The organism is Mycobacterium hainanense (assembly GCF_041890355.1).
Classification (GTDB): Bacteria; Actinomycetota; Actinomycetes; order Mycobacteriales; family Mycobacteriaceae; genus Mycobacterium; species Mycobacterium hainanense.
Map to the genome: position 1 here is coordinate 5584488 of NZ_CP169059.1, position 57171 is coordinate 5641658.

The following is a 57171-nucleotide window of genomic DNA, read 5'->3' on the forward strand; positions in this document are numbered from 1 at the left end:
GGCGATACGAGCAGCCTTAAGCCTTTCTGGAAGTCCGGGCTGGTGAACGCCTCAGGCGGCAAGTAGAAGTACTCGTCGCTTCTGGCGTCGTCGAATGATTGCCCCATCACGCTGGCCGTGTCGGTCATCCGGCGGATTTGGTCGAGCAGCCCGGAAAACGACGCGTACATGGTCTTGGTCAGATCCTGCATGTGCTGAGACACCGAGATCAGGGGTGGCAGCATCGCGACGAGCTGGGGCAGCACGCGGTCCATGTCAGTCAGGGTCTTCAGAGACGCTGCCAGGTTGTCGTCGAGCTTGTCCACCCCGTCGAGGCTTTCGAATAGCGAGCGCATCGCCCAGCAGACCGGGATGTCAAAGCAATGCTTTTCCCAGTAGAAGTAGCTGCGGATGGGGCGAAAGAAATCATCGAAATCAGCGAAGTTGTCCCGCATTTGGTCGGTGGTGGCCTTCAGGTCGGCCATCGTCCCGACCAGATCGTGGGTGTCGGCGGCCAGCTGTTTCATCAGGCCTTGCATATGCTGCATGATCGCGATCTGGCGGCCAAGGTCATCGCTCATCGTGAGCAGGTCTTTCATGCGGTCGGTGAGGAACTGCATGTTCTCGGTCAGCGACACCGATTGCAGACTGACTTGGAACGGGATCGTGGAGTGGGCGATCGGGGCACCCAACGGCCGGGTGATGTCTTGCACCCGTGCGATGCCGGGCACCCGAAACACATTGCGGGCGATCTTGTCCAACACGATCATGTCGGCGGGGTTACGCAGGTCGCGACCGGCCTCCACCAGCAGAATGTCGGGATTCATCCGCGCGGCGCTGAAATGCTGTTCGGCCGCGGCGTAGCCGACGTTGGAGGGTACCGAGTCGGGGATGTAGTAGCGATCGTTGTAACTGGTTTTGTAGCCCGGCAGGGCTAGCAGGCCAACAAGCGTGAGGGCGAGCGCAGCGGCCAGAATCGGCGCGGGCCATCGCACGACCGCCGTACCTATCCGCCGCCAGCCCCGCGACCGACTGTCCAACCTTTTCGGGTCGAACAGTTTGAATCGGGTGCCGACCACCAGCACGGCCGGCGCCAACGTCAGGGAGGCCATTACGACGACAGCAAGGCCAAGCGCGCTGGGAAGCCCCATCGAGCTGAAGTAATTCAACCGGGTGAAGTGCAGGCACAGCATCGCACCGGCCACGGTAAGCCCGGAACCCAATATCACGTGTCCTACACCGCGAAACGCGGTGTAGTAGGCGTCTTGGCGGTCCTGGCCCGCCCGGCGGGCTTCCTGGTAGCGGCCGACCAAAAAGATGCCGTAGTCGGTGCCGGCTGCGATCGCAAGTGAGGTCATCAGACTCGTCGCGAACACCGACAGCCCCAGCAGGTGGAAGTTCCCGACTGTGGCAACGACACCACGTGCGGCATTCATCTCGACCACCACGATGGCCATCATCACCAACGTGGTTCCGATCGAGCGGTACACCACCAGCAGCATGACCGTGATCACCGCCAGCGTGATAAAGGTGATCTTCATCATGCTTTTGTCGGCGGCCTCGGTCATGTCCGCAGTCAACGGAGCCTGACCGGTGACGTAGACCTTCAAGCCCGGTGGGGGGTGGGAGGTGTCGACGATGTTGCGCAGCGCGGCCACGGACTCGTTGCCCAAGGTCTCGCCCTGGCTGCCCGCGAGGTTGACTTGGACGTAGGCGGCTTTGCTGTCGGTGCTTTGCGAGCCCGCGGCGGTGATCAAGTCACCCCAGTAGTTCTGCACATGCTCGATGTGTTTGGTGTCGGCTTCAAGCCGGCGAAGCAGGCCGTCGTAGTACTGGTGGGCCGCGTCGCCCAACGGCGCGTCACCGACCAGCACGACCATCGCGGCGCTGTCGGAATCGAACTGCCGGAAATCCTTGCCCAGCCGTTTCGTGGAGATCAGCGCCGGCGCGTCCTGTGGGGATAGCGACACCGAGTTGGCTTTGCCGACCTTCTCCAACGGCGGCACTAAGGCATTGGTGAGTGCCATGACCGCGAACCAGAACAAGATGATCGGTATCGCCAGGACGCGGATCGTGTGCGCGATGCCCGACCGCGTCGAATGCTCGCCACTCATGCGGCCTTCACCAGGCAGAAGGCCTGCGCATCCCGCCCGTGCGCGGACTGGTCGTCGCGGACCTGACCGTTGACTGTGATTCGGCAGCCGATGGTGTCGCTATCCCCCTGGACGACCAGGTTGGCGAACATCGCCGGCAGAGTGGTCGTGACCAGCAGCGACCAGGGCAGCGTCGTGAAATCCGCCCGATGTGGTGCGGCGTTTTCATCTAGGTAACTCAGGCTGCCGTTCGTGCCCGCCGAACCTTCGACCTCGTATAACACCCGCTTGACGCTGAACTGCCTAATCTGGCCCACGTCACCGGTTGCGCTATGCCCGGATTGACTTGTGGTGCCGAAGATTCCATGCATGCGGTAGACGAGCGTGCCACTGATCGCGACGACAATCACTGCGACTAGTACCACCCATCGGTCACCTAAGAAACGACAAATGCGCGCCATGCCGTGGCTCACCGCGCCGCCGAGCTCGGGATGGGCGGCCGAACCGCTCGGATGCGGACTTCTGGTTCGAGCTGCCCGGGCTGTGGCGACCAAAGCGGCGGTGGCTCCGTCGGTGTTGGCCAGGCCCCGGGTATCACCCTCAGGCCGTCCCATGGTGTTCTCCTTTGATGTTGCGACGAAACCGCCGGGCGCCTACCGCCGATTCATCGTGTCGGACAACTGATTCCGATGCTTTGAGCAATTCTTGACAGCTGAAGGCCGGGGGGCTGGGTCCCCCTGGTCAGGAGGTCGAAGGGGCGTGCCAGAACGCGTCCCACGCTGCCGTGTCAGCGCAGGCTTCCCAGTGCTCGGCCAGTTGGCCTGATGCGCTGAAGCGCCAGAAGCCGCACACGTGCATTTCCAAGTCCTGCCCATTGCGCGACGCGGTAATGACTTGCGGCACAACCCCCCAGACATCATCTGCATAAAACTCGATCGACTTGCGCCGGACGGTTTCACCGCTGAGCTGACGAAGCAACCCGACGTGATTTTTCATCGCTTGCCGCCCGACGAAGGTCCCACCGATCGGGCTGTGGCCGGCGGTATGGGCAACAAACGGTTCTACGCCCTCGGTGTCGAGTACATCCAAGCCGTCACCACGCCCAGTGCCATAGACCCGTTTGAGCAACTCCACATTGGGATGATCGTTCGTCAGCATTGTGATCCCCTTGCCGTTGATAGCCGCCCTGCATGAGTCGCCTGCTTGTCGCCGTGAGAGCAGCAATCTTGAGAGTTTTTATGTCAGTTGGCGCAGACGGAGTACAGGGCCACGCCAACAGTTCTACTAAGTCAGTTGAGGCCGCCGAAGTACGTCGACGATGGACGTACTCTTTTTCATCGGTCCACCATTTTGGCGAAGCCGGCGTTGATGGCTTGTACGTTAGCTGTGGCCCGGGCAAAACGGATTTGGACGTCTTCCCAATTGACGACATTCCAGAAGGCCTTCACATAGTCGGCCTTGACATTTTTGTATTGCAGGTAGTAAGCGTGCTCCCACATGTCGACCTGAAGCAGCGGGACGATACCCAGAGGCGTGTTGGCCTGCTGGTCGTAGAGCTGGAATGTCAGCAGGCGTTGCCCCAGCGGCTCATAGCCGAGCACTGCCCAGCCTGAACCTTGCAGCCCGTTAGCGGCCGCGGTGAACTGAGCACGGAACTTGTCGAACGAACCAAATTGGTCATCGACGGCGGCCGCGAGATCACCGGTGGGCTCGTCGCCACCGTTGGGAGACAAGTTCTTCCACCAGATGGAGTGGTTGACATGGCCTCCTAGATGAAACGCGAGATTCTTTTCGTTGAGAAAGATGGCCGCATGCTCGTTGCGTGCGCGCGCCTCGTCGAGCTTTGCGATGGCCTCGTTGAGGCCCTTCACATACGTGGCGTGGTGTTTACTGTGGTGGATCTCGTTGATCTGGCCGGATATGTGAGGTTCGAGCGCGCCGTAGTCGTAATCCAAGTCAGGTAACACGTATTCGGTCATGTCCATTTGCTCTCATTTCGGTTAATACCCACACGATCTCCCACGGCTCCGTGGTGTGCGGGGTTTGATCCTCTAACGCGACGGTATCTAGTTCCCGCGGGTCAGTCCTACGTCATTTGACTCATTCGTAGTACGTCTTTTGCACGTGGGACCTGCACCCGTTGACTCGATCTGATGTCTTTGCGGTCAGTCCGCCTGGAGATCCCATGAACTGCTTGCAGGCATCACCCGCAGAGCAACCCAGCCGTGGCCGCGACAGGGCGGCCGGAAGCGGTTGCGAGAGGGTGATTCGGATGCGCGGGCAGCGATTCGCCAGACAGGCGTTGGCTTGCTAGTGTCCTGAGTCATTAATTCGTCGGCAGTAGTTGGCGACGGATTCGAGGATTTGGTCGGCGGTTTTGGTCCAGACGTAGGGGCGGGGGTTGTCGTTCCAGGTTTGGATCCAGGCACGGATGTCGGTGTTGAGTTGGCGCACCGAAGTGTGGGTGCCGCGGCGCAGTTTCTTGGTGGTCAGTTCGGCGAACCACCGTTCGACCAGGTTCAGCCACGATGAGCTGGTCGGGGTGAAGTGCAGGACGAATCGCGGATGTGCTGTGAGCCAACGCTTCACCGCTGGGGTCTTGTGCGTGGAGGCGTTATCCAAGACCAGGTGCACGTCGAGATCGGTGGGTACTTCGGCGTCGATCTTGCGGAGAAACGCCAAGAACTCGGTGGCCCGGTGCCGCGAATGAAGGGCTCCGATGACCTTTCCGGTGGTGAGGTCGAGTGCGGCATACAGGCTGGAGGTGCCGTGACGAACGTAGTCGTGGCTGGCGCGCGCGGGGGTGCCCGGCAGCATCGGGAACACTGGCTGGGTCCGGTTCAAGGCTTGGATCTGAGTCTTTTCATCCACGCACAGCACCAGGGCCCGCTCGGGTGGATTTAGATACAGCCCGACGACGTCGCGGACCTTGGCCACGAACAACGGGTCCTTGGACAGTTTCCACGAATCCTGTTTGTGCGGAGCCAATCCGAACGCTCGCCATACCCGCGAGACCATCGACTGGCTCAGCCCGAGATGCTCGGCCATCGATCGGGTCGACCAGTGCGTGGCATCCGCTGGGGTGGTCTCCAACGTCGCAGTGATCAACGCTTCGATCTGCTCATCGCCCACCAGCCGTGGCCGGCCAGGACGCGGCTCATCGAGCAACCCGTCAAGCCGGTCGGTCACAAACCGCGTCCGCCACTTACGAGCACTGGAAATGTTGATATCGAGCTTGTCAGCGATCGCGGTATTGCTCAGCCCATCGGCAGCGGCCAGCACGATCCGCGACCGCATTGCCAACGCATTGGCACTGTTGGATCGCCTCGACCACGACAACAACTCAGACCGCTCGTCTTCGGTCAGATCCACCACGGGTGCGACAGGATTCGGCACCCACCAAGCTTAAACGCTAATGATGAATTAACGACTCACGACACTAGTGCTTCCTTGCCGACGAAAGAGCCGACACCCGCTGGCGGTGAGCGTAACGTGCCTGGCAGCTCAGTGACTTCGCTGCTGGGCAGCAATCCCCAACGCTGTAACAACTTCAGCCAGAATCAATTTCGAGGTCGTCTAGGCCAACTTCTAACGCCCACAACGCCACTTGCGTTCGTGACGATACACCCAACTTGGCGAGGACGTTGCTGACGTGAGTGCGCGCGGTGCGTTCTGTAATCGAAAGGCGCCGGGCGATTTCTCGATTGGACAATCCCTGGGCAACCAAACTCGCGATGCCCCGCTCACGCGGTGTGAGCAGAGTGATCGACTTGTCACCGGCGCTCCAGGAGCGTGACAGCGCGCCGGTAACCGCCGCGTCGACCGGCATCTCGCCGGCGTGCACGGCTCGCAGGGCTGAAACCAACTCGTCGGGTCCAGCGTCTTTGAGCAAGTAACCATTGGCACCGGCGGCCAGAGCGCGGCGGGCGCGTCCGGCGTCACCGAAGCTGGTCAGCACTAATGTCGCGACCGTTGGATGCGCCGACTTGATCCGCGAGATCGTTTCGGCGCCAGTCAAACCCGGCATCTGCAGGTCCAGCACCACTATGTCAGGAAGCTCGCCGAAGGCTTTCAAACGTCCCAGCTGGTCCAGAACGTGCTGACCGTCCTCGGCATCGCCGACCACATCGATGTCGTCGTGCATAGCGAAAAAGGCACGCATACCCTGGCGGACGACGGCATGGTCGTCTGCGAGCAACACGCGAATGGGCGCCCTCGAGCTGCTAGTCATCGGCTGGCACCGTATCGAGGGGCACAACGATCTGGATGCTGGTGCCTTGCGGTGAGCTGTTGATGACCAACTGTCCGCCGAGTTCGCGACACCGGGCTCGCATGTTGTCGAGTCCAACGTGACCCGGCCTGCGCAGACTCGGATCGAAACCGCATCCATCGTCGATGATTTCGACCTTGAGCGCCTCGCCCGACGAATCGGCGGTGGTCGTTAATTTCACCAAGATGGTTTCAGCGTTGGCATGGTTGACAGCGTTACCGATTGCCTCCTGGCTGATCCGGTAGATGTGTTCGTCGTAAGGAGCTGCCAGCGGCGGGATGTCCTCGGCAGCGTCCACCGCGACCTCGATCTTCTCGCGAGCCCGAATGGCTGCAGCGAGGCGCTGTAGCGCGGGAACCAGCGCGTGCTCCCGCAACTCGCTCGGACGCAAATGCAAGACGAGCGAACGCATCTCCTCCACCGCGGAGCTGATGAGCGTGTTGAGCTCTCTGAGACCGTCGGCCAACTGTGCGGTGCCGCAATCGGGGCGGGCGGCCTCGAGTTGAAGGGCTCGAGCCCTGAGCTGCATAGAAAACAACAGCTGCGACACGGCGTCATGCAAATCACGGGCCACGTGGGCACGTTCTTCCAAAGCCGCCTTGTCCTTGGCCTGAGCCAACAACCGGGCGGTGTGCACCGCCAACGCACCATGCTCGGCCATGGCCGTCAGAAATGCGATATCCGAAGGGCTGGGTTCATTTCCCTTGGTATAGAAGGCCGTGAGCACCCCCACGGTCTCGCCGCGCACCGACAACGGAACTGAGGCCAACGTCTGCCATTGCGCCCGCCGGGTGAGCTCAACCAGTGGGGCGAACCGCGGGTCATCGAAAGTGTTCGCGACATCGGTGATAGTAAGCGCGCCTGTCTGATACACCTTGTCGACGGCCAGCGGTGCTCCCATCGACCGCGCTTCCTCTAGCCGTTCGTGATAGTGCTCGGGACATCGCGACGCCCCTAGCATGTCGTAGGTGTCGCCAAGGCGCGAGCGCAGACTCACGGCGCACATGTCAGCCCCGCTCACGGTGCGCGCTTCGTCGGCGAGGCCGTTAAGGACGGTCTGCAGCGAGCCTTGCCATGCGATATTGGAGGCGGTGCGCGCAAATGCCGCGATCATGCGGTCTTGGCGCTGCTGTGGGTCCTTCATCCCGACAGGCGCATCGGCGTGCATAGGACCAAATCTACGCCGCGCGGCAATCCTCCTCAGCGAAGACCAGATCGGCGCCGAAACCTACTGCGTCCCCAGCGCACCCCCTCTAGGTGCGCCGCCGAAGTGGTGGCAATGGCTTCTGGGCGAGCCGGCGACCCGCGGGGCCGACCGCAACGAGGGTGTGGCTCTCCTTATGGGCGTCTATTCCGATCATGACTTTCACGCGACCTCGTCGACCAGCTCGATGGCCCGGCCGAGCGTGGCAAGCTTCGCCTCCAGCGTGTCGCCGGCCGGATACAGCCGCACGGTGTTCACCCCGGCATCCCGCCACACCGTAAGCCGGGCGCGGACCATCTCCTCGGTGCCGATCAGCGTGGTGGCCAACACCATCTCGTCGGTGACCAGTGCGGCCGCGCCGTCGCGGTCGCCGCCCTGCCAGCGTTCGCGCACCTCGGCGGCGACCTCGGCCCACCCTTGGCGACTGTAGGCCTGGTTGTAGTAGTTCGTGCTGGACGAGCCCATGCCGCCCAGGCTGAAGGCGAGCTCCTTTTTGCGGCCCGCGACCATGCCGCGCAGCTCCTCCTCATCGGAAGCAAAGGCGACTTCGGCGCCTTGGCAGATGTCGACGTCGGCGCGCGTGCGGCCAGCGGCGGCCAAGCCCTCGTCAAGGTGCGAGAAGTACGCGTCGCCGGCCTCCTCCGGCACGAAGCTGGTGCCCAGCCAGCCATCGGCGGTCCGACCGGTCAACCGCAGCATCGCCGGTGACAGCGTGGCCAGGTAGATCGGGATCGGGTGTTCCGGCCGCGTCGACAGCCGCATCGGCACCCCTTCGCCGCCGGGCAGCGGAATGTGAAATTGCGTGCCCGAGTAAGACACTTTGCCTCCGGCGAAGACCTGCCGCACGATGTCGACCGTTTCGGAGATGCGCGCCAGGGGACGGCGGAAGGAGACGCCGTGCAGGCCCTCGATCACCTGCGGGCCGGACGCGCCCAGGCCGAGCAGGAAACGCCCGCCCGACAGGTTGGAGAGCGTGATGGCGGTCTGCGCGACCATGACCGGCGAGCGGACGCCCACCTGCAGGACACCCGACCCCAGGAGGACCCGCTGGGTCCGCGCCGCGAGGTAGCCCAGGGCCGAGGGCGCGTCGGAGCCCCAGGCCTCGGCGACCCAGCACACGTCGAGGCCCAGCTTCTCCGCTTCGACGACGAAGGCCGCGGTTTGGGCCGCGGCGCTGGACAACTCGACCGTCGTCGCGGTGCGCATCAGCGCACCCCGTGCTCGGCCAGCCTCTTGATGGCGGCGAGTGTCTTGCCGATCGCGGCCTCGAACTCGCGCATCCGCACGAACACGATTTTCTGCTCCTTGTCGGGCATGGACTCGATGGCCACCGACAGCCCGGAACGACCCGGGCCCATCTGCATCCAGTAGCTCAGCGCCGTGCCGCCGTCGCGGGGCGTCAGCCTGAACCGCCACATCGCGGCGGGGTTATCGGGTTCGCCGACCGCCCAGGCGAATTCGCGCGGCTCATCGCACGCGACGATTTGGGAGGTGGTGCTCCATTGCCCGAACGCCTCGTGCTCGTTGTGTCCGACGAAGCGGGCGCCCACGCGTGGGGCGTCTGCACCCTCGGCCCACTCCACGGCTTGCAACTCGTTGCTCAGCGACGGCATCAGCTTGATGTCGGAAACCAGGCTCCACACCCGGGACGGATTAGCATCGATCCACGTCGATGCCTCCACCGTCGGTTTGTCCGCATAGCGTGCGCCGGTCCATTCCACGCAGCCCATTGTCCCCCCGCGCGCAAGGCCCGCTTTGCGCATGGGGGACGTGGGCGGCCGTCAGGCGGCAGCGGACACCGGATCGGCCGAGCGGTCGCCGGTCGCCTTCCGCACCATGGAGTCGGGGAAGGTCAGCCGAACGATCTTGCGGACGACCGTCCCGAACTGCCGCAGCAGCGGGCCGCGGTTGTAGGGGATGCCGTGGCGTTCGCAGATCGCCTGCACCTCGGGCGCAATCTCGGCGTACCGGCGCGCCGGCATGTCGGGAAACAGGTGGTGCTCGATCTGGTGCGACAGGTTGCCCGACAGCAGATGAAACAGCTTGCCTCCGGTGAGATTTGCCGAACCGAGGACTTGGCGGAAGTACCACATGCCGCGGGACTCGTCCCTGGTCTCCTCGACGGTGAATTCCTGAGTGCCGTCCGGGAAGTGGCCGCAGAAGATGATCATGTACGACCACACGTTGCGCATCAGGTTGGCGGAGAGATTGCCCGTGAAGACGAACGGCGCGAAGGGACCGGCCAGCAAGGGGAAGGCCACGTAGTCCTTGAGCGTCTGCCGGCGTGTCTTCTTCCAGATGGCGCGCAGCACCTCGCGCTTGTCGGCGAGCTCGATCTCGCCGGAGCGGATGCGCTCGGTCTCCAGTTCGTGCAGCGCGACGCCGTACTGGAACAGCACCATCAACAGGAAGGCGTAGAGCGGATTGCCCAGGAAGTAGGGCTCCCAGCGCTGATCTTCGCTCATCCGCAGGACGCCGTAGCCGATGTCGCGGTCCATCCCCACGATGTTGGTGTGGGTGTGGTGCATGTAGTTGTGCGAATGTCGCCATTGATCCGCCGGGCAGGCGGTGTCCCACTCGAAGGACCGGCCGGAGATGGTGGGGTCGCGCATCCAGTCGTATTGACCGTGCATGATGTTGTGGCCGATTTCCATGTTGTCCAGGATCTTTGACAATCCCAGCATCGCGGTTCCCAGCAGCCAAGCGGGCGGCAGGAAGCCGGCAAACAGTAGCGCGCGGCCACTGAGTTCCATGGCGCGCTGGGCCTTGATGACGCGGCGGATATAGTCGGCGTCCTCGGCGCCCAGGCTGGCCATCACGCGCTCCCTGATGGCGTCCAGCTCGCGGCCGAATGCGTCGGCCTGTTCGGGGGTCAGGGTGATCTTGTTCTGTGTCATGGCTTCTCCTCTCGGAAACTTCGGCGGCTCAGAGCGATAGGTTGACGTCGCCGACGGGGACGGACACGCAGATCTGCACGTCTTCGTCGGGGCCGGTCGAGACGGAGCCGGTGATCAGGTTGCGCACCGTTCCCGCGGTCTTCCGGCGGGTGCAGGTGTGGCAGATGCCCATCCGGCAGCCGTTTTCGGGTGACAGGCCGGCCGATTCCGCCTGTTCCAGCAGCGAGCGTCCATCATCGACGACATCGATCCCGCTGTCGGCGAAGGTGACGCGGCCGCCCGAGGGGTTGGCGGGCGCCTCGAACGACGGCGGGACGAAGCTCTCGGTGTAGACGTTGCCGCAGTGGTTCCGCACGGCCTCGACCAAAGGTGTTGGGCCGCAGACGAACACCGCATCGGGCGACGGCATGGCGGCTTCCAAATGCGTGGCGTCGAACCGGCCTTCCAGATCGCCGCCGTCGGATCGCGTGAAGCCGTGCAGCACGCGGACGCCGGGCATTGCCGCCAGCTCGTCGCGGTAGCACGCCTCGGCCTGCGTGCGGGCGTAGTGGATGAACGCGAGCTCGCCCCGGTGTTTCTCGGCGACCAGCGTGCGCAGCATCGCCATGACCGGCGTGATGCCGCTTCCCCCGGAGACAAAGAGGATCCGCTTCGGTCGGTGGGCCGGCAGCACGAAGTCACCACCGGCGCCCGTCAAGCCGACCACCATGCCGCGGCGGGCGTGTTCGTAGAGGTAGTTGGAGACCAGGCCGCCGTCGTGCCGGCCGATGGTCAGCTCGAGATTGGCGTCCCCTTCGGCATTGGCCGGGGAGTAGCAGCGGGTGTGCCGGCGGCCGTCGATCTCGACGGCGACGTTGACGTACTGGCCGGCTTGGACTGTCCAAGCGGACCTGAAGCTCTCGTTGGGCGCGAGGGTGAGGGTGAGACTGCGGGCGGTGGTGCGGCGCGCGTCGATCACCTTGGCGCGGGCCTGGCCCAGCGTCCAGGTTGGCGCCACCAGCTCGGTGTAGCGGTCGACACCGTGCGGGCCGGTGAGCAGGTCGAGGAGGTCCGAACCCAACACTCGCTTCCGAAGAGTCCGAGCAAGGGCCCGACTAGGAGTTGTTTGAGTGAACATATGTACACCGTGATGCCACACCACCCGGTCAGTCAAGGGTTTACTGCACGTCTGTGGTAGGGTTCACATAGTGAACAGCCGTACTCCTAGCTCACGGGTGCGCGGTTCTGGTCGCGAGCGCGTGCGCGAAAGCCGGTCTCGTGAGGAGCGCAAGGAGGCCACCCGGCGCGCCATCATTGCCGCGGCACTCAAGCTGCTGCAGGACCGCAGCTTTTCCAGCCTCAGTCTGCGGGAGGTGACCCGCGAAGTCGGGATCGTGCCCGCGGCGTTCTACCGCCACTTCGAGTCGATGGAGGCCCTGGGGCTGGTCCTGATCGACGAGTCGTTCCGCAGCCTGCGCGACACCCTGCGTGAAGCGCGCGCCGGCAAGCTCGACCCGAACCGGGTGATCGAGTCGTCCGTGGAGATCCTGGTCGCCAGTGTCGCCCAGCGGCGCGAACATTGGCGGTTCATCGCGCGCGAACGCAACAGCGGGCTGAGCGTGCTGCGCTACGCCATCCGCACCGAGATCCGGTTGATCACCTCGGAACTCGCCACCGACCTGGCGCGCTTCCCGCGGCTGCACGAGTGGACCACCGAGGATCTCAACGTGCTGGCGACCCTGTTCGTCAACGCGATGATCGTCATCGCCGAGGCGATCGAGGACGCGCAGAGCACCGAGGCGCTGGAAGACATCCGGCGGATCGCGGTCAAGCAACTACGGATGATCGCGATCGGCATCGCCGGTTGGAAGAGCACTCCCTAGCGATCGCCGCCCAGCCGCCGCGCGCGCAGTGAACAGTCGAACACTGGTCGCGTCACTCCGTCGTCTGAGTAAAGTCCGGCGCCGCGTTCTCGTCGACCACTTCGTACAGCGACTCGCCGTCTTCCGGCGCCCCGTCGATCTGGCCCCGATGAGCGCGTCCGGGCGGACCGTCGGCGGGTGCGCCCGCGGCCGGCGTGTCGGGCGAGACGTCGGGCTCCTCCTCGGCGAGCCGGGCATCCAGGGATTCGCCCTCCCGTTCTTCCCGGGCCGTCATGCCGAAGCGGTTGGCCTCGCTCCAGCCCTCGGGCGGGTCGACGACGATGTCACCGTCGTCGTTGTGGAGTTCGTCGGAGTCGGTGCCTTCGCTCGCGTTCAGGGTGTCACCCGGCCCGCCTTCCTCCGGGAAGTCAGCGGGGTCGACCTCGGCCTGGGGGTTTTCGCTCATGCGGGAACGGTTGCCCGCCGTAAAGAGGGGCTAAACGCTACCGCGGCGAGCGCCACATCGCCCACATCGTGGGGCCACCGTCGGGCAATACCAGCTCGCGGGTCACCGTGAAACCGAAACGCTCGTAGTACGGCACATTTTCGGGCTTGCTCGACTCGAGATAGGCCGGACAGTATTCGGCGTCGCAGCGGTCCAGCCGAGACCGCATCAGGGCCTGACCGAAGCCCTGGCCGCGGACCGACGGGTCGCTGCCGATGGCGGCCAGATACCAGTGCGGCTCTTCGGGATGCGTGCGCTTCATCAATTCCTGCACGCCACGCGCCCTGGTCGCGCGCATGCCGAACACGCGCAGGAAGGTCGGGGTCATCGCCAGTTCGCCCAGCCGCGTCTCCCGCCACCGATTGGGGGGATCCCAGAGCGCGGCCGCGCCGATGCCCGGGCCGTCGCACGCCACCTCAACGCCACCGCAGCCCAGATGATGGTGGCGCGTCATCGTGGCGAAGACGCGGTGCAGGTTCGCGGTGCGCGCCCGGTCGTCGGGCAGCAGCCACGTCATCACCGGGTCGTCGTAGAAGGCACGCGCCAGGGTGCGTGACAGCTCGCGGACGTCGGCCTTCCGCGCTGGGCGCGCCTGGGGAGTCACCCGAGTCAGGTTAGCGGGTGATCTCCATCGCGGGTGTCATCGCCGCAGCGGTGGGTACGTTACCGCGGTGACCGGCGTTTCGCGTCGCGCATTCGGGCGGGCAGCCGCCGGTTTCGGCATGCTCGGCACCACCGGGCTCGGTGCCGGGTGCGGGCGGCCGGGCGGCGCCGACCACACGGCGCCCGCCGCCCCGCCACCGCCGGCGGCCAAGCCGGTGGGTGTGGTGCTCTCGCACGAGCAGTTCCGCACCGACCAGCTCGTGGCGCAAGCCCGGGCGGCCGAACAGGCGGGCTTTGCCCACGTCTGGGCCAGCGACCACATCCAGCCGTGGCAGGACAACGAGGGCCATTCGATGTTCCCGTGGCTGACCCTGGCGCTGGTCGGCAACGCCACCAGCCGCATCTCATTCGGTACCGGCGTGACCTGCCCCACCTACCGCTACCACCCGGCCGTGGTGGCCCAGGCATTTGCCTCGCTGGCGATCCTGTATCCCGGACGGGTGTTTTTGGGAGTCGGGACCGGGGAACGGCTGAACGAACAGGCGACCACCAACGCGTTCGGCAACTACACCGAGCGTCACGACCGGCTGGTCGAGGCGATCAGCCTGATCCGCCAGTTGTGGAGCGGATCACGAATCTCCTTCGCCGGTCGCTACTTTCAGACCAGCGCGTTGAGGCTTTACGACACGCCTTCCACCCCCACGCCGATCTTTGTGGCGGCCAGCGGGCCCAAGAGCGCCACGCTGGCCGGTCAATACGGCGACGGCTGGATCAGTCAGGCGCGCGACATCACCAACCCAACGCTGCTGGCGGCGTTCGGTGCGGGCGCGCGGGCCGCCGGCCGCGACCCGGGCGCCATGGGTAAGCGGGCCGAGCTGTTCGCGGTCGTCGGCGACGCCGCCGAGGCCACCGCCGCCGCGGGCCTGTGGCGCTTCACCGCCGGCGCCGTCGACCAGCCGAGTCCGGTCGAAATCCAGCGCGCCGCGCAGGCCAACCCCATCGACAAGGTGTTGGCCAACTGGACCGTCGGAACCGACCCGGCACCGCACATCAAGGCGGTGCAAGCGATCCTCGACGCGGGCGCCATCCCGTTTGTGCACTTCCCGCAAAGCAATCCGCTGACGGCCATCGAGTTCTACCGCACCAACGTGTTGCCGAAGTTGCACTAGTTCGACGTGGGCTCGACCTCGGGCTGAATGTAGACGACGCGCACCGCGGGCACCGTCTCCCGGACGCGCGCCTCGGCGTTCCGGATCACATCGGCCGCGACGGCGAATTCCTCCTCGGGCCCGAACACGACCTTGGCGGCCACCACCATCTGATCGGGGGCGAGGTACTGGGTACGCAGGTCCAGCACGGAATCGACGTGCTGCGCTTGTTGGAGGGCAGACCGAATCATCTTGCATTGGCTCGCCGTCGCGCCCTCGCCGATCAACAGGCTGTGCGTCTCGATGATCAAAACCACGGCGATGACGGCCAACAAGATGCCGATGCCGAGCGTGCTCACGGCGTCCCACAACGGGTTTCCCGTCACGGCGGTCAGCGTGACGCCCGCAAACGCCACGCCCAGACCGAGCAGCGCGGCGCTGTCTTCCAGCAGGACGACGGGTGGCTCAGGGACACGGGAATTGCGAACGAACTGCCACCAATTCTCGGAACCCTTCAGCCGCCTGGACTCCCGTCGCACCGTGCGCAGGCTGAAGCCTTCCAAGACCGCGGCGACGACCAGGATCGCGATGGCGACGCCGGGCGCGGTCAACGGCTCGGGATGCGAGAGCTTGCGGAACCCCTCGTACAGGGCGGCGACCGCACCCAGCACGAACACCAGAAGTGCCACGACGAAGGAATAGAAGTACCGGCTTCGGCCATAGCCGAACTGATGCAGGGCATCCGGGCGCCGCAGCGCCGCATGTTTGCCGACCAACAACAGCAGCTCGTTGATCGTATCGGCAAGCGAATGCAGCGATTCCGCGAGCATCGCCGAGCTTCCGGTCACCAGGAAACCGACGAATTTGGCCGCCGCGATCCCCGCATTGGCGGCGAACGCCACCACAACAGACTTCGTTGTGCTGTCGCCCGCCATCGCGTAGAGCTACCCCCGACGGGACGGGGCGAAACGATCGATGTTTTGCCACAGCCGCACTCGCGGGTCAGCGCGGACCGTCCCGTTTCAAGGCTTTAGCCCCGGGTATCCGCAGGCCACTTCGAGTCACAAGCCCAACTGGAAGGCAAGGCATGGACGCAATCACTTTTCTTCGCCAGGACCATAAAAGCGTGCTCGGTTTGTTCGAGACGCTCGACGGGGCACCCTCGGGCTCGGGCGCCGAGGCGAGCGGCCTTGAGACCGTCGTGAACAACCTCATCATCGCGGAGTCACAGCACGAAGCCATTGAGGAGCAGTTCTTTTGGCCCGCGGTGCGCAAGGCGATCGGCGACGGAATGACCGACAAGGCGATCGAGCAGGAGCAGGCCGGCAAGCAGCTGTTGCAGCGGCTCGAGGACGGCAAGCCCGGCGAGCCCGACTATCACGAAGCGCTGCAGGAGTTCATCAAGGCGGGTCGCGAACACATCGCGTACGAGCAGGACGTGGTGTGGCCGCAGGTCGAGCTGGCGATCAGCCGCGAAGAGTTGGAGAAGATCGGCGAAAAGCTGGAGCAGGCAAAGAAAATAGCTCCCACCCGCCCCCACCCGGATACCCCGCCCAACCCGACGGTGCTGAAGACCATGGGAATGGGGGCGGCGGTCGTCGACCACGTCCGCGACGCGCTCACCGGGCGTGCGGAGGACAACCCGCCGGACCCGCAGGTCAAGTAGCGAGAGGCACGAAGGCCGGGCGCTGGGTCGCCAGCGCCCGGCCTTCCTGTCCCAATTAACTTGTGGGCGTGTGCTGTTCGTGCGTGAAGGGTTTCTCGGCCTTGATCGCGGGTGAACCCTGCGGGTTCTGCTGCGCGCCCTGGTTCTGCCGCGTGCTCCCACCCAGCCACTGCTGTTCGGGCTTCTCGACGTACTCCCACTCCACGCCCTCCGGCCACGGCCCCTGGCCCTGGTTCCAGGGTCCGCGGATCGATTCACCGTTGCCGTTGGACATGTTGAAGGCGACGTTTTGGAAGCGCGGGTCACCCGGAAGCTGCCCCGGCGGGAAGTTCACCGGCAGCTCGTTCAGCGCCGCGGTGAACTGTTGGTAATGCGCGACCTCGCGCGTCATCAGGAAGCTGAGGGTGTCCTGCACACCGGGGTCGTCGGTGTACTGCTTGAGGTACTCGTAGACGATCTTGGCGCGCGACTCGGCCGCGATGTTGTTGCGCAGGTCGACGGTCGGGTCACCGTTGGCGTCGATGAAGGCGCCGGTCCAGTTGTTTCCCCCGGAATCCTTGACATCCGGCCCACCACCGCTGAGCACCAGGAACAGCGGGTTGACCGACACCGAGTGGATGATGCTGTCGCGTCCGTCGCCGCTGGCCACCGCCGGCATCCAGTCACATTTCTCATGGGCGATCTTCAAATTGTCGTTGAGACCGTCGAGGAGCATCGTGATCATCGAGCCGACCATCTCGAGGTGACTGAGCTCCTCGGTGGCGATGTCCATGAACAGGTCGTACATCTTCGGGTTCTTCTGCCGCAGCACGAAGGCCTGAGTGAAGTACTGCAACGCAGCGGTGAGTTCCCCGTTCGCGCCGCCGAACTGGTCCATCAGTAACGTCGCGAACCGCGGGTCGGGTCGGTCGACGCGAACCTCGAATTGAAGATCTTTATTGTGAACGAACACTGGGGCCTCCATGGGGGTACGAAGAAGGTTCTGGTCGACGGCGGGTACCCGGGAGGTATCTGAACAAACGGGCATGGATAACAAATCGGTTAGCTGGACGGGTCGCGCCGCTCCGGACGGCGCCAACGCTGGCCCGGGTTCCGCGGTGCGTTTATGTCGGGCACAATCGCGCCTATGGAGTCTTTAGACCCAACGTCGAAGCACGAGCTGGCCATGCGGATGGCGGAGCTGGCCCGCGACATCGCAGCGCCGCGATCTCTCGGTGACGTTCTCGCCGACGTGACCACCGCCGCGGTCGAGCTGATACCCGCGGCCGACATCGCGGGGGTGTTGCTGGTGAAGGGGGGCGACGAGTTCGAATCGCTCGCCGACACCGACAGCCTGGTTGCGCAGCTCGACAAGCTGCAGCACGACTTCAATGAAGGCCCCTGCCACGACGCCGCCCTCAAACAAACGATCGTGCGGACCGACGACCTGCGCGAGGAACCCCGCTGGCCCCAATACGCGCCGGCCGCCGTGGAACGCGGTGTGCTGAGCAGTCTTTCATTCAAGCTCTACACGGCCGACCGGACGGCGGGCGCACTGAACCTGTTCAGCTTCCGGCCCCACGTGTGGGACACCGAAGCCGAGACCATCGGCTCGGTGTTCGCCGCGCACGCCGCGTCGGCGATCATGGCGAGTCGCCACGGGCAGCAGATGCAATCGGCCCTGTCCACGCGGGACCGGATCGGCCAGGCCAAGGGCATCATCATGGAGCGCTACGGCGTGGATGAACTGCGCGCGTTCGACCTGCTGCGCCGCCTGTCGCAGGAGAGTCAGACCAAGCTCATCGACATCGCCCAGCGGGTCGTCGACACCCGCCGCGAGGACTGATTGTGCACCGCCGCCATCTACGATGGGTTGGCTTCATCGACGAGGCCGGCGCGGCGCTGCGCCGGGGAACGGGTGGTCACCGTGTGGGATTTCGAAACAGACCCTGAGTATCAGGCAAAGCTGGACTGGGTCGAAAAGTTTATGGCCGACGAGCTCGAACCGCTCGACCTGGTCGCTCTCGATCCTTATGACAAGAAGAACGCCGAGATGATGGCCGTCCTGCGGCCGCTACAGCAGCAGGTGAAGGACCAGGGGCTGTGGGCCGCACACCTGCGGCCGGAGCTCGGCGGCCAGGGGTTCGGTCAGGTCAAGCTGGCGCTGCTCAACGAGATCCTGGGTCGCTCCCGCTGGGCGCCGTCGGTCTTCGGCTGCCAAGCGCCGGACTCCGGCAACGCGGAGATCTTGGCGATGTTCGGCACCGACGAACAGAAGGCCCGCTACCTGCAACCACTGCTCGACGGCGAGATCACCTCGTGCTATTCGATGACCGAGCCGCAGGGCGGTTCGGATCCGGGCCAATTCGTCACCGCCGCGACCCGTGACGGTGACTATTGGGTGATCAATGGCGAGAAGTGGTTCTCCACCAACGCCAAGCACGCGTCGTTCTTCATCGTCATGGCGGTCACCAACGCCGAAGCGCGCACCTACGACAAGATGTCGCTGTTCATCGTTCCGGCCGAGACACCGGGCATCGAGATCGTGCGCAACGTCGGTGTGGGCGCCGAGTCGTCGGCGCGCGCCAGCCACGGCTATGTGCGCTACACCGATGTCCGTGTCCCGGCCGATCACGTGCTGGGCGGCGAGGGCCAGGCGTTCATGATCGCGCAGACGCGGCTCGGCGGCGGTCGCATCCACCATGCGATGCGCACAATCGCCTTGGCGCGCAGCGCCTTTGACATGATGTGCGAGCGGGCGGTATCACGCAAGACACGGCACGGGCGGCTTTCCGATTTTCAGATGACCCAGGAGAAGATCGCCGACAGCTGGATCCAGATCGAACAGTTCCGGTTGCTGGTGCTGCGCACCGCGTGGCTGATCGACAAGCACCACGACTATCAGAAGGTGCGCCGGGACATCGCCGCGGTGAAGGTGGCCATGCCCCAGGTGCTGCATGACGTCGTGCAGCGGGCCATGCACCTGCACGGCGCGCTCGGGGTCTCCGACGAGATGCCGTTCGTCAAGATGATGGTCGCTGCCGAGTCGCTGGGCATCGCCGACGGCGCCACCGAATTACACAAGATGACGGTGGCGCGCCGGACGTTGCGCGAATATCAGCCCGTGACAACGCCGTTCCCGTCGGCACACATACCCACCCGGCGGGCGGAAGCCCAGGCCCGGCTGGCCGCGCGGCTCGAGCATTCCGTCGCGGAGTTCTGAGCCGGAGTCACACCCTTCCCCCGGCGACACGTAAACCGTTGCGACGACACGCCAGCGCGCGTCGCAACGGTTTATATCTCGCGGTGGCCCGTGGCGCCAGCGACCGTCAGCTGATGTAGCGGACGATGCTCTCGGCCACGCACGCCGGCTTGGGTGCGCCCTCAATCTCAACGGTGGTCGACATGGTCGCCTGCACGGCGCCGTTTCCGACGTCGTCGACGCTGACCAGTGATGTCTGCGCACGCACCCGGGAACCGACCGGCACCGGGGCAGGAAAGCGAACCTTGTTGAGGCCGTAGTTGATTGCGAGCTTGATGCCGTTGACGGTGTAGATCTGGTGCTGAAGGCGGGGCAGCAACGCCAGCGTCATGAAACCGTGGGCGATCGTCCCGCCGAACGGCCCGGCGGCCGCGCGCTCCGGGTCCACGTGGATCCACTGGTGATCACCGGTCGCGTCGGCGAACAGGTTGACGTCCTCTTGGGTGATGGTCACCCATTCGCTGTGCCCGATCGTTTCCCCGGTGGCGGCCGCGAGGTCGGCGACTGATTCGAAGGTGCGCATTGAGTCCTCCTTGACTTCGCGGGTAACAATAACGCTCGCCTTTGCCCCGCGACGGCGCGGGTTTCAAGGACACGCTGTGCCGGTAGCCGGAACAGGTTTCACACCGGCAAGCCGGGGAAGCCCTGCGCGAGGATGCAGAATCGCAAGGAGGGAGATGGCATGCCCGAACGCACGCGGCACGGGACCGAGTCGAAGGCGCAAAGGGGCACGGCGAGGCTGCGGCCATCGGAGCGAATCCGCGAAGCCGAAAGCGTGCGCCTGAATGTTCCGATGCTCGGACAGGTGCGAGTACCCCGGGCCGACCACCTCGCGTTCTACGGTGGGCTGGCCGCCCTGGCGGCGATCCAGATCCTCGATTGGCCCATGGTGCTGTTGCTGGGTGCCGGCCAGGCGCTGGCGGAAAGGCAACACAGCCGCGTCGTCCGCGGGTTCGGCGACGCCTTGAGTGAGGCTTGATCGCTTCGTGCGCCGCGCTAGCGCTGCGGCAAGCGGTTTGGGATTTGTGGCGAACCGTCCGACTCGTCGCAGTTTGGCGGCGCAGGAGGGGGGAACCCGTCAGAGTTAGCCGCCCCACCGGAAGGAAACGAATGGCTGAGAATAAGGGCCACAAAGCCGAGTCGGACGTGGAACCTGAGACCCACGAGTCCAGGTCGCGCGACGCGGCCGGAGAGGCTGACGGCTCGTATGTCGGGGCAGCCGGTTCCGATGACTCCTTCGACGCCGGGGAAACGGGTGCTGAAGCGCGGAGTCAGCAAGGCTAACCCCCTGCGCCGCAGGCTGTTTCGAGCCGCCGAGCGCGCCGATCCCGTCGCACGTAGTAGTGGAAGCCGACCCCGAGGTTGATGCGGTTCCCGTCCTCGGCGCCGCCTTCGGGCCGCGCCGCCCGGTTGGCTCGCCTCCTCGGTGAGCGGGCCGATGCGCCCGCCACCGAACCCGCCACGCCGGTCGGGTGACATGCCGCTGGCGCAAGATGGGGCTGTGAGGCTGCTGCTGATTTCCGACACCCACGTCCCGAAACGCGCCCGCGACCTGCCCGCGCGGGTATGGGACGAGGTCGACGCGGCCGACGTCGTCGTGCACGCCGGTGACTGGGTGGTTCCCGAACTGCTCGACGAACTCGAACGCAGGTCGGCCCGGCTGGTGGCGTGCTGGGGAAACAACGACGGCCCCGAACTGCGGGCCCGGTTGCCCGAGCTGGCGGACGCCACGCTGGCGGGCGTGCGGTTCACCGTGGTGCACGAGACGGGCGCGGCGGCCGGGCGGGAGACCCGGATGTCACGGCTGTATCCCGACACCCAGGTCCTGGTGTTCGGGCACAGCCACATTCCCTGGGACAGCCGCACCGACACGGGGTTGCGCCTGCTCAATCCCGGTTCGCCGACGGATCGCCGCCGGCAGCCCCACTGCACCTACATGACCGCCCGCGTCGATGACGCGGCCCTGGTCGACGTGGTCCTGCATCGCCTCCCTAAGTAAGGGGTACATACCTACTGCACAGCTTCCCCACATAAATAGCTCGGCTATAGAGGTATTATGGAAAAGGTGCAGTCAACAACGGACGTGGTCACCGACGTGTTTCGCGTTGTCGGCAGGTTCCGCCGGCAGCTGCGCCGCACGGCCGGGCGTGGCTTCGACTCGTCGGCGCTGACCGAGTCGCAGTCCGAGCTGTTGTGGCTGGTGGCTCGGCAACCCGGCATCTCCGTCAACGCGGCCGCCGCCGAGCTCGGGCTGGCCCCCAACACCGCGTCGACCCTGGTCTCGAAGTTGGTCTCCGGCGGACTGCTCGTCCGCACCGTCGGCGACCCGGACCGCAGGGTCGGCCGGCTGAACCTGGCCGAACCGGCCCAGGAGATCGTCGACGCGTCTCGGGCCGCGCGTCGGGCGGTGCTGGCCGACGCGCTCGCCGAACTCGACGACAACCAAATCGAGTCTTTGACAAGAGGATTGGAGGTCATCGAGCTGATGACCCAGACATTGCAGGAGCGACGATGAGCGGTTCATTGCCGATGGCGGTCGACGCCAGGCACCTGACCTACCGATATGGCCAGTTCACCGCCGTCAACGACGTCACGTTGCAGGTACGAACCGGCGAAACCATGGGGATGCTCGGCCCGAACGGCGCCGGCAAGACCACCATGGTCCGGATGCTCACCACGCTGGCCCCGGTGCAGCAGGGCGAGTTACGCATCTTCGGGCTGGACGCCCGCCGCCAAACCACCGACATTCGCAGCAATATCGGCTATGTGCCGCAACAACTCTCGATCGAACCGGCGTTGACGGGCCGGCAGAACGTCGAGTGGTTCGCGCGGCTGTACGGGGTGCCCCGGGCCGAACGTTCCGACCGCGCCGAGCAGGCGCTGGCCGCGATGGACCTGCTTGAGGTGGCCGACCGGCTGGCTGCGGCCTATTCCGGCGGAATGGTTCGCCGCCTCGAGGTGGCGCAGGCGCTGGTCAACCGCCCGTCGCTGTTGATTCTCGACGAACCGACCGTCGGGCTCGATCCGATCGCCCGCGACGGCGTGTGGACGCAAGTGCAGAAAATGCAGGCGCAGTTCGGGATGACCGTGCTGCTCACCACCCACTACATGGAGGAGGCCGACGCGCTTTGCGATCGGGTCGCCCTGATGCACCGTGGTGAGCTACGGGCGGTGGGTACACCCGCGAAGCTGAAGTCGACGGTGTCGCCGCGGGCGACCCTCGAGGACGTGTTCCGCCACTACGCGGCGTCGGACTTGGCGGACGGGGAGCCCACCGAGTCCGACGCCTCGTTCCGCGAAATCCGTTCCGCGAGAAAGGTTGCGCGCCGTGTCGGTTGATAGCGCCATGCCAGGTGCCCTGGTCCGCGCGCCGCGCGGATGGCAACGCGTGGGCGCCGTGATCAGCCGTATCGGCGCGTTCGCGATCGTCGAGCTGCAGAAGTTGCAGCACGACAGGACCGAACTCGTCACGCGAATGGTGCAGCCGGCGTTGTGGCTGCTCATCTTCGGGACCACGTTCAGCCACCTGCACGTCATCCACACCGGGTCGGTGTCCTACCTGGCCTTCCTGGCGCCGGGGATCATCGCCCAGTCCGCGCTGTTCATCTCGATTTTCTGTGGGATACAGATCATTTGGGATCGCGACGCCGGCGTCCTCGCCAAGCTGATGGTGACGCCCGCGCCCGCGTCCGCGTTGGTCACCGGCAAGGCGTTCGCGGCCGGGGTGCGTTCGGTCGCCCAGGTGGTCGGCGTGATGGCGTTGGCGTACCTGATGAACGTCGGCCTGACGGTGAACCCGCTGCGGATCGTCGCGGCCATGGCGGTCGTCATGTTGGGTGCCGCGTTCTTTGCGTGCCTGTCGATGACGCTCGCCGGCCTGGTGCGCAACCGTGATCGCCTGATGGGCATAGGCCAGGCCATCACGATGCCGTTGTTCTTCGCCTCCAACGCGTTGTACCCGGTCGACGTCATGCCGGCGTGGCTGCACGTGTTGAGCCGGGTCAACCCGCTCAGCTACGAGGTAGACGCCCTGCGCGGCCTACTCATCGGCACGCCCTTCAACCCGATGGACGTCATCGTGCTGGTAGTGGCGGCCGTGCTCGGAATCGCCGCCGCCTCAACGCTATTGCGCCGCCTCGTCGCCTAGCGGCGCGCGGCGTTAGCCGATTCGGCGACGGCCCGGAAGTACGCCGACGGGTTTCGATAACCAATCGTGACCGTAATGCAACGATTCCCGGCCGACTCCCAATCGTTAGCCAACCGCGATCCGAAGCTGCGGCCCTGACAGGCGATTCGCCCCCTCTCGCCGTGTTTCACTGCCCAGCGAAGGCATTCGACCGCGGCACGCGGCAAACGAAAGTTGGGATGGGTAGAGAGCTATGAAGTTCTTTTCAGAGTTGCGGAAGTTGCGTGGCGCCGCGGCGGCCATGCCGCGCCAGCTCGCGGTCGCGGCTGTGGGGGCTGCCCTGATGTCCGGCCTCGTCACTGCCGTCGGCGGCTCGGCTACCGCGGGGGCGTTCTCGAAACCGGGCCTGCCGGTGGAATACCTGGAGGTGCCATCACCGTCGATGGGCCGCAACATCAAGGTCCAGTTCGAGGGCGGCGGTCCCCACGCGGTCTACCTGCTCGACGGCTTGCGCGCCCAGGACGACTACAACGGCTGGGACATCAACACCCCGGCATTCGAGGAGTTCTACCAGTCCGGCCTGTCGGTGGTGATGCCGGTCGGCGGCCAGTCCAGCTTCTACAGCAACTGGTACCAGCCGTCGTCGGGCAACGGTCAGAACTACACCTACAAGTGGGAGACGTTCCTGACCCAGGAGATGCCGCTGTGGCTGCAGGCCAACAAGCAGATCTCCCCCGCCGGTAACGCCGCGGTGGGCCTGTCGATGTCCGGCGGTTCCGCCCTGATCCTGGCCGCCTACTACCCGCAGCAGTTCCCCTACGCCGCTTCGCTTTCGGGCTTCCTCAACCCGTCCGAAGGTTGGTGGCCGACGCTGATCGGGCTGGCGATGAACGACTCGGGTGGCTACAACGCCAACAGCATGTGGGGCCCGTCAACCGACCCGGCGTGGAAGCGCAACGACCCGATGGTCCAGATCCCACGGCTGGTCGCCAACAACACCCGGATCTGGGTTTACTGCGGCAACGGGACCCCGAGCGACCTGGGCGGCGACAACATGCCAGCCAAGTTCCTGGAAGGCCTCACGCTGCGCACCAACCAGCAGTTCCAGAACAGCTACGCCGCGGCCGGCGGACGCAACGGGACGTTCAACTTCCCGGCCAACGGGACGCACTCGTGGCCCTACTGGAACCAGCAGCTGGTCGCCATGAAGCCCGACATTCAACAGGTGCTGCTGGCCAGCAACACCACGGCCCAGCCGGCGCAATCGGCTCAGCCGGCTCAGCCGGCTCAGCCAGCCGCCTGACCCCCGACCAGCATCGGCAGTAGCGCACCGGTCAGCGCTACTGCCGATGCTTTTTGTCGGAACGTTGCATCAACAGGGCGCGCCGGTCCTGGTGAAAGTAGGTGTACCCGGTCGTTACCGCACAAAGGGCCGTGGCCATCACCAGCATCCAGGTCCCGTTGACGACGACACTGATGAAGCCGCCGACCGCCGCGCCCACGACAAAGCTGGCCAACAGCAGGAAGTAACCGAGCCAGTCCGAAATGCTTCCGCCGCCGGCGATGTGGCGCTCGATGCCCTGGCCCATCTTGACGGTCGTGCCGGTCACATAGCTCAACGGCACCGAAACCTCGCCATCTTTGACAAAAGAGGTGTTCAACGCCCCGGTGCCGAACGCCAGCAGCATCATCGGCAAGAAATCGACGAGGTTGTCCTCCCAACCCTCATCGAGGACGTCGACAACGGTGGCGGCCGCCAAACTGAAGGTGGTCAGCACCGTCGGGCCATGCGGATGGTCCACCCAGAAGAACCGCCGGCACAGCGACGCAACGACCACGCCGGCGACGAACGCCGCAATCAGGAACCCGGCGCTCGCGGCCAGCCACCCCTGCCCCGTGAAGTAACCGAGCACGGCGCGCTGGGCGTTACCGGTGATGAAAACCACGAAGTAGCCCGCGGAGTGGGTGAAGGAGATAGCGCCCACCACACCGGCCAGCACCGCCAGCACCCACGACAGCCGCGCCTCGCTGTTGAAGGTTTCGCTTGCCACGCTGACATGCTGTCAGACGCTCGCCGACCCCGCAGGGGACGCATAGCGAATTCCTATCTTGCGCCTAAGAGTTGGTGAGCCGGGCGATGGAGCGCAGCGGGATCGGGAGCCAGCCGGGCCGGTGCCGCGCCTCGTAGCCGGCCTCGTACACCGCCTTGTCGAGCTCGTAGGCGGCCAGCACGTCAGCCGCATCTCGCGGGTCGGTTCCCGACGCGGCGGCGTAGCCCTCGCAGAAAGCGGTCCTGTTGCGCTCGACCCACTCCCGTGCGCGGGCGGCCAGTTGTTTGTCGTCCGCCTGATCCACCAACGGTCCGTAAGCGGCGTATTCGAACGACCGCAGCACGCCGGCCACGTCGCGCAATGGGGAATCCGGCGCGCGGCGTTCGTCGAGCGGCTGCCCCGGTTCCCCCTCGAAGTCGATCAGCAGCCAGCTCTCCGGAGTGCGCAGCACCTGACCGAGGTGCAGGTCGCCATGCACCCGCTGGACGGTGATCGTCTGGCCGGCGAGCTTGGCGAACCGATCCTCGATGGTCGCCGCGTACTCCTGCAGCTCGGGCACCTTCGCCACGGTCGACGCGAGCCGCGCCAGCACGGTGTCGACCGGGAACGCCGACTCCGCCGTTCCGAGGGATTCGGCCAGCGTGGCGTGCACCGACGCCACCGCCTCGCCGAGCCGGCGGGACTCGCCCGCGAAGTCGCCACCGACCTCGTGGGCGTACAGGTCGCCCTCCGCGAACAGGTCGCGGACGCTGGCAGTGGCCATGGCCCACCCTTCGGCGGCGTTGGACGCAAACTCGGTCACCATGCCGAGCGGCCACGTCTCGTCCGCCGCGCCGTCCGGGCCGGCCAGCTCGTAGGTACCGAGCAGCCGGGCCACGTGCGGGTTGCCGGCGCGGCCCAGCACCCGGTTCAGTTCGATGTCCGGGTTGATCCCGCTGTTGACCCGCCGGAACGCCTTGAAAATCGCGGCGCGGTCGAAGATCACGCTGGTATTGCTCTGCTCGGCGTCCGAGACGTGCGGCATCGCCTCCAGCGGCAGCTCGACGTCGGGCTCCTTGACGAACCTCACTTCGGTGCCATCCGCCGTCAGAACGGCCGACGAGTCGATCAGCGACAGCAGAAACCGCGGCGCGTCGGTGTCGTAGAGGGCATCGAAGCCCGTGCGGTCGCCGGCGGCACCGATGGTGGCCACGGTGCTGTATTCGGAAACCGGACCGGCGTCCCATTGCACCATGACCTGGTAGCGCTCCGACGAGCCGTCGGCGTACTGGGCGTCGACCAACACCAGGTCCAGGTTGTCGCGGAAAGGCACGATCACCGCGGCGTCGGCGGAGGTCAACTCCCGGTTACGGCCGGCGTACCACCGTTGCTGGGGCAGCCAATCCGACCACGGCAGCTTGGCAGGATCAGTCATGCGTCCTCCTCACACGCAGTCAGCTGGAACCAGTAGAAGCCGTGTCCGGGCAACGTCAGCAGGTAGGGCAGGTGCCCGATCCGCGGGAATTCGACGTGCCCGGTCAGCTCCACCGGCGTGCAACCGCTCCAGTGCTGCAGGTTCAGTTCGATTGGCTGGGGAAACCGGGACAGGTTGTTGACGCACAACACCGTGTCGCCGCCGCCCGGGACCTGGCGCACGAATGCCAGCACCGACGGGTTGGATCCCCCCAATTCCTCGAATGTGCCGACGGCGAAGGCCTCGTGGCGGCGCCGCACGGCCAGCATCATCCGGGTGAAGTTGAGCAGCGACGTCGACGTGTCGCGCTGGGCCTCGACGTTGACGGCCTGATAGCCGTAGACGGAGTCCTGGCTGGCCGGCAGGTAGAGCCGGCCAGGGTTGGCCTTGGAAAACCCCGCGTTGCGGTCCGGTGTCCACTGCATCGGGGTGCGCACGCCGTCGCGATCACCCAACCAGATGACGTCGCCCATGCCGATCTCGTCGCCGTAGTACAGGACGGGCGAGCCGGGCAGCGATAGCAGCAGGGCGGTGAACAGCTCGATCTGGTTGCGGTCGTTGTCCAGCAGGGGCGCAAGGCGACGCCGGATCCCGACGTTGGCCTTCATCCGAGGATCCTTGGCGTACTCGGAGTACATGTAGTCACGCTCTTCGTCGGTGACCATCTCCAGCGTCAGCTCGTCGTGGTTGCGCAGGAAGATTCCCCATTGCGCCATTTCGGGGATCTCCGGAGTCTGCGCCAGGATCTCCGAGATCGGGATGCGTGACTCGCGGCGCACCGCCATGAAGATGCGCGGCATCAGCGGGAAGTGAAACGCCATATGGCATTCGTCGCCGCCGGTGGTGGGGTCGCCGAAGTACTCGACCACGTCGGCCGGCCACTGGTTGGCCTCGGCGAGTAGCACCCGTCCCGGGAACTCGTCGTCGATGACCTTGCGGACCCGCTTGAGGAAGGCGTGCGTCTCCGGCAGGTTCTCGCAGTTGGTGCCCTCCCGCTCGAACAGGTAGGGCACGGCGTCCAGCCGGAATCCGTCGATGCCCAGGCCGAGCCAGAAGCGCAGAACGTCGATCATGGCTTCCTGGACGGCCGGGTTCTCGTAGTTCAGGTCCGGCTGGTGCGAGAAGAACCGGTGCCAGTAGAACTGCTTGCGCACCGGGTCGAAGGTCCAGTTGGACTCCTCGGTGTCGACGAAGATGATCCGGGCATCGGTGTACTTCTCGCTGGTGTCGCTCCACACGTAGAAGTCGCCGTACGGGCCGTCCGGGTCATGCCGGGACTCCTGAAACCAGGGGTGCGAATCCGATGTGTGGTTCATCACGAGGTCGGTGATCACCCGGATCCCCCGTTCGTGCGCGGCATTCAGCAGCGCGACGAAGTCTTCGACCGTCCCGAACTCGGGCAGCACCTTGTAGAAGTCGCGGATGTCATACCCGCCATCGCGAAGCGGCGAGTCGTAGAAGGGCGGCAGCCAGATGCAATCGATCCCGAGCCACTGCAGGTAGTCCAGGCGTCCAAGCAGTCCGCGCAGGTCGCCGGACCCGTCCGCGTTGGCGTCGAAGAACGCGCGGACCAGCACCTCGTAGAACACGGCGTGCTTGAACCACGTCGGGTCGGTGGGTAGCGCGGCGGCGTTGGTGAAATCGTCGGAGTCGGGGTGCTCGACGACACCCCCCTCGACGTGACTTCCTCCCGCGGGATGGTGCTCGACAGCTTCTCGTGCGTCGTTCATCAAATCCACGATGCCACGGATACCCGAGGCGCGACATTCGGAACCACGCTCGCTGACATGTGACGAAAAACCCATGGCGCCAAAATGATTGAGCGCCAGTCGGGCACCATCCGCGGGGCCGTCAGGCCGGAGGTCCTTCCGCCAGCGTCACGCTGACGGTGCGGTCGCCGCCCGCCGCGGCGCGGTAATGCACCGCGATCGTGTCACCGGGATGGTGCGGGATGAGCACATCGGTCATCGAGGTGGCCCCGGTGATCGGGACGCTGTCGACTCCGGTGATGACGTCGCCGGGGGCGATGCCGGCCGCGCCCGCGGGTCCGGTGTTGACCACCCGTTCGACGCGCGCGCCGTTGCCGTTGTCGGTCACGCCGAGCCCGAGGAAGGCGGTCGGGCCGATGTGCACGGTGTTGGAGCCGGCGCCCGACCTGATCTGGCCGGCCACGCCCATGGCCCGCCCGATTGGGATGGCAAAGCCCTGCCCGCCCGACATCTTGTAGTTGTCGGTGGCAGCGGTGTTCACACCGACGACCTGCCCCGCGTTGTTCACCAGCGGGCCGCCCGAGTCACCGGGCCGGATCGGCGTGTCGGCCTGGATCAGGCCGCCCAGCGACTCGTTGGCGCCGGTCAGCGTGTCGGTCGCGGAGACCGATTGGTTGAGCGCGATGACTTTGCCGGACACCGCGCTGGGTGTTCCGCCCTGGCCGCCGGCGTTGCCCATCGCGACGACGGGCTCGCCCACCGTGACGCCGCCGCCGATCGCGGCGGTCGGGAGGCCGGCGGCCCCGCGGAGCTGCAACACCGCGACGTCCTGGCTGCGGTCGTAGCCGACCACGTCGACGGCGTACGTCTGCCCGTTGCCGACGTCGAAGGCGCTGATGTCGGTCGCGCCGGAGATGACGTGATTGTTGGTCAACACGACACCGTTGGGGTCGATCACGATGCCGGTGCCGGCCCCCACGGCGTTGTTGTAGCCGAACTTCGTATTGATGTTGACCACCTGCGGCCCCACCTGCCCGGCCAATGCCGCCGGGTCGAGGGGGGCCTGGGGCGCGGGGAACGGCGATGCGGCCGCGGGTACGGTGCCCAAACCGACGCCCAGTCCGACCACAGCCAGCACACTGACCAACCATGACCACCAGACCGAGCGGTGGTGCGATTTGCTCATCCCGTCACCCTTCCTGCTTCGCGGTAAACACAAACTGTCCCGGCCTTGCGGTTCTGGGCGGCACAACTGTGTGTATATAACCGTAATGCAGGTAGCTATTCATGGCAGTGGCGAGGTTGCGTTCGGCGCCTAGGCTGACACGGTGGGCGAATTCGACCCAAAGTCCAGGTTGACGCGGTCTCCGGTGGCCCGGCTGGCCACGATCACGCCCGATGGTCGCCCCCACCTGGTGCCGGTGGTATTCGCCGTGGCCGACCCGGCCGACGTGGTGTACACCGCCGTCGACGCGAAACCGAAGGCGACGCGGCGGCTGCGGCGGCTGGCCAACATCGAACAAAACCCCCACGTGAGCCTGCTGGTCGACCACTACGCCGACGATTGGACGCAGTTGTGGTGGGTTCGGGTCGACGGCACGGCCACCATCCACGCCGACGGCCCGGCGATGGAGTCCGCATACCGGCTGCTGCGCGCCAAATACCCTCAGTATCAATCTGTTTCGTTGGACGGGCCGGTAATCGCGATCGCGGTGCGCAGCTGGTCGAGCTGGCACGCCTGACCGCGCACGCATTTGTGTCCGGCCCGTGGCCTTGTGTTGGGCCGCGGTTGGGGGAAAAGTTGCTTCTAGATCCTGTGAGCTAGGACACACCGCGCTGGGCGCACCCCTCGGCGCCGCGGCCGGGGAGAACTGGAGGAACGTCATGGCGGACAAGGCGAATGCTTCCCAGGGCGCAGCGGCCGCCCCCTCCGTTAACAGTCCCGGCGATGTGCGCAACATCGTCCTGGTGGGGCCGTCCGGTGGGGGCAAGACCACCCTGGTCGAGGCGCTGTTGGTCGCCGGCGGGGTGCTGACCAGGGCGGGCTCCGTCACCGACGGCAGCACGGTCTCCGACTACGACGACGCCGAGATCCGCCAGCAGCGGTCCGTCGGCGTTGCCGTCGCGTCCCTGGGCCACCACGGCGTCAAGATCAACCTGGTCGACACGCCCGGATACGCCGACTTCGTCGGCGAGCTGCGGGCCGGGTTACGCGCCGCGGATTGCGCGTTGTTCGTGATCGCGGCCAACGAGGGCGTCGACGAACCCACCAAGTCACTGTGGCAGGAATGCGACCAGGTCGGCATGCCCCGCGCGGTGGTGATCACCAAGCTCGACCACACCCGGGCCAGTTATTCCGAGGCGCTGGCCGCCGCCCAGAATGCATTCGGCGACAAGGTATTACCGCTCTACCTTCCGATCGGCCTGCCGTCCTGCGAGGGCCTGATCGGGTTGCTGTCGCAGACGCGCTACCACTATTCCGACGGCAAGCGGACCGAACAGCCGGCCGATCCCTCCGACGCCGACCGGATCGAGGAGGCGCGCGGGACCCTGATCGAGGGCATCATCGAAGAGTCCGAGGACGAGTCGCTGATGGATCGCTATCTGGGCGGGGAGTCCATCGACGAGGCGGTGCTGATCGAGGACCTGGAGCGGGCGGTCGCGAGGGGTTCCTTCTTCCCGGTGATCCCGGTGTGCAGCAGCACCGGCGTCGGCACGCTGGAATTGCTGGAGGTCGCCACGCGCGGCTTCCCGTCCCCGATGGAACACCCACTGCCGGAAGTGTTTACGCCGCAGGGCGCCCCGCACGCGACGTTGAGCTGCGACCCCGACGCTCCCCTGCTCGCTGAGGTGGTGAAGACGACGTCGGACCCCTACGTGGGAAGGCTAAGCCTGGTCCGGGTGTTCTCCGGGACCATCAGGCCCGACACGACGGTCCATGTGTCGGGCCATTTTGCGTCCTTCTTCGGCTCCGTCAACGGGAACGGCAGCACACACCCAGACCACGACGAAGACGAACGCGTCGGGGCGCTGTCGTTCCCGCTCGGCAAGCAGCAGCGCCCCGCGAGCGCCGTGGTGGCGGGCGACATCTGCGCCATCGGCAAGTTGAGCCGGGCCGAGACCGGCGACACCCTCTCGGACAAGGCGGAGCCGCTCGTCCTGAAGCCGTGGACGATGCCCGAGCCGCTCTTGCCGGTGGCGATCCAGGCGCACGCCAAGACCGACGAGGACAAACTGTCGGTCGGGCTGGGCCGGCTGGCCGCCGAGGATCCGACGCTGCGGATCGAGCAGAACTCCGAAACCCACCAGATCGTGTTGTGGTGCATGGGCGAAGCCCACGCCGGGGTTGTTCTCGACGCGCTGGCCAACCGGTACGGCGTCACCGTCGACACCGTGGAGCTTCGCGTGCCGCTACGAGAAACCTTCGGCGGCAAGGCGAAAGGGCATGGCCGCCACGTCAAGCAGTCGGGCGGGCACGGCCAATACGCGGTGTGTGACATCGAAGTGGAACCGCTGCCGGAGGGGGCCGGATTCGAGTTCGTCGACAAGGTGGTCGGCGGGGCGGTGCCCCGGCAATTCATCCCCAGCGTGGAGAAGGGCGTGCGCGCGCAGATGGAAAAAGGCGTGCACGCCGGCTATCCCGTCGTCGACATCCGGGTGACCCTGCTCGACGGCAAGGCCCACAGCGTGGACTCGTCGGACTTCGCGTTCCAGGCGGCGGGCGCTTTGGCGCTGCGCGAGGCGGCCGCGGCGACCAAGGTGAGCCTGCTCGAGCCCATCGACGAAGTCGCCGTACTGGTTCCCGACGACTTCGTCGGCGCGGTGATGGGCGACCTCTCGGGCCGGCGCGGCCGGGTGCTCGGCACCGACACCGCGGGCCACGAACGCACGCTGGTCAAAGCCGAGGTGCCCCAGGTGGAGTTGACGCGCTACGCGATCGATTTGCGTTCGCTGGCGCACGGGGCCGCGTCGTTCACCCGCGCCTTCGCCCGTTACGAGCCCATGCCGGAGGCCGCGGCCACCCGGGTCAAGGCCAGCGTCTGAATCGTCACGCCCCGCCGCCGAACTGGTCGGCGACGGCGCGGCGGTCCAGTGAGCCCTTCGCGGTGTGCGGCAGCTCCGCCGCCAGCTGAAAGCTGGCCGGCACCTCGAACGGCGCCAGCCGGTCGCGGCCGTACGCCGCGAGCTCCTCCGCGGTCGGTGCGGCGGATCCCCGAGGGACGATCGCCGCGGCCACCGCCTCGCCGTACAGCTTGTCGGGGACCCCGAAGACGGCGACCTCCAGCACGCCGGGATGGGTACCGAGCACGGCCTCGACGCGTTCCGGGGAGATCTTCTCCCCGCCCCGGTTGATGAGCTCCTTGATGCGGCCGCGGATGATCAGCTCGCCCGTCGCCGACAGCGTTCCCAGGTCACCGGTGCGCAGCCACCCGTCGGTGAAATTGGCCGCCGTGATCGCCGGGTCACCCAGGTAGCCCCGGACCACGGTGGGTCCCTGCAGCCAGACCTCGCCGACCTCTCCCGCCGGCACGGGCCGGCCGTCGGGCCCGACGATCCTGATTTCCGGCCCCGTCGATCGGCCGACGAGACCGGCTGTGGCGCCGGGGTTTTCGGCGTGGCCGATTTCGGTTGTCGCCACCTGATGGGTGGCCTCGGTCATGCCAAAGGCGCAGACCACCGGGGCGCCGAACGTGTCTTGCAGCTCCTGTGCCGCTTCGGCGGTCAGCGGCGCGCTGCAGCTGCGGATGAACCGCAACGCGGCGTTGCCCGGCCGAACGTTGTTGGCTCGCTCCAAGAGGATCTGGTGGATCGTCGGCACCGCCGTGTACCAGGTGGCGCCGACGGCGTCGATGTCGTCCCAGAAAGTGTGGGCCGAGAACCGTCCACGCGCGGGCAGTAGCACCACGCCGCCGGACACCAGCGTCGCCAGCAGCGCGGCGAGCAGGCCGTGACCGTGGTAGAGCGGCATCACCGCCACGGTGGCGTCGCGGGGCCCGAGGCCGTATCCGGCGATGATCGCCCGCACGGAGGCGGCGACGTTGCCGCGCGTCCACGGGACCATCTTCGGCGTGCCGGTGGTGCCGCCGGTGAACATGATCATGGCGTCGTCGTCTCGCAGCCCCTGCGGCGTCGAAAAGCTTTGCGCCGCAGTTGTGGTCGCTGTCAGGCGCACCGTCGGGGCGCCTTCCGTAGCACCGACCGTGACCGCGAACGGCCACCACGGAAGGGCCTGTTCGCCGTGGTCGTCGGGCGCGTCGCCGTCGACGAGCACCGCCCTGGCCCCAACGGCCTCGCTGCGGGTGCGCTGCTCGCCGACCGGCAGGGCCGGATCCAGCGGAACCGCGACCAGATCGGCCCGTGAAGCCGCCAGCAGCCCGACGACGAATTCGGCGTTGCTTGCGGAGCGCAGCGCGACGCGGTCACCCGCCTCGAGCCCGGCCCGCCGCAGCTGCCCGGCCAGGTCGTCCACCAGCCGGAGCAGATCGCGATAGCTGAGCGGTATCCGCTCGGCGGTGACGACAAGGGCTGGCGCCTCCGGGGACCGGCGTGCCACCTGCTCGACCAGATCCCCGATGCGCGCACCCCCGGTCTCCGCCGACGCCGGGGCTTCGCTGCTGACGATCGCCTCAGTCCTCATCGCTTCGCTCCTTTCGCTTCGCCGTCACAAGCAACTGCTCGAACCATGCCGGGTGAGGCGCGCACCCGTCCAATACCGAATCACTCACGACCGATAACCAACGGCTATCGATGCGCTGAAGCGCCGGTGGCCAGCGCCGATAGACGACGTGAATCGCGGCATAGCGACCCCGTCTTGGACACCGGCCGGACGCGGGGTCAGAGTGAGGCGCAGGCTGTACTTCACCTGCGACCAGACGTGAGGAGTCACCACCATGACCGCAGTTTCGGCATCGCCCGGCCAGGCGCACGGTTCGGCGCGGCTGATCGACGGCTTCCACCTCGTGGCGGAGGCGCTCAAGGCCAACGACGTGGACACCATTTACGGGATCGTCGGCATACCGATCACCGACCTCGCCCGGGTCGCGCAGGCAGCTGGCATCCGCTACATCGGCTTCCGGCAGGAGACTTCGGCCGGCAACGCGGCGGCGGCCGCCGGATTCCTCACCCGCCGGCCGGGCGTATGCCTCACGACCTCCGGGCCCGGATTCCTCAACGGGTTGCCGGCGCTCGCCAACGCCACCACGAATTGCTTTCCGATGATCCAGATCTCGGGCTCCAGCAATCGGGCGCTGGTCGATCTGCAACGCGGTGACTATCAGGACATCGACCAGCTCAACGCCGCACGGCCGTTCGCGAAGGCCGCCTACCGGATCAACCGGATCGAGGACATCGGGCGCGGCGTCGCGCGCGCCATGCGCACCGCGGTCTCCGGCCGCCCCGGCGGCGTGTACCTGGACATCCCCGGTGACGTGCTAGGGCAAGCCATGGACGCCGCGGCCGGCGCGGACACCGTTTGGCGGATCGTCGACCCGGCGCCCCGGCAGCTGCCCGCACCCCAGGCGGTCGAGCGCGCACTGCGGGTGCTGGCGAGTGCGCAGCGACCGTTGATCGTTCTAGGCAAGGGGGCAGCATATGCCGAGGCGGACAACGTGATTCGAGAATTCGTGGAGATCAGCGGGATTCCGTTTCTGCCGATGTCTATGGCCAAGGGCCTGCTGCCTGATTCGCACCCACAGTCCGCCGCGGCCGCGCGTTCGCTCGCAGTTGCCCGCGCCGACGCCGTGTTGTTGGTCGGCGCCCGGCTGAATTGGCTTCTCGGGCACGGGGATTCTCCGCAGTGGTCGGCAGCAGCCAAGTTCATCCAGGTCGACATAGCGCCTGCGGAGTTCGACAGCAATCAGCCCATCGCGGCGCCGCTGGCCGGTGACATCGGCTCGGTGATGACGGCGTTGCGTGACGGCTTGGCCGACCACCCCGTCACCGTGCCCGCGGAATGGACCGAGGAGCTGGCCGAACGCACCGCCCGCAACGACGCCAAGATGCGCGAGCGGCTGGCCGAAGACCCCCACCCGATGCGCTTCTACAACGCGCTTGGTGCGATTCGCGCCGTCCTGCAGGACAACCCGGAGGCTTACGTGGTCAACGAGGGCGCCAATGCGCTGGACCTGGCCCGCAACGTCATCGGCATGGAGCTACCGCGGCACCGGCTGGACACGGGCACCTGGGGCGTCATGGGCATCGGCATGGGGTACGCCATCGCCGCCGCCGTCGAGACCGGCCAGCCCGTGGTCGCCATCGAGGGGGACAGCGCATTCGGCTTCAGCGGCATGGAAGTCGAGACCATCTGCCGCTACCGCCTGCCGGTGACCGTCGTCATTCTCAACAATGGTGGCGTCTACCGCGGTGACGAGGCCCCCCACGGTTCCGACCCGGCACCGACGGTGCTCAACGCGCGGGCGCGACACGAGCTGATCGCGGAGGCGTTCGGCGGCAAGGGATATCACGTGACCACCCCGTCGGAGTTGCGCTCGGCGTTGTGCGAGGCGATCGGCTCTCGCGCGCCGGCGATCATCGACTGCGAACTCGACCCGGCGGCGGGGGTGGAGAGCGGGCATCTGGCGAGCCTGAACCCGACCAGCAAAGCGGTCAACGCCGGTGGGTGATGCGTGATAGCTGCGCGTCGAAGAACTCGTTCAGCGACAGCTGAGCGGCGGAGGCGGCGAGCGCCCGGGCGATCGGCGACCCCGGGCCGCCGGCATTGGTAGCCAGGGCGATGTCCGCCGTGAGCACTGGGTCGACCATCTGCACTGCGCGGACCTCCGGGCCCAGCGGCGACGTCCACAGCCAGGTGTGCGGCACGATGCACGCCCAGTTGCCCGCGGCGACCTGTGCGAATAGCGAAGCGACCGAGTCGGTTTCGACCTGAGGGGACACTTCGATGGCGTGGTCGGCGAAGGCCTTGTCGATGATCTGGCGGTCCCGCATCTCTGGGGTGAGCAACGCCAGGGGAAGCTGCGCAGCCTCCGGCCAGGTCATCGTCGATGCGGCGGACCCCAACATGTCCGCCGGGGACAGCAGCACATAGTGCTCCCGGTACAGCGGCACCAGGTTCACCCCATGGGCCTCATCGGGCTCCCCGTGCACGATCGCGGCGTCCAGTTCGAATTCCCGTAGCCGCCGGTACAGTTCGGTGCCGGCCAGCCGGGAAAGGATGTGCACCTTCGCCAATGGGTGCTCCGAGCAGAACGCGGAGAGCACCAGCGAGGCTGTCGTGGACGCGGTCGGCACCGTCCCCAACCGGAGCATCCCGGTGATGCCGGACCGCACCGCATGCACCTCGGCCTTGAACGCGTCGTGCTCGGCGAGAATCCGCCTGGCCCACACCACCAACCGCTCCCCTTCGGGTGTGAGGCCCTCGAAACTGTGGCCGCGATTGATCAGCGTGACGTTCAGCTCCCGTTCCAGCTTCGCGATCGCGGCGGACAGCGCCGGTTGCGAGACGAAGCACTTCTCGGCCGCGCGGGCGAAGTGGCGCTCCTGCGCGACCGCGACGAAATACTCCAGCTGACGAAAGAGCACCCGCACCTCCTTTGCCCGAAGGAGTTTTGCTGAGGCTAACGCGTCACCGGCGCCCCGGCCAACCAGCGGGCCCATGAGGGCGCCGACGGCACGCGACCGCGCAGGCGAGCCGAACCCGGCCACACCGCGAAAGCCACTGCGCCGGTGGGCAACCGCCCGAACGACGGCAACCGCCGCGTAAGCCGGCCGTTTATCTTCCGCCGATAGTGGCAATTCTCGTCAAACCGGGCCAGGGCCCGCCATGAACCGACCACCCATCGACATGGCGGAATCCAAGCGATGATCGGATCGCTACCGTCGAGCGGCGAACCCGTCAGAGTTTGCTGAAAGCGGCAGCGCCGGGACAGCCAGTAGAATAATCTGGTGTTTATCGCACCATACCGAAGGGTGGACGCCATGCGCCGCGGTGTTCGTTATCTGTTTGTTATGGTCGCGATCACGACGCTGGGCCTTGTCGGAGCGACCGGCCGCAGCCACGCCGCCATTCCGGCGCCCCAGCCCATGCCCGGGATCGCCGCGGTTTTGCCGGCCGACGGCGCGGTGGTTGGGGTCGCGCACCCGGTGGTGGTGACTTTCACGGCACCCGTCGGTGACCGCGCCGCCGCCGAGCGGTCCATCCACGTGACGTCGCCGAGCAACACGCCGGGACACTTCGAATGGGTCAAGGACGACATCGTGCAGTGGGTGCCCGACCAATACTGGCCTCCCCACACCCACGTCTCGGTCGGGATCCAGGCCCTCACGACCGGATTCGACACCGGTGACGCGCTTCTCGGCGTTGCCAGCATCTCCGGGCATACCTTCACCGTCAGCCGCAACGGCGAGGTTCTGCGCACCATGCCCGCTTCGATGGGCAAGCCCAGCCGGCCCACCCCGATCGGCAACTTCACCGCGCTGGAAAAGGAGCGGTCCGTCGTGATGGATTCGCGGACCATCGGCATCCCGCTGAGTTCACCCGAGGGATACAAGATCACCGCCCAATACGCCGTCCGCGTCACATGGAGCGGCGTCTACGTGCATTCCGCGCCCTGGTCGGTCGACTCCCAGGGTTACGCCAACGTCAGCCACGGCTGCATCAACCTCAGCCCCGACAATGCCGCCTGGTACTTCAACCAGGTGAACGTGGGCGACCCGATCCAGGTCGTCGCCTGACCCCGGCCGCGCAGGCGACCTGTTGGAAAGCCGTGCGGCCCACCCCTTGCTCCCACTGTGATTACCGTCACACGGTTGAACGGAAGTCTGGCCTGCGCCGGTGAGTTTCCGGTAGGGCGAGGATCCGAGCGGGAGGCTGTTCATGACCGGTGATGCGGAGCACGAAGGACCCGCCGTTGCGGGTGCGAGCAGCCCAGCGCGCGACCGGGCGGCAGGCCGGATTCTCCGACTGGACGCCGAGGACGAGCAGTTCCGCAGCGCCAAACCGGACCCGGCGGTCCAGCGGGCGGCGCGCCAGCCGGGGCTGCGGCTGACCGAGATCCTGCAGACCCTCGTCGACGGTTACGCCGATCGCCCGGCTCTGGGCTGGCGGGCACGCTCGTTGGTCACCGATCCCGAAAGCGGCCGCACCACTGCGCAATTGGATCCCCGGTTCGAGACGATCAGCTACCGTGACCTGTGGGCCAACGTGGGAGCGATCGCCACCGCTTGGCGGCACGACACCGCTAACCCGGTGACCCCGGGAAATTTCGTTGCCACAGTCGGTTTCGCCAGCGCCGAGTACCTGACCCTGGATCTGGTTTGCGGGTACCTCGGGTTGGTCGCGGTGCCGCTGCAGCACAACGCGGCGGCTTCCCGGTTGCGGCCCATCATCGCCGAGGTCGAGCCGCGCGTGCTCGCGACGGGCGCCGGTTACCTCGACCTGGCCGTCGAAGCGGCGCTGGGAAGCGCGTCGCTGCGGCGCCTGGTGGTAATCGACTACTCGCCCCAAATCGATGATCAGCGCGAGGCTTTGGCGCGTGCGCGGGCCAAGCTCTCGGCCTCCGGCATGTCGGTGACGATCGAGACGTTCGACGAGCTGATCGAGCGCGGCCGCGCCCTGCCGCCCGAGCCGGCGTACGCCGGCGAAACCGATGAGCGGCTGGCCATGATCATGTACACATCGGGCAGCACCGGACTGCCCAAGGGCGCCATGTACACCGAGCGCATGCTGTGCAAGCTGTGGACCAACGAGCTGATGCCCGACTTCGCCGACATCCCCGTCTTCAACGTCAATTTCATGCCGCTCAACCACCTCGGCGGGCGTATCCCGCTGTTGACGGCGTTCCAGGCGGGCGGCACCAGCTACTTCGTGCCCGAGAGCGACCTGTCCACGCTGTTCGACGACTGGAACCTGGTGCGCCCCACCGAAATGGGCCTGGTACCCCGGGTCGCGGAAATGCTGTACCAGCGCTACCAAAGCGCCGTCGACCGGCGGGTCACCCAGGGCGCCGATCCGGAATCCGCGGAAGCCGGGGCGCGCACCGAGTTGCGCGAACGGGTCTTGGGCGGGCGCATCGTCACCGCCTTCTGCGGCACCGCGCCGCTGGCGGCCGAGATGAGGACCTTCGTGGAGAGTTGCCTCGATGTCCACGTCCTCGACGGCTACGGGCTGACCGAGGTCGGGATGGTGACCAAGGACGGCCGGATCGCCGCGCCGCCGGTACTGGATTACAAGCTCATCGACGTCCCCGAATTGGGATATTTCCTTACCGACAAACCCTTTCCCCGGGGTGAGCTGCTGGTCAAGTCGCTGACGGCAACACCCGGATACTTCAAGCGCCCGGACGTCACCGCTGACGCCTTCGACGCGCAGGGCTATTACCGAACCGGCGACGTGATGGCCGAGCTGGAGCCGAACCGGCTCGCCTATGTCGACCGGCGCAACAACGTATTAAAGCTCGCCCAAGGCGAATTCGTCGCGGTCGCCCGCCTGGAGGCCGTGTTCAGCAGCGCGGCGCTGATTCGCCAGATCTTTGTCTACGGCAACAGCGAACGCCCCTACCTGCTGGCCGTCATCGTGCCGACCGCCGACGCGCTGGAACGCTTCGCCGCTGACGCCGACGGGCTCAAGGCCGCCCTGCACGAATCCCTGCGCCAGGCAGCCAAACTCGCCGAGTTGCAGTCCTACGAGGTGCCTGCCGACTTTCTCGTCGAGGTCGAGCCGTTCAGCGAGGACAACGGCCTGCTGTCCGGGGTGGGCAAGCTACTCCGGCCGAAGCTCAAGGAACACTTCGGCCAGCGGCTCGAGCAGCTGTACGCGGACCTGGCCGCCAATCGCGTGACCGAGTTGCGGGCGCTGCGTGAGGAAGCGGCGGACCGGCCGGTCATCGACACGCTGTCCCGCGCCGCGGAGGCACTGCTCGGCCTCGCCGGCGGCCCGCCCGAGCCGGACGCCCTGTTCGTCGAACTCGGCGGAGACTCGTTGTCGGCGTTGACCTTTTCCAACCTGCTGCAGGACATCTTCGACGTCGAAGTGCCGGTGGGGATGATCACCGGCCCGGCCACCGATTTGGCTCAGCTCGCGGATTTTGTTGAGGCCGAACGCCGATCGGGTTCGCGGCGACCGACGTTCGCGTCCGTGCACGGGAGGCACGCCACCGAGGCCCGCGCTGCCGATCTCCGCTTGGACAAGTTTCTCGACCCGAAGACCCTGGCCGAGGCTCCGACCCTGCCGCGGGCCACCGGCACGCCGCACACGGTGCTGTTGACCGGCGCCAACGGTTATCTCGGCCGGTTCCTGTGCCTGGAATGGTTGGAGCGGCTCGCCGAGACCGGCGGAACACTCGTCTGCATCGTTCGCGGCGCCAGTGCCGCGGCGGCCGGCAAGCGGCTCGAAGAGGTCTACCGCAGTGGCGATCCGCATCTGGTCGATCGATTCCGCGAATTGGCGGCCGAGCACCTCGAGGTGATCGCCGGTGACATCGGCGAGCCGAAGCTGGGGCTGGATCAGGCGACGTGGGACCGGCTGGCCCGCAGCGTCGACATGATCGTCCACCCCGGGGCGCTGGTCAATCACGTGCTGCCGTACGACCAGCTGTTCGGCCCCAATGTTGTTGGCACCGCCGAAATCATCCGCCTCGCGCTTACCGCGCGCATCAAACCGGTGACCTATCTGTCGACGGTCGCGGTGGCGATGTCGGTTGATCCCACCGAGTTCACCGAAGACGGCGATATCCGCACGATCAGCCCGGTGCGGCCGATCGGATCCGACTACGCCAACGGGTACGCCAACAGCAAGTGGGCCGGAGAGGTGCTGCTGCGCGAGGCGCACGACCTGTGCGAGCTGCCGGTCGCCGTCTTCCGGTCCGACATGATCCTCGCCCACAGCCGCTACGCCGGGCAACTGAACGTGCCCGATGCCTTCACCCGGTTGATCTTCAGCCTGCTGGTCACGGGCATCGCGCCTGCGTCGTTCTACCAGACCACCGCCACCGGCGAGCGGGCCCGGGCCCACTACGACGGCCTGCCCGCGGACTTCGTGGCCGAGGCGGTGACGGCGCTCGGCGAGCAGCTCGCGACGACCGACGACGAGCCGGAGCCGTCCGAGACATTCCGCTCCTTCGACGTGATGAACCCGCACGACGACGGCATCTCCCTGGATGTGTTCGTGGACTGGTTGATCGCCGACGGCCACGACATCCGGCGCATCGACGATTACGACGAGTGGCTCCGGCGATTCGGTACGGCGCTGCGGGCCCTGCCGGACAAGCAGCGGCAACAATCAGTGCTGCCGTTGCTGGACGCCTACCGCCAGCCGGAGAGGCCGCTGCGCGGGGCGCCTGCCCCGACCGACGTTTTCCGCGCGGCGGTAAAGGCAGCCAAAATCGGTGCCGACAAGGACATTCCACACCTATCGGCCGACTTGATCGCCAAGTACGTGTTCGACCTGCGGTTGCTCGGGCTGGTGTAGCGGGTTAGCCGGGCACCCGTTTTTGCGCGCCTATGCTGGCGTGAGGGAATGATGCTCACGGTGAGAGGGGATCGCCATGGCGGCTGCTGCCGCGCGCGCCGTACGGTTCGACCGGTACGGGGGCCGCGACGTGTTGTACGTGGCCGACGTCGACATGCCCAGGCCCGGCCCCGGCGAGGTGGTCGTCGAGGTCCGGGCCGCCGGGATCAACCCCGGCGAGGCGGCCATCCGCATCGGGGCGATGCATGAGATGTTTCCCGCGACCTTTCCGTCCGGGGAGGGCAGCGACCTTGCCGGGGTCGTCACCGAGGTAGGCCCCGGGGTCGGCGAATTCGCGGTCGGCGACGAGGTTTTGGGGTTCAGCTTCCGCCGATCCAGCCACGCGACCCACACCGCGGTTCCGGTGGGCCAGCTGATTCGCAAACCGCCTCAACTCAGTTGGGAGGTGGCGGGTTCGCTCTACGTCGTCGGCGCGACGGCGTACGCGGCCGTCCGGGCGGTGGCACCGCAACCGGGTGAGACAGTCGGCGTCTCGGCGGCCGCGGGCGGTGTGGGGAGCATCGCCGTGCAGCTTCTGGTGCGCCGCGGGGCGCGGGTGCTCGGCATCGCCGGACCGGGCAACGCCGACTGGCTGCGCGCCCACGGCGTCATTCCGATCCCGTATGGGGACGGGCTGGCCGATCGGCTGCGCGAGGCGGCACCGTCCGGAATCGACGCGTTCATCGACCTGTTCAGCCCCGACTACGTGCAGCTCGCCGTCGATCTCGGAGTCCCACCCGAGCGAATCGACACCATCATCTCGTTCCAGAAGGCCGCCGAGGTGGGCGCCAAGACCGAAGGCAGCGCCGAAGCGTCGACGCCGGAGGTGTTGGCCGAGATGGCCGACCTCGTCGCCAGTGGCGCGATCGATTTCGAAGTCGCCGCCACCTATCCGCTCGATCGGGTCGCCGACGCCTACGAAGAACTCGAGAAGCGCCACACCCGCGGCAAGATTGTTCTGCTGCCTACGGATTCACAATGACGCGGCGGGCCCGACGACTCCGGCCTGCACGACTTTGACCACCACCAGCGCGACTGCGACGACCAGATAAGCCCGCAGGGTGAACAGCCCCGCCCGGCGAGCGGGCGACATGGCCGGGCGGGCCAAACCGGCGAGGCTGGGGGTCTGCCAATTCATCCGGTCCTGCCGGCGGACGGCGCGGCGTTCGGCGCGGGTAAGCGTTGGGGTGTCGTCGAGTTCGTCTACCTGCTCGGGGTCGAGGCCGCCGCCGAGCTCCCGCACCATGGCCTCGGCATCGCGCAACTCGGTGTCGCGGCGGCCGGCGACGATGACGGCGGCGCCGCCGATCACGCCGATCGCCGCGCCTACCGCCAGCCCGGCCTCGATGGTCGACGTCGCGAGTCCGGGGAAGAACGTCGTCGCCGTCAGCGCCAGCGACAGCAGCACCAGCGCCCACACGATGGTCCAGGCGACGATGTTCTGCCGCACGCTGTTCGCCCAGGGCCCCAGCAGCGCGCGGTCGTTGCACAGCAGCACCAAAAACACGGTGGCCGAGGGCAGTAGGACACCGGCGAGGGCCTGCACACCCTGGGTTACCAGACCCAGGACGTGGTCGGGGCTGAACGCGACAGCCGCCGACACCACGAGCAGCAGCGCGTAGCCGCCGTAGAACAAGGGAGCCTCGCTGATCTTCCAGTGCAGCGAATGTCTCTTGCCCATCGCGTCTCCGATGGCATAGGTGGTGGCCAGCCCGATGGCGTTCGCGCCGATCAGCGATGCGTCGAGCAGGACGATCGCGAACAGCGTGCCGACCGTGCCGCCGAGGTGCCTGGACAACCCTGCCGCTACCGCGCCGGCGTCGGCGAAGTGGCCCACCTCCGGCGTGCCTGCCAGACCGAAGGCGGTGACCGCCATGAGCGCGGTCGCGCCGACCATGACCACGACGATTCCGATCACCAAATCGGCTCGGGCATAGCCCATCCAGCGGGCGGTGATGCGCTTGTCCACCACGTTGGACTGCTGGAAGAACAGCTGCCACGGCGCGACCGTGGTGCCCACGATGGCGATCACCAACAGCAACACAGTGGAGTTGACCCCGCCCGCGAAGCCCGGAACCAGGCCGCTCGCAACCCTACTCGCCGACGGGTGCACCAACAGCACCATCGGAATGACGAGGACGTTCACCGCGATCAGCAGGAACATCAGCCCCTCCCAGCGGCGGAACGATCCCCCGGCCACCACCGCGAAGAGCAGGACGGCGGCGGCCGGGACCGCAATCACCTTGGGGCAACCGAGGAATCCGAGCGCCAGCGCGACACCGATGAATTCGGTGACGATCGTCAACGCATTCAGGACCAGCAGGTCCCCGACGCTGAACGCGCCCCAGAACTTGCCGAAGCGCTCGAAGATCAAGCGCGCGTGCCCAACTCGGGTAATCGCGCCGAGCCTGAGCACCATCTCCTGGTTGACGTACAGCACCGGGATCAGCAACGCGAGCGTCCACAACAGCGCCATCCCGTAGTTCTGACCGGCCTGCGCGTAGGTCGCGACACCGCCGGCGTCGTTGTCCCCGACCATCACGATCAACCCGGGACCGCTGATGACCATCAGCGTGCGCAGGCGGCGCCAGCGACCGCCGGTGGCCCCGGCGCCGTCGCGCCCGATACGGCCGAACGCGCCGACGATGTCGCCGGCGTGTGCCGCCGCCGGAGTCGGCGGCGCGGCCGCGTCGACGGCGCCGAGGGCCTCGGATGAGACAGCGCTCATGGTGTGTTCGCCCGAATCGTCACCGGCGGTCGCCGGTCGAGGGGTGTCCGCCGAGCGAGGCCGTGACCACCGCGATCGGCATCCGCGACACGTAGAGGTTGGCCCGCTCCTGGGGAGTCAGGGCGCTCCGCGCGTGCAACTTGGTCGCCAGCAGGCGTGCCGACCGCAGCAAGGCCCGGCCACGCCCCCCGGTGCGGCCGGTAACACGGTGTGTAACAACAAAAGCCATGATCTTCTCCTTCAAGGGAGGCCCGATCGGCTCAGAAGAGGCGGGCAGCAACGGCAGCTCGCGGGCGCCTAGGCGCGCGATTTACCGACGATGACCGCGAAAACTCAAGCGGCAGAAGGAATGCCGGAACCAGATCGGGACAAGACGGATTTCGGATAGGGACTATCGCCTGGACTCATCTCGCCCTCACCTCCTCACGGCCACGACACGCGCAGGTGTCATCACATGTCACCTGTGACGGGAGAGGAGCCAATGCCGGCGAAACGCCGCCGACCGCACCCCTCTCGTCGGAGCTTCGGCACTGCACGGCGTATCCGGAACTCGACCGATGGTCGTTCCAGAAGCCACTTGGGCTCAACCCTTGGGTCCGGGAAGAGCTGTCCTGACCCGGGGCGTCTCTCGACGTTCGGGGTCAGTGGCCTGTGTCCGTGCAGACGCCTCACCTACCGAGGTGCTTGCGAACACCTTTGTACACCGCGGTCAGGTGCCCGTCAAACGCATCGCGTAACCATTGCGGCAGGTCGTGGCCCCTGATAGCTCTGCGCGGCCGCTCGCTCCCCCGCCGACGCCTACCCTCGACGGCATGGCCAACACTCTGACAGCTCCGAAGGTCGCGTCCGTGCTCGACCGCATGTACACCGAAGCGAAAGACCAAATGTCGCTGTTGCGCGCGCGGCACGCCGACTTCGACCGGCCGATGACCGCGCAGGAGCGCGCCGACGCGATGAGCGAGTTCTACATCCCGGTCACGCCCGAGGCCGGCCGGTTGCTCTACGCACTGGTGCGCGCGACCCGTCCGGCGACGGTCGTCGAGTTCGGCATGTCGTTCGGCATCTCCGCCGTCCACCTGGCGTCGGCGGTGCGCGACAACGGCGCCGGGCGGGTGGTGACGACCGAGCTCAACGACTCCAAGATCGCCGCCGCGCGGCAGACATTCGCGCAGACGGGCCTCGACGACGTGATCACGATCCTCGAAGGGGACGCGCTGGCCACGCTGGCCGCGCTGGACGGACCGGTCGACTTCGTCTTGCTCGACGGTTGGAAGGACCTGTACCTGCCGGTGATCGAGCTGCTCGAGCCGCGGCTGTCGACGGGCGCGTTGGTGGTCGCCGACAACGCCAACGCCGCGGACACCCAACCGTATCTGGACCGGGTGCGTGATCCCGAGAACGGTTACGTCAGTTTCAACTTCGCGGTCCGGGACAGCGACAGCATGGAGATAAGCTGCCGCACCGGGTCTTAACGCAGAGATTCCTCGAGCCACGGCGTCAACCACTTCACCCCTTCGGGCGTGAGGTGGACGCCGTCGCTGCGAACCTTGATGCCGTCGACCTTGGCGGTGTAGACGCCGTCCGGGCATAGCTTTTTATTCAGGTCCAGAATCTGCACGCCTCTGTGATGGCCGACCGTCTTGCGCAGCATGGTGTTCCACAAGTTGACCCGATCCGGCTGGTCCTCCGGGTACAGTCGCCCATCCGGCTTTTCGCCGCCCCTGCTGTACGGCACGGTGGCGACCACCACTCGAGCGCCGGTGGAACCGGCGATGTTCAGCGCCCGTTCCAGCTCACCGTTGAGGTACGCGTCGAACGTCGGATCACCGATGTGGGTCCACTGACCCTCGTTGACGCGGTCGACCGTTTCCCAGCGGCCGATGACCAACAGCGCGACGTCCGGTTGATCCTGGGCAACCTGCGTCGACCATCTGAGCGGCCAGCCGTCGCATTCCGGCCTCTGCTCCAGGGTTTGACCGATGTACCGATACGGCGTGCCGCGCACCAGGCTGCAGCCGATGACGGTGTGATCGAGGAACGCGAATCCCGGCGTCGGCGGCAGGTAATGCATCCACGTCCACCCGATCGAATCGCCGAATACCGAAACGGTGAACGGCCGGTTGGGATCGCGGGGAGCGGCGGGGCGGCTGCCGCCCGGCGGCGACGGGGACACGGCGGCGACCGCCGAAACTCCCGGCGGCAGGCCGACCTCGCGCAGGCCGGGCCCGGTCCCCACCGGGACCACCAGCAGGGTCACCGCGGCGGCGCTCGCCACGGTCGCCGCCGCCAACGGCAACAGCGGCACCCGCGCCGGCCGCCAGCGCCGGATCGGTTGCTCGATCAGCCACCAGGATGCCGCGGCCAGCGCGACCGTCACCCCACACCGCGCGGCGAACAGCGGCAGCCCGGTCCACCCCGTGCGTTCGCCGTTCAGCGCCAAGAAGATTGGCCAGTGCCACAGGTAGACGCCGTAGGAGATGGTGCCCAGCCACACCAGCGGCGGCGCGGCCAGGATGCGGGCGACCGCCCCGCGTTGCTCCAAGGCCACCGGCGCCACCACGAGGACGGACGCGATCGCCACGCCGAGGAGCAGACCGTGGCGGAATTCGCCGCTAGCCCCGGTCGCGTAGTGGGTCACCGCTGCAAGTCCGGCCAATCCGGCGAGCGGCAGAACGCGGGCGACGCGCCGCGCCCAACGCGTTCGGATCAGACACCAGCCGCGGTTCAGCGACGGCCAGTCGCGGACCAGCAGAGCCGCCGCCGCGGCGCCGGTCAGCAGCGCCTGTGCGCGGGTATCGGTGCCGAAGTAGATGCGATCCCTGGTGCCGTCGGACACCATCACCATGGCGATCGCCGCCGAAGCCAGGGCCCCCACGGTCGCGATGACGAACGTCGCGAATCGGACGTCGCCGACGGTGGCGCGGGTGAAGCGGCGCCTCGCGCGCGCGGCCAACAGCACCGTCACCGCGATCAGCAGCACCGGCCACACGAAGTAGTACTGCTCCTCCACCCCGAGTGACCAGGTGTGCTGCAGCGGCGAGGGCGGGGCGCCCTGTGTGAAGTAGTCGGTCTTCTGGGCGACGAACCGCCAGTTCGCCATCCACAAAAACGCCGCGATCGCGTCGTCGCGCAGGCCGGTGAGGGAGCGGTCGGGAAGGAGTTGGCGGGCCGCCCCCACGGTGAGCACCATGAGCACCAGGGCCGGCAGCAGCCGCCGTGCCCGGCGAATCCAGAAGCCGGTCAGCTCGATACGGCCGGTTCGGCCGAGCTCGTCCAGGAGCAGTGAGGTGATCAGGAATCCGCTGAGCACAAAGAAGACGTCGACACCGATGAATCCGCCGCCCACCCCGGGGATGCCGCCATGCCCGACCAGCACCAGCGCGACGGCGATCGCGCGCAGCCCGTCGAGCGCCGGAATCCCGTTGCGCCGCTCCGGTTTGTCCCAGATCGCCAGCCGACCGGCCCTGCGCACGGGAGCGACCCACCGGGTCCGCCGACCACGACGAGCCGGCGCGGGATGACTCCCGCCCGGCTCAGCGCTCGCGGTTAGCGCGCCCTGACCACTTTGTCGCCCGGCGCCACAGTTGATGCCGATACGTCGCTGCCCCTCCTCTTGATCGGAGCCAGCTTAAGGGCGACGGTGGCGCTTGCCCGGAAGACACGCAACGGTTTTCCGACTTCGTGCGAAGTTCGAGCGGCCGGGCTGGGCGCCGCGCGCGCCGGCCCGCCGTAGGGGCGCACGTGTGCGAGCAGCACCGGCGCCCGCGCGGCGCCAGGGCGTCGCGACTAGGGTCGACAACGACCAAACGATGATGCAGAGGAAGGCCCCCCAATGCGCGGCGTCGTGATGCATGCCCCGGGTGACGTGCGAGTCGAAGACCGGGGCGACCCCGAGATCATCCATCCGACCGACGCGATCATCAAGATGTCGGCGACCTGCATCTGCGGCTCGGATCTATGGCCATACCGCGGCGCCGACCAGGTCCACGACGCACCGATGGGACACGAATACGTGGGCATCGTGGAAGAGGTCGGCAGTGAAGTCCGCAACGTCAAGCCCGGCCAATTCGTCGTCGGCTCGTTCGTCGCCTCGGACAACACCTGCGAGATCTGCCAGGCGGGCTACCAGAGCCGCTGCGTGCACGCGGAGCTGATGGGCCACATCGGCACCCAGGCGCAGTACGCGCGCATCCCGCTGGCCGACGGCACCCTGGTCGCCACGCCCGAGCTGCCGCCCGCCGAGATGGTCCCCAGCCTGCTGGCCGCCTCCGACGTGCTGGGTACCGGCTGGTTCGCCGCGGTGGCCGCCGAGGCGGGCCCCGGCAAGACCGTCACGGTGGTCGGCGACGGGGCGGTCGGACTGCTCGGCGTCCTGGCCGCCAAGCAACTCGGCGCCGAACGGGTCATCGCGATGAGCCGGCACCGCGATCGCCAAGCGTTGGCACGCGAATTCGGGGCGACGGACATCGTCGAAGAACGCGGCGACGACGGCGTGGCGAGGATCAAAGACCTGACCAACGGCCTCGGCGCCCACAGCGTCGTCGAGGCGGTCGGCACCCAGCAATCGATGATGCAGGCGATCTCCTGCACGCGGCCGGGGGGTCACGTGGGCTACGTCGGCCTCTCGCACGACGTCGCGCTGCCCGGCGATGAGCTGTTCTTCTCCATGGTGCACCTGCATGGCGGTCTCGCCCCGGTACGCCGGTTCCTGCCCGAGCTGATCAGGCTGATCTGGGACGGAGAGATCAACCCGGGCAAGGTGTTCGACCTGAACCTCCCGCTGAAGGACGCCGCCGAGGGCTACAAGGCGATGGACGAACGCCGCGCGGTCAAGGTGCTGCTCACCGTCTGAGGACCGACTGCTCAGCGCTCGACCCACCGGGAGTTCAACGCGAAATCCGACAGATACTTCGTGGAGCTCCAGCCGCCATCGACGACGATCGTCTGGCCGTTGATGAAACTGCCACCCTCCGAACACAGGAACGCCACGGTGCTGGCCACGTCATCGATGGTCCCCAGCCGCTGATGCGGCGTCATCTCGGTGTTGATTTTTCGGAACCGCTCGTCTTCCAAGCGCTTTTCGACCATCGGTGTGACCGTCACTCCGGGCGCGACAGCGTTGCACCGGATGCCGGCCGCCCCGTACTGGCAGGCGATGTGGGTGGTGAGTGCGGTCAACCCTCCCTTGGCCGCCGAGTAGGCCCCGCCGCGCAGGCCGCCGACGACGGCGAACGTCGATGTGACGTTGATGATCGCCGACCCGGGGCCCATGTGCGGCAGCACGTCGCGCGCCAGCCTGAACGGCGCCCGCAGCATCAAACTCAGGAAATAGTCCAGTGTTTCGTCGTCGGTCTCGTGCAGCGGTTTGGGGCTGCCCACCCCGGCGTTGTTGATCAGGAAGTCGATGTGACCCCAGCGGCTGACCGCGAGGTCCACGATGCGGCCCGGCGCGTCGTCTTCGCTCAGATCGACCGCGAGTGTCGCGACGCGGCTCGGATCGTTGATGGACGTTTCCAGGTCGGCCAGCCGGCCCTCATCCCGGGCCGTGCCGACGATCGCCATCCCCAGCTCGGCGAGTTTCGTCGCGCACCCCAGGCCGATGCCGCTGCTTGCTCCCGTAACGATTGCGACCTGCATATCACCTATCTACCTTCGCCAGCGCCAGCTTGATCTGCTGCTTGAGCACCTTTCCCGCATCGTTCTTCGGGAGCGTGTCCCAGAAGACGACCTGTTCGGGCGCCTTGAATTTGGCGACGCCCTTGCTCTGCAGCAGGGCAAGCAGGCTGCCGACGTCGGGCCGCGACGAACCCGTGGGAACGATCACGGCGCAGGCGCGCTCTCCGGTGCGGTCGTCGGGTAACCCCACGACCGCGATCTCGGCAACGCCCGGATGATCGGCCAGCAAGTCTTCGACTTCCTTGGCCGAAATGTTCTCGCCGTTGCGGATGATGACGTCCTTGGCCCTGCCGGTCACCACGAGATATTGGCCGTCGACCCAGCGGCCCAGGTCGCCCGTGCGGAAATAGCCTGCCGCGTCGAATGATTCGCGCTCGTCCTCGGCGTGCAGGTAGCCCAGCAGCATCTGCGGGCCCCGGACGCAGATTTCGCCCTCGCCGGTCGGCGCGGCCCGGTGCGCGGCGAGTTTGATCTCGGCGATGCCGGCGCGCCCGTCGGTGTCGGCGGCGCGGGCGGCCTCGTCTGGCCTCAGCGCACCGACCGTCGTGACCGGCACTTCCGTGCAGCCGTACACCCGGGTGATCACTGCCCGGTTAAAAAACGCGCCGGCTTGGCGGATCAGTGACGGCGACACGGCGGCGCCACCGCAGATGAACACCTTCAACGCGGGCAGCCGGCTGCCGGCGCGCTCGGCGGCCGACAGCAGTTGTTGCAGAAACGGTGTCGCCCCGGCCATGTGGGTGCACCGCTCGCCGTCCATCAGCGCCACGGCCACCGACGGGTCCCAGCGGTCCATCAGGACCGCGGACGTGCCCAGCAGCAGCGGACACTCGAACGCATAGATCGATCCGCCGATGTGTGCGACCGGTGACGGCACCAGGAACGCGTCGCCGGGGTTGACGTCCCAGTGGTCCCGGATCTGGCGGATCAGAGCATGAATCGAATTATGGCTGTGCAGAACACCTTTCGGGCGCCCCGAGGTACCGGAGGTGTAGAGGACCATCCGCACGGCATCGGGATCCAGGCTCGGGAGCCGTGTCGCGCCCGGCCGCTGGGCCAGCAGCTCCGGGTAGGGCGTGTGCGGGCCTGCTTGCCTCGTTTCGGCGCCGCGCAGCACCACCACTTCGGGGGCCCGCTCCATTCCGGCCGTCACGCCGTCCAGCATCGCCGCATAGTCGTGTCCGCCGAACCGGTGCGGGATGAAGATCATGGTGGCGCCGACGTCTTGAAGGATGAAGCGCAGCTCGCGTTCGCGCAGCGACGGCAGGATCGGGTTCACCACCATCCCGGCCAGGGTGGCCGCCAGATAGATGACCGCGGCCTCGTGCCAGTTCGGCAGCATGAACGACACGACGCTGCCCTCCGGCATCCGCGCCAGCAGGGTGTTCGCCAACCCGGTGGCCTGGGCGTGGAGCGTGGCAGCGTCGAGCCGAATGTTTCCGTCTACCAGCACCACACGCCGCGGCGTGGTCGCTGCGGCAACAAGCAGGGAATCGGCCAGCGTGGTATGGGTCCACAGGCCGCGCCGGTATGCGTCCGCCGCGCGTGCGGGGTCCTGACGGGCCGGGGCGATCACCGCAACAACCTAATCCTTCACGCGGCGCATGGTCATCGCGTACCGGAAGTCCGAGGACAGGTGGGTGTTGATGGTCACCTGGGCGACGTCGCCATCAGAGGTCTTGTACGTGCGCTGCATCTGTAGTGCGGCCGTGCCCGTTTCGGCTCCGAGGCCGTCGGCCAGCTCGGGTGAGAGCACCACCGCGGCGATCTCTTGATGCAACTCGGCGATGGTGACGCCAAACAGGTCCTCGATCAGCGGGAAGATCGGGCCGGCGTGCCGTTGCAGCAGCCTGCCGACCGCCGCGAAATCACGGTTGATGTAGTACTCCGTTCGGCACAGGGGCGCTGAGGCACCGTCGGCCTGGCGGTAGCCGCGCACGGTCAACCACTGTGTGCCGGCGAGCAATCCGGTTCGAGCGGACAGGTCGTTGTCGATGGTCACCATCGCGTTCGACTCGATGGTCAGGCGCGCGCCGGCCGCGAACACCAGCAGGTCGTCGATCGACATCGCGTCCTGCGCATACGAACTGGATGCCGGACGCGGGACCACGCGCGTGCCCGCTCGTGGCCGGGACGCGACGAGGTTGTCGTCACGCAGCCGGCGCAGCGCCTCGCGAATGGTGTAGCGGCTCACCGCGAATCGCTCGCAGAGCTGATGCTCCGTCGGCAGCTGGGACCCGACCGGATAGACGCCGTCGACGATCTCCTTACGCAGCGTGCGGGCGATCTGAAGGTAGCGGTGCTCGCCCGCGATGGCCTGGGGCATCAGCGGTCGTCCCGGCGCAGAGCCAGGACGCTGCCCTCGCCATCGGCCGAAAGGTAGAGAGTCCCGTCGGGGGCGGACGTGAGGCCGGCGAAAGGGCCCTGCGGGCCGGAAAAGGGGGGCAGCCCTTTCAGGGGTTTGGGCACCACACCCGGCGGTGGGCCGATCGGCAGGCCCGAGGCGATCACGCGCCGGACGTGGCGGTGCAGGTCGAAGGCGACCAGCTCCTTGGCCCCTGCGTCGACGACGTAGAGCACGCCGTCACGCACCAGAATGCCTTGCGGGCGTTGTAGGTCGGCCGCCACGACGTCGCTCCCGGATCCGCTCACCCTGACAACCCGCCCGGCCTCCGCCACCAGGCACGCGCCGTCCGGGCCGATCGCGATGCCGACCGGTTCCCGCAAGCCGGTGGCCAGCACCTCGACGCCGCCCGGTCCCAGCGACAGGACCCGCCCGGTGCCCAGCTCGGCGAAGACGATGCCGTTGCGACCGACCGCGACGCCGTAGAGCTGGTCGAAACCCTCGGCCAGGACCTCACTTTCGCTGGCCGCAGGCCGGTATCGGGCAACCTGACCGCCCGAGGTCGTCACGATGAACTCGCCGGGACCGCTCGGCGCGATCCCTCGCAGGAAACCGGGATAGCCGGGACTGAACAACATGCCCACGGTTTGCAACGACCCGTCCGGCAGTACGACGTAGCAGTAGGTGCCATCGGCGACGTAGAGCCCACCGTCGTGGCCCACGGCCAGGTCCAGGGGCCAGTTGAGCCCACCGGGCAACACCGTGCGCGTCTGGCCGCTCGGCGCGATCTCGGTGACCTCGCCGGTGAAGTTGGATGCGAGCACCCGATCGCCGACCAACGTGCAGTTGTCCAGGCCCGGGTTCAGCTGGGCCAGCACCCGCCGCTCGCCGCTGCGCGGGTCTATTCGGAGGACCTGCCCGCTGGCGACCTGAGTCGAGACGATGTGGCCGCCGGAGTCGAACTTGACGGAGTCGGGCACCCCGAGATCGGCTGCGACACACTGCGGCTCGCCGCCGTCGGGATCGACGCGCCAGATCTCGTTAGCGCCCATCACCGGGAAGTACAACAGGCCGTCGGGCCCGACCTCCATCGCGTTCGGTGACGGGACGTTCGCCAGCAGCACCCGCAACGATCCGCCAGCCGGATCGAGTTCCAGCAGCCGCCCACCCTCACGGCATTCGCCGACGAACAACCGGTCGCGGTGAAACGTGATGCCGTTGGCCGACGGAACATCGTCACGCAGCACCCGCGTTCGCCCGGTGACGTCCAGCACGCTGACCCGGCCGTCCATGACCTCGGTCGCGTACAGGTTGCCGCCGGAGTCGAACGCGACGTCGTCGGGGGCGACGATGTCACCGCCCTTGGGGCTCACGGTTTCCAGCCGACCGGTGCGCGGATCCAGTGCGCTGATCTGGCTGCCGGTCACCTGCGCGATGTAGACGCGACCGTCCGGGCCGGTGCGCAATCCGTTGGCGCCGAACAGCCGGCTGGCAGCGGTCACCCGTTCGAGGCGCCAGCCTTCCGCCACGGCGGCCGGGTGATGGGCGGCCGCATACCGTGCTGACTCCGCCGGGGTGGCCCGTGAAATCGACATGCCTCGCCGGGATCCTTCCGTAGGCCGTTAGGGCTGGACGTTATCAATTGCGTTTAGTCCAGACAATAGCCCGCAGCCGCGGTGGGGTCGGCCTTGACAGTCCAGTATGACGATGGGAATAGTATTCTCCGGGCGTCAGAATGCCATATTTTGTCCGGACCAGAAGACAGCACAGCCCGTTGCGCCCGTGCCGGTGTTCGCAGCAGGGGAAAGCAGGCCATGGAGGACTTCCTCAGACTCGACGGTCGCATCGTGGTGGTCTCCGGCGCCGGCGGCGGCGGGATCGGCACCACCGTGACGGCGATGGCCGCCCGGGCCGGCGCCACCGTGATCGCGGTGAGCCGGTCGAAGGAGAATCTCGACGAGCACATCGCCCCGCTGGCCGGTCAGGGCCTGGCGGTGGTGCCCGTCGCGGCCGACGCGTCGACCGATGACGGCATCGCCGCGGTGATCGACCAGGCCCGGCGCGCTGAGGGCAACCTGTACGGACTCGTCAATGTCGCCGGCGGCGCCGCGCCATCGACGTGGATGCCATCCACCCGGGTGACGCGGGACGACTGGCGGGAGATCTTCGCCGCGAACCTCGAGACCGCGTTTTTCATGAGCCAGGCCGTGGCGGCCGAGCTGGTGGCACAGCAGCGGCCAGGATCGATCGTGTCGATCTCGTCGATCAGCGGCATGAACACGGCGCCCTTCCACATCGCCTACGGCACCGCCAAGGCCGCAATCGCCGCGATGACCCGCACCATGGCACTCGAACTGGCCCTGGCCGGGGTACGGGTGAACGCCGTGGCACCGGGCGTCACCGAGACCGCCGCCTCGCGCACCTACGTCGACTCCGACCCGGACCGGGATCGGCGGGCGATCGCGATGGGCAGGCGCGGCCGGCCCGAGGAACAGGCGGGCGCCATCCTGTTTTTGCTGTCGGAACTCTCCAGCTACATCACCGGCCAGACGCTGCTCGTCGACGGCGGGCTGGACCTCAAGTGGAGTCACCTCGACGCCGACAACACCTCGTTGTTCCTCAAGGACGAATCCTTCCGCGCGGCAATTAGGAGGATGCGATGACCGACCTCGCCAAGGGCGTGAACGCCGCGGCGGCCGAGGAACTCTCGCAACCCGTGACCATCGGCGTCGAGGCCTACATCTCCGAAGACTATGCCCGCGCCGAGCGCGACAAACTGTGGCGGAAGGTATGGCAGCAGGTCGGGCGCGTCGAAGAGCTGCCCGACGTGGGCAGCTATCTGACCTACGACATCCTCGATGACTCGATCATCGTGGTGCGCACCGGACCCAGCGAGTTCAAGGCGCACCACAACGTGTGCATGCACCGCGGCCGCCGGCTGATCGACACACCCCAAGGCGCGAAGAACGCCCGCGGCCGTGCCCGCAAGTCGTTCGTCTGCGGATTCCATGGCTGGACTTACGGTTTGGACGGGGCTTGCACCCACATCCGCGAACAACAGGACTGGCAAGAGGCGCTCACACCCGACAACACCCACCTGCGGCCCGTCAAGGTCGACAGCTGGGGCGGGTGGCTGTGGGTCAACATGGACCCCGACTGCGAACCGCTGGCCGATTACCTGTTCCCCGCAGCGAAAATCCTCGACCCCTTCGGGCTGGAGAACATGCGCTACAAGTGGCGCAAGTGGTTGTCCTTCGACTGCAACTGGAAGGTCGCGCTGGAGGCGTTCAACGAGACCTACCACGTCTACACCACCCATCCCGAGTTCAACAAGTTCGGCGAATTCAAGGGCTGGGCCAAGGCGCAGGGCAAACACAGCAACATCGGCTATGACGCTCCGGACGACATGGAGGCCACCAAGTCCAAGATCCGCCTCGGCACTGGCACCGACCCGCGCGTGTCGACCGCGGAGATGCAGGTGTACACGATGGAGGAGACCAACGCCACCACCACGCAAACCCTGGTGAACGCCGCCAAACGGCTGGTCGACGAGTTGCCCGAGGGGACACCGGCCGACAAGGTCCTCGAGCACTGGCTGGCGTCCGCGCGGCGCGACGACGAGGCCCGCGGCGTCACCTGGCCGACGATTCCCGCCGACATCCTGGGGCAGGCCGGCACCGCGTGGCAGATCTTCCCGAACTTCCAAATCGGACAGGGCCTGACCAGCGCGCTGTGTTACGGCGCGCGACCGCACCCCAGCTACAACCCCGACAAATGCATCTTCGAGGTGTCGGTCTTCGAGCTGTATCCGAAAGGCCAAGAGCCGCAGACGGAGTGGGAGTACACACCGGTCGGCGACCCCAGGTGGCGATCGGTCCTGCCACAGGATTTCTCCAACATGGCCGCCGTGCAGCAGGGCATGAAATCGCTGGGCTTCGGCGGCACCAAGCCCAACCCGTACCGCGAACGCAGCACCGTCAATCTGCACTACCAACTGTCGAAATACATGGGTACCGGCGCACCGCGGGAGCTTTGAGATACATGACCATGTTCGGAAACGATTGCGGGCCGACGCAGACGCCCGACGACATCGACATCGAGGCGCTGCGTGAAAAGTATCGGCGGGAGCGCGAAAAGCGGCTGCGCACCGAGGGTTCCAAGCAGTACATCGAACT

At 66.8% G+C, this 57171-nt stretch carries 51 protein-coding genes and 1 riboswitch (2 of these 52 running past the window's edge); of the genes, 22 read left to right on the forward strand and 29 right to left on the reverse strand.

Annotation, left to right across the window (positions count from 1 at the left end; translation table 11 throughout):
- From ACEL92_RS26340 to ACEL92_RS26390, 11 genes are all read right to left on the reverse strand, one after another.
- Positions 1 to 2093: the 5' portion of an RND family transporter gene (locus ACEL92_RS26340; protein ID WP_374023487.1), read on the reverse strand. Its footprint begins 766 nt before the window's first position; 2093 of the gene's 2859 nt are visible here — the first part of the coding sequence; the start codon lies at positions 2091 to 2093; its stop codon lies off the left edge, out of view.
- Positions 2090 to 2524 (reverse strand): MmpS family transport accessory protein, encoded by a 435-nt coding sequence (locus ACEL92_RS26345; protein ID WP_374026395.1) that lies wholly within the window; start codon positions 2522 to 2524, stop codon positions 2090 to 2092. The genes ACEL92_RS26340 and ACEL92_RS26345 overlap by 4 nt, the downstream gene beginning before the upstream one ends.
- A 289-nt stretch (positions 2525 to 2813) precedes the next feature.
- A complete protein-coding gene (locus tag ACEL92_RS26350; protein ID WP_374023488.1) occupies positions 2814 to 3230 on the reverse strand; it encodes a hypothetical protein in 417 nt (138 codons plus the stop codon).
- 176 nt (positions 3231 to 3406) lie between these two features.
- Positions 3407 to 4051, reverse strand: a complete 645-nt coding sequence (locus ACEL92_RS26355) for a superoxide dismutase (RefSeq protein WP_374026396.1) — start codon at positions 4049 to 4051, stop codon at positions 3407 to 3409.
- A 331-nt stretch (positions 4052 to 4382) separates the two neighbouring features.
- A complete protein-coding gene (locus tag ACEL92_RS26360) occupies positions 4383 to 5468 on the reverse strand; it encodes an IS630 family transposase (protein WP_374021365.1) in 1086 nt (361 codons plus the stop codon).
- A 154-nt stretch (positions 5469 to 5622) separates the two neighbouring features.
- On the reverse strand, positions 5623 to 6303 hold the full coding sequence (locus ACEL92_RS26365; protein WP_374023489.1) for a response regulator: 681 nt from the start codon (positions 6301 to 6303) through the stop codon (positions 5623 to 5625).
- Positions 6296 to 7510, reverse strand: a complete 1215-nt coding sequence (locus tag ACEL92_RS26370; RefSeq protein WP_374023490.1) for a GAF domain-containing protein — start codon at positions 7508 to 7510, stop codon at positions 6296 to 6298. Before ACEL92_RS26370 ends, ACEL92_RS26365 begins: the two co-directional genes overlap by 8 nt.
- A 198-nt stretch (positions 7511 to 7708) precedes the next feature.
- Positions 7709 to 8752: an LLM class flavin-dependent oxidoreductase gene (locus ACEL92_RS26375; protein ID WP_374023491.1), complete on the reverse strand. Its 1044-nt coding sequence runs from the start codon at positions 8750 to 8752 to the stop codon at positions 7709 to 7711.
- The gene (locus tag ACEL92_RS26380; RefSeq protein ID WP_374023492.1) at positions 8752 to 9276 is read right to left on the reverse strand and encodes an SRPBCC family protein; all 525 of its coding nucleotides are present in this window, start codon (positions 9274 to 9276) and stop codon (positions 8752 to 8754) included. Before ACEL92_RS26380 ends, ACEL92_RS26375 begins: the two co-directional genes overlap by 1 nt.
- A gap of 51 nt (positions 9277 to 9327) precedes the next feature.
- Positions 9328 to 10443, reverse strand: a complete 1116-nt coding sequence (locus tag ACEL92_RS26385; RefSeq protein WP_374023493.1) for a fatty acid desaturase — start codon at positions 10441 to 10443, stop codon at positions 9328 to 9330.
- 28 nt (positions 10444 to 10471) lie between these two features.
- A complete protein-coding gene (locus ACEL92_RS26390) occupies positions 10472 to 11560 on the reverse strand; it encodes a ferredoxin reductase (RefSeq protein ID WP_374023494.1) in 1089 nt (362 codons plus the stop codon).
- Between the two features lie 97 nt (positions 11561 to 11657).
- On the opposite strand from ACEL92_RS26390, the gene ACEL92_RS26395 reads away from it, so the two are divergent.
- A complete protein-coding gene (locus ACEL92_RS26395; protein ID WP_374023495.1) occupies positions 11658 to 12305 on the forward strand; it encodes a TetR family transcriptional regulator in 648 nt (215 codons plus the stop codon).
- 52 nt (positions 12306 to 12357) lie between these two features.
- On the opposite strand, the gene ACEL92_RS26400 is transcribed toward ACEL92_RS26395, so the two are convergent.
- Both ACEL92_RS26400 and ACEL92_RS26405 read right to left on the reverse strand, forming a co-directional pair.
- Positions 12358 to 12750, reverse strand: coding sequence for a hypothetical protein (locus ACEL92_RS26400; protein ID WP_374023496.1), 393 nt, complete (start codon positions 12748 to 12750; stop codon positions 12358 to 12360).
- Positions 12751 to 12787: 37 nt separating this feature from the next.
- Positions 12788 to 13393, reverse strand: coding sequence for a GNAT family N-acetyltransferase (locus ACEL92_RS26405; RefSeq protein ID WP_374023497.1), 606 nt, complete (start codon positions 13391 to 13393; stop codon positions 12788 to 12790).
- Between the two features lie 67 nt (positions 13394 to 13460).
- Between ACEL92_RS26405 and ACEL92_RS26410 the strand changes: the two genes are divergently transcribed.
- The gene (locus ACEL92_RS26410; protein ID WP_374023498.1) at positions 13461 to 14561 is read left to right on the forward strand and encodes a F420-dependent hydroxymycolic acid dehydrogenase; all 1101 of its coding nucleotides are present in this window, start codon (positions 13461 to 13463) and stop codon (positions 14559 to 14561) included.
- On the opposite strand, the gene ACEL92_RS26415 is transcribed toward ACEL92_RS26410, so the two are convergent.
- Entirely contained in the window at positions 14558 to 15475 is a 918-nt protein-coding gene (locus tag ACEL92_RS26415; RefSeq protein WP_374023499.1) for a cation diffusion facilitator family transporter, read from the reverse strand. The two genes, ACEL92_RS26410 and ACEL92_RS26415, sit on opposite strands and share 4 nt — an antisense overlap.
- A 152-nt stretch (positions 15476 to 15627) precedes the next feature.
- Here ACEL92_RS26415 and ACEL92_RS26420 point away from each other — a divergent pair, with 152 nt between their 5' ends.
- Entirely contained in the window at positions 15628 to 16206 is a 579-nt protein-coding gene (locus ACEL92_RS26420) for a hemerythrin domain-containing protein (RefSeq protein ID WP_374023500.1), read from the forward strand.
- 55 nt (positions 16207 to 16261) lie between these two features.
- Here ACEL92_RS26420 and ACEL92_RS26425 read toward each other — a convergent pair whose 3' ends face one another.
- Positions 16262 to 17158 (reverse strand): manganese catalase family protein, encoded by an 897-nt coding sequence (locus tag ACEL92_RS26425; RefSeq protein WP_374023501.1) that lies wholly within the window; start codon positions 17156 to 17158, stop codon positions 16262 to 16264.
- Between the two features lie 174 nt (positions 17159 to 17332).
- On the opposite strand from ACEL92_RS26425, the gene ACEL92_RS26430 reads away from it, so the two are divergent.
- Complete coding sequence (locus tag ACEL92_RS26430; protein WP_374023502.1) at positions 17333 to 18031, forward strand: GAF and ANTAR domain-containing protein; 699 nt, start codon at positions 17333 to 17335, stop codon at positions 18029 to 18031.
- 81 nt (positions 18032 to 18112) lie between these two features.
- Complete coding sequence (locus tag ACEL92_RS26435; protein ID WP_374026397.1) at positions 18113 to 19408, forward strand: acyl-CoA dehydrogenase family protein; 1296 nt, start codon at positions 18113 to 18115, stop codon at positions 19406 to 19408.
- Positions 19409 to 19514: 106 nt separating this feature from the next.
- Here the strand turns inward: ACEL92_RS26435 and ACEL92_RS26440 are convergent, their stop codons facing one another.
- Positions 19515 to 19970: a MaoC family dehydratase gene (locus ACEL92_RS26440; RefSeq protein ID WP_374023503.1), complete on the reverse strand. Its 456-nt coding sequence runs from the start codon at positions 19968 to 19970 to the stop codon at positions 19515 to 19517.
- 159 nt (positions 19971 to 20129) lie between these two features.
- On the opposite strand from ACEL92_RS26440, the gene ACEL92_RS26445 reads away from it, so the two are divergent.
- The 6 genes from ACEL92_RS26445 (at position 20130) to ag85C (ending at position 24876) form a co-directional block, all read left to right on the forward strand.
- On the forward strand, positions 20130 to 20426 hold the full coding sequence (locus ACEL92_RS26445) for a hypothetical protein (protein WP_374023504.1): 297 nt from the start codon (positions 20130 to 20132) through the stop codon (positions 20424 to 20426).
- A gap of 522 nt (positions 20427 to 20948) precedes the next feature.
- On the forward strand, positions 20949 to 21446 hold the full coding sequence (locus tag ACEL92_RS26450; RefSeq protein WP_374023505.1) for a metallophosphoesterase: 498 nt from the start codon (positions 20949 to 20951) through the stop codon (positions 21444 to 21446).
- Positions 21447 to 21503: 57 nt separating this feature from the next.
- Positions 21504 to 21962, forward strand: coding sequence for a MarR family winged helix-turn-helix transcriptional regulator (locus ACEL92_RS26455; RefSeq protein WP_374023506.1), 459 nt, complete (start codon positions 21504 to 21506; stop codon positions 21960 to 21962).
- Entirely contained in the window at positions 21959 to 22786 is an 828-nt protein-coding gene (locus tag ACEL92_RS26460) for an ATP-binding cassette domain-containing protein (RefSeq protein ID WP_374023507.1), read from the forward strand. The genes ACEL92_RS26455 and ACEL92_RS26460 overlap by 4 nt, the downstream gene beginning before the upstream one ends.
- Positions 22776 to 23594 (forward strand): ABC transporter permease, encoded by an 819-nt coding sequence (locus ACEL92_RS26465; RefSeq protein ID WP_374023508.1) that lies wholly within the window; start codon positions 22776 to 22778, stop codon positions 23592 to 23594. Before ACEL92_RS26460 ends, ACEL92_RS26465 begins: the two co-directional genes overlap by 11 nt.
- A gap of 232 nt (positions 23595 to 23826) precedes the next feature.
- Entirely contained in the window at positions 23827 to 24876 is a 1050-nt protein-coding gene (gene ag85C, locus ACEL92_RS26470) for a diacylglycerol acyltransferase/mycolyltransferase Ag85C (protein WP_374023509.1), read from the forward strand.
- 37 nt (positions 24877 to 24913) lie between these two features.
- Here ag85C and ACEL92_RS26475 read toward each other — a convergent pair whose 3' ends face one another.
- From ACEL92_RS26475 to ACEL92_RS26490, 4 genes are all read right to left on the reverse strand, one after another.
- Positions 24914 to 25624 carry a YoaK family protein gene (locus tag ACEL92_RS26475; RefSeq protein WP_374023510.1) on the reverse strand — a complete coding sequence of 237 codons (711 nt, stop codon included), beginning with the start codon at positions 25622 to 25624 and terminating at the stop codon, positions 24914 to 24916.
- Positions 25625 to 25688: 64 nt separating this feature from the next.
- The gene (locus ACEL92_RS26480) at positions 25689 to 27038 is read right to left on the reverse strand and encodes a maltokinase (protein ID WP_374023511.1); all 1350 of its coding nucleotides are present in this window, start codon (positions 27036 to 27038) and stop codon (positions 25689 to 25691) included.
- Positions 27035 to 28807: a maltose alpha-D-glucosyltransferase gene (treS, locus tag ACEL92_RS26485; RefSeq protein ID WP_374023512.1), complete on the reverse strand. Its 1773-nt coding sequence runs from the start codon at positions 28805 to 28807 to the stop codon at positions 27035 to 27037. The genes ACEL92_RS26480 and treS overlap by 4 nt, the downstream gene beginning before the upstream one ends.
- 121 nt (positions 28808 to 28928) lie before the next feature.
- Entirely contained in the window at positions 28929 to 29972 is a 1044-nt protein-coding gene (locus ACEL92_RS26490) for a S1C family serine protease (RefSeq protein ID WP_374023513.1), read from the reverse strand.
- A 142-nt stretch (positions 29973 to 30114) separates the two neighbouring features.
- On the opposite strand from ACEL92_RS26490, the gene ACEL92_RS26495 reads away from it, so the two are divergent.
- Together ACEL92_RS26495 and ACEL92_RS26500 are read left to right on the forward strand one after the other, a co-directional pair.
- On the forward strand, positions 30115 to 30528 hold the full coding sequence (locus ACEL92_RS26495; protein ID WP_374023514.1) for a TIGR03668 family PPOX class F420-dependent oxidoreductase: 414 nt from the start codon (positions 30115 to 30117) through the stop codon (positions 30526 to 30528).
- Between the two features lie 142 nt (positions 30529 to 30670).
- Positions 30671 to 32830, forward strand: a complete 2160-nt coding sequence (locus ACEL92_RS26500; protein WP_374023515.1) for an elongation factor G-like protein EF-G2 — start codon at positions 30671 to 30673, stop codon at positions 32828 to 32830.
- 4 nt (positions 32831 to 32834) lie between these two features.
- On the opposite strand, the gene ACEL92_RS26505 is transcribed toward ACEL92_RS26500, so the two are convergent.
- Positions 32835 to 34424: a FadD7 family fatty acid--CoA ligase gene (locus ACEL92_RS26505; RefSeq protein WP_374023516.1), complete on the reverse strand. Its 1590-nt coding sequence runs from the start codon at positions 34422 to 34424 to the stop codon at positions 32835 to 32837.
- A 253-nt stretch (positions 34425 to 34677) separates the two neighbouring features.
- Here ACEL92_RS26505 and oxc point away from each other — a divergent pair, with 253 nt between their 5' ends.
- Positions 34678 to 36408, forward strand: coding sequence for an oxalyl-CoA decarboxylase (gene oxc / locus ACEL92_RS26510; RefSeq protein WP_374023517.1), 1731 nt, complete (start codon positions 34678 to 34680; stop codon positions 36406 to 36408).
- Here oxc and ACEL92_RS26515 read toward each other — a convergent pair.
- A complete protein-coding gene (locus ACEL92_RS26515) occupies positions 36392 to 37324 on the reverse strand; it encodes a LysR family transcriptional regulator (RefSeq protein ID WP_374023518.1) in 933 nt (310 codons plus the stop codon). The two genes, oxc and ACEL92_RS26515, sit on opposite strands and share 17 nt — an antisense overlap.
- 396 nt (positions 37325 to 37720) lie before the next feature.
- Here ACEL92_RS26515 and ACEL92_RS26520 point away from each other — a divergent pair, with 396 nt between their 5' ends.
- The 3 genes from ACEL92_RS26520 (at position 37721) to ACEL92_RS26530 (ending at position 43230) form a co-directional block, all read left to right on the forward strand.
- Positions 37721 to 38476, forward strand: a complete 756-nt coding sequence (locus ACEL92_RS26520; RefSeq protein WP_374026398.1) for a L,D-transpeptidase family protein — start codon at positions 37721 to 37723, stop codon at positions 38474 to 38476.
- A 142-nt stretch (positions 38477 to 38618) separates the two neighbouring features.
- Entirely contained in the window at positions 38619 to 42209 is a 3591-nt protein-coding gene (gene car, locus ACEL92_RS26525) for a carboxylic acid reductase (RefSeq protein WP_374023519.1), read from the forward strand.
- Positions 42210 to 42285: 76 nt separating this feature from the next.
- Positions 42286 to 43230 (forward strand): NADP-dependent oxidoreductase, encoded by a 945-nt coding sequence (locus tag ACEL92_RS26530; RefSeq protein WP_374023520.1) that lies wholly within the window; start codon positions 42286 to 42288, stop codon positions 43228 to 43230.
- On the opposite strand, the gene ACEL92_RS26535 is transcribed toward ACEL92_RS26530, so the two are convergent.
- Together ACEL92_RS26535 and ACEL92_RS26540 are read right to left on the reverse strand one after the other, a co-directional pair.
- Positions 43222 to 44976: an NRAMP family divalent metal transporter gene (locus ACEL92_RS26535; protein WP_374023521.1), complete on the reverse strand. Its 1755-nt coding sequence runs from the start codon at positions 44974 to 44976 to the stop codon at positions 43222 to 43224. The genes ACEL92_RS26530 and ACEL92_RS26535 overlap by 9 nt on opposite strands.
- Positions 44977 to 44995: 19 nt before the next feature.
- On the reverse strand, positions 44996 to 45205 hold the full coding sequence (locus ACEL92_RS26540; RefSeq protein WP_374026433.1) for a hypothetical protein: 210 nt from the start codon (positions 45203 to 45205) through the stop codon (positions 44996 to 44998).
- A 272-nt stretch (positions 45206 to 45477) separates the two neighbouring features.
- A riboswitch (M-box (ykoK) riboswitch) is annotated at positions 45478 to 45663 on the reverse strand.
- A gap of 125 nt (positions 45664 to 45788) precedes the next feature.
- Between ACEL92_RS26540 and ACEL92_RS26545 the strand changes: the two genes are divergently transcribed.
- Positions 45789 to 46448, forward strand: a complete 660-nt coding sequence (locus tag ACEL92_RS26545) for an O-methyltransferase (RefSeq protein ID WP_374023522.1) — start codon at positions 45789 to 45791, stop codon at positions 46446 to 46448.
- Here ACEL92_RS26545 and ACEL92_RS26550 read toward each other — a convergent pair.
- A complete protein-coding gene (locus ACEL92_RS26550) occupies positions 46445 to 48448 on the reverse strand; it encodes an acyltransferase family protein (RefSeq protein WP_374023523.1) in 2004 nt (667 codons plus the stop codon). The genes ACEL92_RS26545 and ACEL92_RS26550 overlap by 4 nt on opposite strands.
- A gap of 360 nt (positions 48449 to 48808) precedes the next feature.
- On the opposite strand from ACEL92_RS26550, the gene ACEL92_RS26555 reads away from it, so the two are divergent.
- Positions 48809 to 49828, forward strand: coding sequence for a zinc-dependent alcohol dehydrogenase family protein (locus tag ACEL92_RS26555; RefSeq protein ID WP_374023524.1), 1020 nt, complete (start codon positions 48809 to 48811; stop codon positions 49826 to 49828).
- Positions 49829 to 49839: 11 nt separating this feature from the next.
- Here the strand turns inward: ACEL92_RS26555 and ACEL92_RS26560 are convergent, their stop codons facing one another.
- From ACEL92_RS26560 to ACEL92_RS26575, 4 genes are read right to left on the reverse strand one after another with little or no spacing between them, the layout of a single operon-like run.
- The gene (locus ACEL92_RS26560) at positions 49840 to 50613 is read right to left on the reverse strand and encodes an SDR family NAD(P)-dependent oxidoreductase (protein WP_374023525.1); all 774 of its coding nucleotides are present in this window, start codon (positions 50611 to 50613) and stop codon (positions 49840 to 49842) included.
- 1 nt (position 50614) lies between these two features.
- Positions 50615 to 52228 carry an AMP-binding protein gene (locus tag ACEL92_RS26565; protein WP_374023526.1) on the reverse strand — a complete coding sequence of 538 codons (1614 nt, stop codon included), beginning with the start codon at positions 52226 to 52228 and terminating at the stop codon, positions 50615 to 50617.
- 9 nt (positions 52229 to 52237) lie between these two features.
- On the reverse strand, positions 52238 to 52978 hold the full coding sequence (locus ACEL92_RS26570) for a GntR family transcriptional regulator (RefSeq protein WP_374023527.1): 741 nt from the start codon (positions 52976 to 52978) through the stop codon (positions 52238 to 52240).
- Positions 52978 to 54591 (reverse strand): SMP-30/gluconolactonase/LRE family protein, encoded by a 1614-nt coding sequence (locus ACEL92_RS26575; RefSeq protein ID WP_374023528.1) that lies wholly within the window; start codon positions 54589 to 54591, stop codon positions 52978 to 52980. The genes ACEL92_RS26570 and ACEL92_RS26575 overlap by 1 nt, the downstream gene beginning before the upstream one ends.
- A gap of 219 nt (positions 54592 to 54810) precedes the next feature.
- On the opposite strand from ACEL92_RS26575, the gene ACEL92_RS26580 reads away from it, so the two are divergent.
- The 3 genes in view from ACEL92_RS26580 to ACEL92_RS26590 are tightly spaced (at most 5 nt apart) and all read left to right on the forward strand, a layout consistent with a single transcriptional unit that may run on beyond the window.
- Positions 54811 to 55659, forward strand: a complete 849-nt coding sequence (locus tag ACEL92_RS26580) for an SDR family NAD(P)-dependent oxidoreductase (RefSeq protein ID WP_374023529.1) — start codon at positions 54811 to 54813, stop codon at positions 55657 to 55659.
- Positions 55656 to 57032 (forward strand): SRPBCC family protein, encoded by a 1377-nt coding sequence (locus ACEL92_RS26585; RefSeq protein WP_374023530.1) that lies wholly within the window; start codon positions 55656 to 55658, stop codon positions 57030 to 57032. Before ACEL92_RS26580 ends, ACEL92_RS26585 begins: the two co-directional genes overlap by 4 nt.
- A gap of 5 nt (positions 57033 to 57037) precedes the next feature.
- Positions 57038 to 57171 carry the start of a flavin-containing monooxygenase gene (locus tag ACEL92_RS26590; RefSeq protein ID WP_374023531.1) on the forward strand. 1714 nt of this gene lie beyond the right edge of the window, so only the first 134 of its 1848 coding nucleotides appear in the window; its start codon is at positions 57038 to 57040; its stop codon lies off the right edge, out of view.

What these genes read in the sequence shown, in the direction of transcription:
- ACEL92_RS26350 (WP_374023488.1), bottom strand. Translation starts at nt 3,230, where the DNA reads ATGCTGACGAACGATCATCCCAATGTGGAGTTGCTCAAACGGGTCTAT.
- ACEL92_RS26355 (WP_374026396.1), bottom strand. Translation starts at nt 4,051, where the DNA reads ATGACCGAATACGTGTTACCTGACTTGGATTACGACTACGGCGCGCTC.
- ACEL92_RS26365 (WP_374023489.1), bottom strand. Translation starts at nt 6,303, where the DNA reads ATGACTAGCAGCTCGAGGGCGCCCATTCGCGTGTTGCTCGCAGACGAC.
- ACEL92_RS26370 (WP_374023490.1), bottom strand. Translation starts at nt 7,510, where the DNA reads ATGCACGCCGATGCGCCTGTCGGGATGAAGGACCCACAGCAGCGCCAA.
- ACEL92_RS26375 (WP_374023491.1), bottom strand. Translation starts at nt 8,752, where the DNA reads ATGCGCACCGCGACGACGGTCGAGTTGTCCAGCGCCGCGGCCCAAACC.
- ACEL92_RS26380 (WP_374023492.1), bottom strand. Translation starts at nt 9,276, where the DNA reads ATGGGCTGCGTGGAATGGACCGGCGCACGCTATGCGGACAAACCGACG.
- ACEL92_RS26385 (WP_374023493.1), bottom strand. Translation starts at nt 10,443, where the DNA reads ATGACACAGAACAAGATCACCCTGACCCCCGAACAGGCCGACGCATTC.
- ACEL92_RS26390 (WP_374023494.1), bottom strand. Translation starts at nt 11,560, where the DNA reads ATGTTCACTCAAACAACTCCTAGTCGGGCCCTTGCTCGGACTCTTCGG.
- ACEL92_RS26400 (WP_374023496.1), bottom strand. Translation starts at nt 12,750, where the DNA reads ATGAGCGAAAACCCCCAGGCCGAGGTCGACCCCGCTGACTTCCCGGAG.
- ACEL92_RS26415 (WP_374023499.1), bottom strand. Translation starts at nt 15,475, where the DNA reads ATGGCGGGCGACAGCACAACGAAGTCTGTTGTGGTGGCGTTCGCCGCC.
- ACEL92_RS26420 (WP_374023500.1), top strand. Translation starts at nt 15,628, where the DNA reads ATGGACGCAATCACTTTTCTTCGCCAGGACCATAAAAGCGTGCTCGGT.
- ACEL92_RS26430 (WP_374023502.1), top strand. Translation starts at nt 17,333, where the DNA reads ATGGAGTCTTTAGACCCAACGTCGAAGCACGAGCTGGCCATGCGGATG.
- ACEL92_RS26440 (WP_374023503.1), bottom strand. Translation starts at nt 19,970, where the DNA reads ATGCGCACCTTCGAATCAGTCGCCGACCTCGCGGCCGCCACCGGGGAA.
- ACEL92_RS26445 (WP_374023504.1), top strand. Translation starts at nt 20,130, where the DNA reads ATGCCCGAACGCACGCGGCACGGGACCGAGTCGAAGGCGCAAAGGGGC.
- ACEL92_RS26455 (WP_374023506.1), top strand. Translation starts at nt 21,504, where the DNA reads ATGGAAAAGGTGCAGTCAACAACGGACGTGGTCACCGACGTGTTTCGC.
- ACEL92_RS26460 (WP_374023507.1), top strand. Translation starts at nt 21,959, where the DNA reads ATGAGCGGTTCATTGCCGATGGCGGTCGACGCCAGGCACCTGACCTAC.
- ag85C (WP_374023509.1), top strand. Translation starts at nt 23,827, where the DNA reads ATGAAGTTCTTTTCAGAGTTGCGGAAGTTGCGTGGCGCCGCGGCGGCC.
- ACEL92_RS26480 (WP_374023511.1), bottom strand. Translation starts at nt 27,038, where the DNA reads ATGACTGATCCTGCCAAGCTGCCGTGGTCGGATTGGCTGCCCCAGCAA.
- treS (WP_374023512.1), bottom strand. Translation starts at nt 28,807, where the DNA reads ATGAACGACGCACGAGAAGCTGTCGAGCACCATCCCGCGGGAGGAAGT.
- ACEL92_RS26490 (WP_374023513.1), bottom strand. Translation starts at nt 29,972, where the DNA reads ATGAGCAAATCGCACCACCGCTCGGTCTGGTGGTCATGGTTGGTCAGT.
- ACEL92_RS26500 (WP_374023515.1), top strand. Translation starts at nt 30,671, where the DNA reads ATGGCGGACAAGGCGAATGCTTCCCAGGGCGCAGCGGCCGCCCCCTCC.
- ACEL92_RS26505 (WP_374023516.1), bottom strand. Translation starts at nt 34,424, where the DNA reads ATGAGGACTGAGGCGATCGTCAGCAGCGAAGCCCCGGCGTCGGCGGAG.
- oxc (WP_374023517.1), top strand. Translation starts at nt 34,678, where the DNA reads ATGACCGCAGTTTCGGCATCGCCCGGCCAGGCGCACGGTTCGGCGCGG.
- ACEL92_RS26520 (WP_374026398.1), top strand. Translation starts at nt 37,721, where the DNA reads ATGCGCCGCGGTGTTCGTTATCTGTTTGTTATGGTCGCGATCACGACG.
- car (WP_374023519.1), top strand. Translation starts at nt 38,619, where the DNA reads ATGACCGGTGATGCGGAGCACGAAGGACCCGCCGTTGCGGGTGCGAGC.
- ACEL92_RS26530 (WP_374023520.1), top strand. Translation starts at nt 42,286, where the DNA reads ATGGCGGCTGCTGCCGCGCGCGCCGTACGGTTCGACCGGTACGGGGGC.
- ACEL92_RS26535 (WP_374023521.1), bottom strand. Translation starts at nt 44,976, where the DNA reads ATGAGCGCTGTCTCATCCGAGGCCCTCGGCGCCGTCGACGCGGCCGCG.
- ACEL92_RS26540 (WP_374026433.1), bottom strand. Translation starts at nt 45,205, where the DNA reads ATGGCTTTTGTTGTTACACACCGTGTTACCGGCCGCACCGGGGGGCGT.
- ACEL92_RS26545 (WP_374023522.1), top strand. Translation starts at nt 45,789, where the DNA reads ATGGCCAACACTCTGACAGCTCCGAAGGTCGCGTCCGTGCTCGACCGC.
- ACEL92_RS26555 (WP_374023524.1), top strand. Translation starts at nt 48,809, where the DNA reads ATGCGCGGCGTCGTGATGCATGCCCCGGGTGACGTGCGAGTCGAAGAC.
- ACEL92_RS26560 (WP_374023525.1), bottom strand. Translation starts at nt 50,613, where the DNA reads ATGCAGGTCGCAATCGTTACGGGAGCAAGCAGCGGCATCGGCCTGGGG.
- ACEL92_RS26570 (WP_374023527.1), bottom strand. Translation starts at nt 52,978, where the DNA reads ATGCCCCAGGCCATCGCGGGCGAGCACCGCTACCTTCAGATCGCCCGC.
- ACEL92_RS26575 (WP_374023528.1), bottom strand. Translation starts at nt 54,591, where the DNA reads ATGTCGATTTCACGGGCCACCCCGGCGGAGTCAGCACGGTATGCGGCC.
- ACEL92_RS26580 (WP_374023529.1), top strand. Translation starts at nt 54,811, where the DNA reads ATGGAGGACTTCCTCAGACTCGACGGTCGCATCGTGGTGGTCTCCGGC.
- ACEL92_RS26585 (WP_374023530.1), top strand. Translation starts at nt 55,656, where the DNA reads ATGACCGACCTCGCCAAGGGCGTGAACGCCGCGGCGGCCGAGGAACTC.